This window comes from Pontibacter brevis (assembly GCF_054779655.1).
The window spans coordinates 1-57,671 of record NZ_BAAGXV010000028.1 but is presented as its reverse complement, the minus strand read 5'-3'; the positions used below and the strand labels follow the sequence as shown (position 1 = coordinate 57,671).

Here is a 57,671-nt window from a genome sequence, read left to right as displayed (position 1 = left end):
CACCATGCTGTTTTCGCCGCTGAAACTGCCGTTAAATTCGCTGAGCACAAAGCGCTCTCCCGGAGCCCGGTAAGGTACGCGCACAGGTATACCCAGGTCCAGGCGGATAACAAAGAACTCTACATCCACCCGTAAGCCGAATCCCGTACCGACTGCCAGTTCATTGAGTATGTCGTTTGCCTCAAACTTGCCTCCTTCACGCGTCGGGTCTTCGCGCAGTAACCAGATATTACCTGCGTCCACAAAAACGGCACCCTTAAAAAAGCCCGCAATCGGAAAACGGTACTCCAGGTTTGTGAGTAACCTGATATCCCCTGTCTGGTCAAAGAAAGAAAATGCGACAGAGTCGGGTATTTCATAGGTACCCGGACCGACACTACGAGCCCGGAATGCCCGGACGCTGTTAGGACCGCCAATAGAAAACTGCTTCACATATGGCAGGGTCGTAGAGTTGCCATAGGAATAGCCGGCACCTGTCACCAGGCGGGCTACCAACTGGCTCTCAGCCCCTATGTTCAGGTAGTATCGGAAGTCATTGTCGAGCAAAACGTACTGCGCAAACCGGCTTCCTGCAACGGTGCGTGGCTCCTCATCCGTTGGTGGCGGAAACCCTGTAACCGACTGAAAAGCATTAAGAGAATTCCCAGACAAGTCCAGCGTAATGTTGTCGAAGAACTGGTGCGTACGCTGCAGCATCTGGTTGCTGTAAGTAGCCTGGTAGATAGAGCCGATAATAAACTGGTTCTCAAAACTGCGCTGTAAAAAAGGCCTTTGCTGTAGTATAGAGTCAAATGCAGGGCTGCTGTTTACACGCACATACTGCAGGTTGATGGGGGTGGCATCAAATGTCCAGAACTGACTCGGGCGCCAGTTGTAGCCGTACGTGGCGTTATAAGAGTGCATCTGGAAAAACTCAACCCTGTCCAGGAAACTGAAGCCAAGCCCGATGCGCGTTTGTGGCACGAACTCCGTACGCAGGTTACGCAGATTAAATGGCGACACAATACGCGGGATAGTCAGAGAGGCCTGTGCACTCAGTTCATAGGAGGTAAGGTTATCGTTCCCTACCTGGTTCACCCCTTCAGGGGCATCGCCTGTACCCGTGCCGCCCGTGCGTGTTTCAAAGCTGCCGGTAACCTCCAGGGTGAACAACTCTGATCCTCTGAAGGCATTGCGGTTACGGAACGAAACGGTAACACCAGGTCCGGCAAAATTATTTGACTTGTTCACCATGCGGGCTTCGGCACGCAGCGACTTTTTCAGGGCAGGCGTCAGGTAGAGGAATGCATCCAGCTTATTGTTCTGAATGGTATCCTCTTCAAACTCAAGGTTGGCAAATTTATAGGCAGGCAGTCCACTTAAGCGCTTCACGGTAAGTAGTTGATCCTGCCGGGTATACAGGCTGTCTTTCTCAATAAATACGCCTCTGAGCAAGTGCTTGGCCTTTACATAATCTTCATTTGGGATATAATGATAGCCTCTTACATCAATGGTGTCGCTGGTAGAAAGGCTGTCGCCCATATTATAATTGGCCATGATGAACACATCATCAACGGTGTAGGCGCGCAGTGCTTTGGCTTCTGCTGCTCTTTTTATCCGAAGCAGTACATCCACCTGCCTGTCGCCTACAGTAGAGTCCATGCTGAAAATAAGTACCTCCGGACTGAAAAAGTAATAGCCTCTGTTCCGGAGCAGACTGTCGATGCGAATGCGCTCCTGCGTCAAACGCTGCAAGTCGTAGGGCTGCCCTGGTTGCAGGCGTGATCCTTCTTTTGTTTGTGCAATGGCCTGGTGCACGGGTAAGGAGTCGTTGAGCGTGTACTCTATTTTACGCAGGCGGTAGGGTTCACCAACGGAGGCAGTCCACTCTAAGGTTGCTTTTTTGTTCTTGATGGTGGCAGTGCTCCCAACCGTGTTGTTGAAGTAGCCCCGGTTGTGCAGGCGGTTGCTCATAATGGTACTGACATTACCAGTGTCCACTTCTGAGAAAAGAACCGGGGGCTCTCCGAACTTCTCCATTATCCAGTGTTTTATACCGCTCTCTTTCTCGGTGTAAAAAGCATTGTATATGCCAAGCCAGGGGCGCCAGCCTAAGATGGAGAAGTTTGGCTCTGGCCGCACAGTGGCGGCCAGTTCCGGTTCAAGCAAGGATTGTCTGTTGCTGCTGTCTCTTTCGCCTTTTACTTTTACACTATAAGCTGTAAATAAAGCATCGCCCTCCGGTACTGTTTTGGTCATGTTACAACCCGACACTATCAGCATGAGGAATAGGAGCGGTAGGAGGTAGGGGCGTAGCGGTAGCTTACAGGTTAAGGTGGTTGGTGTCATAAAGTACTACTGTCTATTTTGTTGAATTCGGTTCGGCGTCTTCCTCCTTGATTTTGTCTTCTTTCCTTACGCGTTCTGCTTCCTCTTCTTTCCTGCGTTCAGCTTCCCTTGCCTGTTCCTGCTCAAAGCTGCGGAAAAGGTCGGAGAAATTGTTGTAGTCGCGCTGGTAGATGAGGGAAACACCGGTTGCCCGTACATCACCGCCTTCCAATACACCCTCGTACTGGTTACGCTGGAATCCGCGAACCCGTAACCGGCCATCTTCGGTAATAGAATATTCCACAGAGATATCCCCACCGAAACCGCTCATAGACCGGTTTGCCTGTCCCTGTCCCTCCAAGCCGATGTCGCTGCCTACGCGCACAGTGAGGCGGTCGTCGAGGAACTGCTGGCGCAGTGCCACGTTCAGGTCTGTACGGCCCTGGGCGGAGCCGGAGGAGTAATCTTCGTAGGAGTTCACCCCGAGTTCAAGCCCCAGGCCTCCTGCATAACGTTCCGTTAGCTGGCTGAGCTGGTCTGTCAGAACGCCGCTTAGGCTACCTCTGGCAGATGCCGCCAGACCTCCTCCGGAACTTTCCAGTGGGTCCGGGGCCAGGAAGCGCCCTAACACCAGCAGGGCAAAAACCTGCTTGTTCAGCTCAGACTCGTCCTGCCGCAGCCTCTCCAGGCTGCTCACTACCTGTGTGCCCGCTCTTCCACGCTGTTCTTCCGGAAGCTCAATATTAAAGCTGATTTCAGGAGTCAGGATCTCACCTTCCACATTCACATAAACCTGGAAAGGAAGCTGGTTTCGAAGGGCAGGGTCATCGGCCACTGTCTGTGAGGCAACCAACTCCCTTGGGGCTGCCTGGACCCTGTAGATGGCTGTTATCTGCATGTTAGCCTGAAGCGGATCTCCTGTCCAGGATATGTAGCTGCCTTCTGTTATATCTAACTCCCGCGAGGCCAGGTCATAAAAATCCATGCTGTACTGGCCTTCCGTAATGGTGTAGCGCCCGGTCATGTTTATCTGTCCGCTAGGGGCGATAGCCACATACAAAGGATCTGCTGTCCCTCTTACCGACAGGTTATCCCCTGTAATCGGGTCTATCACGATGGTGATAGTGGACTCATCTGTCACTCTTATCTCTGTTTCAATATCTGCCCCAACAAAGCCTGTCACCTCTGTTGTATCTGCCTGCCCCTGGCCTACAATAGCAGTAAGGGACTCGTTTAAATTGACAAACTCCACTATCCCTTCTCTTTCAGCTGCCCCTGCCTCATCGGCGGGTATCACGGCTGTAAAATCTGAATCATCCAGCACGCTTACTTCCACTCTGATCACCGGCGTGGCCATATTGCCTCTTACAGTGGCGTTGGCAGCAATCCAGACAGTACCATAGTACAGGTCGTTGTTTTCAGCGGTAGAATTGAGCGCCAGGAACCGGTCGGTATTGGCCGTCAGGTCAAACTGGTAGTCTGTATAATCCTGCGTCAGCACGTTGCCGTTCACCGTGAGGTCGTTGCCCAGAGAGTCCGTCAGGGTAAAGTTCGGAAAGCTGATGCCTTGTTCTTTAAATACCAGGCGTTCGTCCTGCAGCCTGTACAATGAGCCTAACATGGTAATGGTGAACTGCGCTTGGTCAAAATTAAGCTGCCCAATGATGTCAGGGTCATCCAGGGTGCCGGATATGCGAAGGTCGCCGTTTGCCCGGCCATCCATGTTTTCCACCATGCCTGCCGTAAAGCCCTGCAGCGAGGCCATGTTCAGGTTCTGAATATTGGCATTCAGGTTAAGTAAGGTCGCGTTTGGCTGAGTTTCTATAAATCCGTCTATGATTACCTGATTGCCGTTGTCTGTCAATTGGGCGTTCATGTTGATTCTGTTGCCGCCGGTGCTGCTGGCATCAAGCGCCAAGTCGCCGACAGGAGTGCCTTCATACATTAAATCAGTTACGGTAAGGTCTGACGTGAAACTCAGCGTACCAGACATAATGTCGTTCAAGGTGGCCTCGCCATTGATGGTGCCGGCAATCAGGCTGTCCTGCGGGTCCTGGAATGTGCTCATAATATAGCCGATGTCTACATTATCGAAGCCTACATTGAGAGGGGCATTCGGGCCGACAGGGCCAGTACTGTTCAGGGAGATAGCCTGGTTGTTGTGCTGCAGCACAATATTGTTAGCGTACAGCAGGTCTGTGCCAAACTGCAGGTAATTGTCCTGTGGCACATCCCAGTCGTCACCATTTACGACGAGCTGATCAGGGTTAAAAGAAAAGCGGTAGCCCTGGCCTTCACTGTTTAGCGCCCCCCCGATTACGAATCGTTCCTGCTCTGTGGTGTCGTTGCCGGCTATAGCCAGCCGCACGGTCAGTTCATCGTCGTGGGCAGCACCCTCCAGCACTATGTTTTCCATTTGCAGCGAAGGAGATATCAGGCGTTGCAGCTCGAGGTTGTAATTTATCTGGTCCTGGTCTCCACGCAGGCGCAGGTCCAGGTCGCGCAAGGTATAGTCGGTGTAAACAATGGTATTGATGTGCCCATCTACTGCCAACTGCTCATTTTCCGAGTTATAGGTTCCTGTAATAGTGGTGTCTATCTGCAGCTGCGTCAGTCCCGGCACAAAAGCGGTAATGAGGTTGGTGCGCTTCAAGTCCAGCACAAACCTGAAATCCTGGAGGTTCACGTCGGCCGGGTAAGGTGGGTCCGGCTGCAGGTCGAAAAAGTTTGAGAAATACTTTTGCAGTGCCGTAGGCAGGGTAGCCAAAGAATTCTCGAAATGCATTTCCGCATCCGCTATATCAGACCTTAGCTCCAGTTCCGACATTTCTCCCGCCTGCTCCAGGGCGAGAAAGAGTGAGTCGATTGGGTAATCTGTTTCGTTGTACCGTATCAGCACATCCTGTCCTTCCATGGTGCCGCTGATGGTACTGGGGTCAGCACCCGTAAACTCACCCTGCAGCTGCCCCTGCACTACCAGTGGCTCCTCGTAAAGGTTGAGGGCCTGCAGGTCTGCTTCCCGCAAATCCAGGTTAAAGGCATACACCGCGTTTGCAGTATCGCGCAGGTTAAAGGTGCCTGTCAGGTCAAAGTTCAGGTTTTTGTCGGCTGCGGCAGCCTGAACATTATACACGCTGCGGTTAATGCGGGCATTTAGATCGATGTCGTTATAAGTGTAGTTGTTATAGTCGAAACGCTGTACATCTGCCTCTACAGTCGCCTGCATAGTTTCCGGATCCAGGCCGTTGCCACTTGCCCTGGCTACCAGTGCTACCTGCCCCAGCCCCAGGCTGTCGGTGAACAGTTGCCCCAGGTCAAAGCCGCCCGAGCGGACAGTGGCGGTAAAGTTTTCGTTGGCGTCCATATCCACCACAGCATTCACGTTACCGTATGAGGTGCGGACATCTGCGTTGGCGTCAAAAGCAGTCAGTGTGCCGGTGTAGTTACCCGTTATGCTTATCTGGGCTGGCACGCGGAAATCAGGAGGTAAGGTGCCCGGCGGTGCCAGCGCCTGTATGTCGGTGCGGGTGGTAGTAAAGCGGTCAATGTTGAGGTTCATGTAGAGGTTGTCCGGGTCCATGGCGTTGCGCACCGTGCCGCTGATATCGACATAGGTGTTTTTCAGGCCTATGAGCTGCAACTCCTGTATCTGTAGGTTATCCAGTTGCCCTTCGGCCTGTGCTGTTACCCGGATGGTGGAGTTGGCAATGCTTCTGAAGGAAGGATCTTCCACCAGGTCAGGGGCAAAGTAAGCTATATCCTGCATGCCCACATAGCTGTTGCGAACGTCTAAATCCACCGCTACCTGCTCGGGGTTTTCAGTGATGGCGTCCAGAGAAGGGTAGGTCATGGCCAGGCCCCGCTGCAGATGGCTGTTGCCCGTTCTGAGGTCTAGGTTCTGGAGGCTGGCGCTGGTGGAGTCAACCACAATATTGGCTTCAAAGTTTTGAAGTGCAAACCCGCTTTGCTCCTGGAGGGTGAACTGGTTCAGGTCTACCCGGATGCGGTTAAGGCTATAAAGAATATCCTGTGCGTCGAGTGCAATATCTGTAAACCGCAGGTGATTAAAATCCATTCCTTGCGGTTGCTTCGGGGCATCCGCGTTTTCAAAGAGCACGTCGAGGTTTGTTACATCCAGTTCGCCCAGCGTCACTATCCAGTTTGCGGGTTCTCCGGTTGCTTTTTCCACCGATTCCTCCAGGTCTTCTACTGCTTCGGCAGGGTTTATGGCCAGCGAGTCGGCAGGCACATATTCTTTCTGTATATACTTCAGGTCTGTGTTGTGCAGGGCGAAACTTTCCAGATCAACACGGGTGTCTTTCATGTTGATGTTGTCCGCCACCAGTTCTAACTCTCCCAGATCCAGTTCAATGTTCTGGTCGGAGGGGTAACTGAGATAGCTGAGGCGTATGTTTTCCAGTGCCACCCGGTTCAGGCCGAACTCCATCTCCAGCGGCTCCGACTCACTTTCAGGCGGCAGCTTTGTTTGCTTAAAGTCCAGCCAGGTGTTGGCCAGCTGTATTTCATCAACAATGTAGCGCTGGGAATCCAGGTCTATCTCGTCCATTGTTGTTTTCAGTTCCCCAACCCGTGTCCTGACATAGTTTCCTCCGGCTTCATCCCGGAACACCACATACACATTATCCAGGATAACGGTGCCTAAGGAGATTTGCATGGCAGCAGCAGTATCCGCAGGCTGAGGAGCCGCTGCGGTATCCGTTGCAAAAGCCTCTGTAATAAAATCGAAGTTGGTGGTGCTGTCTTCGCGGATGTGTAGTTTAGCTGTGGCATTCTGCAGGTTCACCTCGCCAATGTTCAGCTCCCCGGACAGCAGCGAGAAGAAACGCATGTCTACTCCGAGCCTTTCGCTGTACCACAGCGTGTCCTGTTGCTGGTCTTCAACATATACCTCATTCAGGACAAGGGTATTGCGCCAGTCGGTGGTAAAGCCACCTATTCTTACTTCAGTGTTAAGGGTATCGGAGAGATAGTTCGCTCCTTTGTCAGCAATCCAATTCTGCACCTGCGGGAATTGCAGTGCAATTACAATAAGTATGAGAAGTCCTATTACAAAGGCAAGGGGCCAGAGTATGACTTTCAGAATGATACGTCCGATATGTTTAGCAGAAGCGATAGTAGTGCAATGTTGGTTTGTGTTCTGCTTTTACGGAATTATATCAATATGGATAGATAGATTAAAATATTTAAAAATAAATCCTTAATTAACAAGGATTTATATCATTCAGACGTATTGAGAAATAGGAGGGAAGTTATTTTATACTCCTGGGCACACAGGCCACAGAAGTATAAAATATAAATTCAGGGAAGCTTAGGGAAAAGCTATACAGAAAGGATGTTTACCATGTTGATAAACTCCGGGTTAATAGGCTTGTCTTTGGTGATGGTATCAATGAACGGGGTGTAGGTAAGCTTGCCGTCAATTATACCTGCCATTTCGTTGGTGCGGCCGGCTATTAGCCCTTCCACACAGGCAATACCCAACTGGCTGGCCAGCATACGGTCGGCAGCGGTAGGGGAGCCGCCACGCTGCACGTGGCCGAGTATGGTTACACGGGCATCCATGTGCGGCAGTGCCTGCTGTACCTTTTCGGCTACCTCACTGGCGCTGCCCTCTGCATCTCCCTCTGCAATGATAACAATGAAAGATGTTTTAGAGCGGCTCCAGCCAGTACGCAAAGTGTCTACTACATAGTCTATGCTGGTGTCAGTCTCCGGTATCATTACAATCTCGGCACCACCACCTATGGCACACGGTATGGCAATGTAGCCTGAGTCACGACCCATCACTTCTATAAAGAACACGCGGTCGTGGCTGTCGGCTGTGTCCCGGATCTTGTCAATGGCATCTAAGGCTGTGTTTACAGCTGTGTCGTAGCCAATAGTATAGTCCGTTCCGTACAGGTCGTTGTCGATGGTGCCGGGTGCTCCTATTGTCGGAATGCCGTATTCCTCAAAAAAGATGTTAGCCCCGGTAAAAGTACCGTCTCCGCCGATGGCTACCAGGCCTTCTATGCCCAACTCCTGTAGCTGATCATAGGCTCTTTTACGACCTTCTTTGGTCATAAATTCTTTACTGCGGGCAGACCGCAGGATGGTGCCTCCTTTTTGAATAATATTGCTTACAGAGTAAGATTCTAACTTAGAAATCTCACCCTTGATCATGCCATTATATCCGCGACGAATTCCGTATACTTCTATACCATGATATACAGCAGTTCTAACGATTGCTCTTATACAGGCATTCATGCCAGGAGCGTCACCGCCGGAAGTAAATACGCCAATTTTTTTCATGGAAAATTGATCTGTTAAGTTTAAGTTTTATTCTTGATTATCAAGCGTGTATTGTCTAAATTACGCTAAGTGAGGGCTGGCAATTTTCGTGGCGTCTGCTGCTTTTTCCTGTTGAAAAAAAGGGATAAAAGCACGACTAAAAATATAGAAAATCGTATGCACTATCGAAACACCATAGTTCTGAATCCTGAGGTGCTTTTTTGCATGAACATCCTTACACAGTGCGCGTAAGACTGCAAATTTAGCAGAAAGTAAAGTTTTAGCACAATATCAAAGCAATTAAATAATTATTAATTTAAAGGCAGCATATGTTCGGTTTTTTTGAGAGCGAAGAAACAAAGAGAGTAAAGAGCCATATCACAAACCTGAGTGCATTGGCTAAGATAGATGGGCACCTGGACCCGACCGAAATGAACTTCATTGTTTCGATCGGGAAAAAACACGGCATGAAACCGGAAGAGGTGCGTCACCTTGTATCCAATGCTGCCAGTGTGGAAGCTCAACTTCCTGAAAATGACTCAGAAAGGTTTGACCAGATTTACGACCTGGTAGAGATGATGCTGGCAGACGGAATCGTGGACGAAAGTGAAATGGACTTCTGCATCAACATGGCTTCACGGTTAGGCTTCAAAAAAACCATAGTGGGGGTGCTGGTTCGTAAGATCTCGATGGGGGTCAAAGACGGCCTGGGGCGTGACAATATTAAGCGGGAGGCTCAGTCTTTCCTCAACTACTAAACAAGCATATAAAAGTACCTGCAGGTGAAGGTGCAAATATTTTTGCACTGCTGAACAGGTACTTCCGGCATAAAACAGCAAGGCCAGGCTCCTTGGAGCCTGGCCTTGCTGTTTTATGTAGTGTAGCTCCAGAACATCCTGGCCTTGCTGAAGCTACAGGGTCTTACTCGATAATGTATTCCTCAAACTCACCGTTCTGGAAGAGATAAACGATCTTGTCACCCTCCAAGCCCACCGCTACCGCTTCGTGAGGAGCCTCTATGTCTTCGTTTGTAACATCGTTATGCAGTTCTTCGCCTTCGTCTATATGGTACAGGTAATAAAGGCTTTTAAGTTTTCCACGTTCGTTGAAAAGGATATCCCGCTTCAGTTCGTAAAGTTTATAGTTTTCTTCATCCACCTGCAGGGCCGCCACAATTACAATATCACTACCTTGCTTCAGCTGCAGAGCTAAATCCTGGAAATTGTCGCCGTTAAAATCGCCACGCACAATCATTGGACCCTGGGTATTATCCCCGGCTCGTGCCCTGGCTTCTTCCGCCAGGGTTGGTTGCTCCCAGCCTTCATACCGTTCACTCAGCAGCTGCATGACAGGCTGAGGCATAGGCATAGTAGGGCTCGTATCGTTTTCATCTGTTTTAACAGCGTCTTTTTTTGTGTTGGTTATAGAGTCCAGCGCCTCCGGAACAGGGGCTACCTCCACATACTCATCCTTCACTTCCTCATTTTCAGGTGTACAGGCAAATGCAGTGAGTGTTAAAGCCAATAAGTACAGCGTCTTTTTCATAAATTGAGTTCATCACATATAAATATGCTTACTGCTCCAGGCACCGTGCTGTTACATTGGCCAGAAAACGGGGATAAGCAAAAGGATGACAACCACCAGCAGCAGCGTGAGCGGAGACCCAATCCGGATGAAGTCCCAGAACCTGTATTTACCGGGGCTGTAGACTAAGATACAGGCGGGCTCAAAGGGCGTAACCAACGATACAGAGGCAGCCAGCATAATGGCAATGGCAAAAGCCCGTGGGTCTGACTGCATCTCTGTGGCTGCCCGCAGTGCGACAGGCACCACGACAAGGGCGGCGGCGGCATTAGACATAGGTTGGGTTAGCAGCACGGTCAGGATAACGAATCCAGCCAGCACAGCCATTTTGCCGAGCGGCCCCAGTATATGGACAATGCCTTCTGCCAGGAAGTCGGCCGCACCGGAGTTTTCCATGGCAGTACCAAAGGCCGTCATACCACCAATCAGAATCAGCAGCCGGAAATCGATGGCAGCATAGGCTTTGTCTGTGCTGATGCAGCGAAAGAGGATACTGCAGATCGCGGCCAGCAGAAAGGCAATGGAGAGCGGGAGGATTTTGAGCGTACCCAGCAGGATAGCAACCACAAAGCAGGAAATGGCAATAATACCTTTCCGTTTCCGGAACAACACAGGGTCAAACTCCCCCAGCAGGGCTACATTGTTTGAAGTGCGTAACTGCTTTAGTCTTTCGGAGGAGCCCTGAACCAGCAGCAGGTCGCCTAGCTGCAGCTCAATACTACCTATTTTGCTGCGCAAAGACTCTCCGTGCCGCGAGATAGCAATTACCACCAAGCCATAGCGCTGCAGAAAGTTAGCCTCTTTAACAGTTTTCCCGATAAGGTTAGACTGCCGCACCACCAGCAACTCCGCCAGCCGGATGGCATCTGTCTGAAGGTCATCTGCCAGAATTACATCCGCCATAATCTGAATGCCTTTTGTTTCCTTCACCTTTATCAGGTTATCAAGGTCTCCCTCCACGAGTAGCACATCGTGCTCCTGTATGCGCGTGCGGAAGTCAGGCAGAAAGTTGTCTTCTTTGCGGATGATGTTCAGAATCCGGAAGTTCAGAGAGGTGAGGTCGGAGGCGAACACCAACTGGCCAATCAAGGGAGAATCAGGCAGCACTACTATCTCTGACAGGTACTTCTGAAGTTTGTATTCTTCGGTCAGCTCCAGTTCACCACGATCAGGCAGCATGCGTTGCCCGATGGTCATCATATAGACCATGCCCACCAGGAAAATGGCAAAGCCAATGCCTGAAATCTCAAACAGCCCGATGGGCGGAAGACCGGTTTTAGCGATGTAGCCGCTTACGGCCACATTAGTGGAGGTGCCGATGAGGGTACAGGTGCCGCCAAGTATAGCCGCAAAAGCAAGAGGCATCAGCAGCTTGGATGCACTTATGTTAATGCGCCGCGAGAGGCCTACAAGAGGTGTTACAAACATGGCTGTAACGGTGGTGTTGTTCATGAAGGCAGATACAATACCCGTCACTACCATTACAATGAGCAACATCTGGTTTGTGCTCTTGTGTGCAAGGCGTACTAATCTTATTACTGCAAAGTCAAGGATGCCGGTCTCCTGCAAGGCGGCGCTGAGGATAAAGATGGAAGCGATAATAATGATAAAGTCGCTGCTGAAGCCAGCAAAAGCCTCTTCGGGCGTAACGATGCGGGCACTCGCCAAAATAATGAGCATGATGAGTGTCACGAGCTCAATGGAGAGTTTCTCAGTAGCAAATAGCACTACTGCAATCACCAGCAGTGTTAGCACAAGGGCAATTTCCATAAAATCCTGATTGAGCAGACCTTTGGCTTAAGGTGTAGCTTCGGCTTTTACGTGCAAGTGCCCCCGGGGGTGGTATTTTAACCTGAAAATTTGACGACTGGCAGTTATAGAACTGTCAGCGGACTGTATGGCAGGAAAAAGCGATAGTTTGAAGAGCTTATAACCCGGTCAACAATGGTGCTTAAACTGGTCGAGTTTGTTCAATTCATTAGTTCCCCACTGCTTCATCGATAGAGCGCAGAATAATTTCGCATGCTTCCCGTATCTGCGCTTCAGTGATAACGAGAGGAGGCGCTATGCGCATGGAGTTGTCGCAGAAGAGGAACCAGTCTGTAAGCACACCATTCAGGATAGCCCGGTCGATAACTGCCTTCAGTACCTCAAATGACTCGAACTCTGCCGCCATCAGCAAGCCACAGTTACGGATTTCCCTGATGCGGGGGTGCACCAGCAATTGCCTGAACAGCGCAGCTTTCTGCTGTACGTCTGCTGTCAGCTTTTCTTCCTGTATTACCTGAAGGGTAGCCAGTGATGCTGCGCAGCTAACCGGGTGCCCGCCAAAAGTAGTGCAGTGGCCCAGGATGGGGTCGGTTTTAAAAGCGGCCATAATTTCCTGTGGAGCTATGAATGCGCCTATTGGCATGCCGCCCCCCATGCCCTTGGCACATACAAGTATGTCTGGCTCAATGCCGAACTGCTCAAAACCCCAGAAGGAGCCGGTGCGGCCAAAGCCACACTGTATTTCGTCGAGAATCAGTAAGGTGCGGGTTTGGTTGCAGCGCTCGCGCAGGTGCTGCAGGTAATTGTTTTCCGGCACGCGCACACCGGCTTCGCCCTGTACTGTTTCGATAAGCACAGCGGCCGTGCGTTCTGTGATATGCTCCAGATCTTCTATGGCATTATAACGAATCTGGCGCACGTCCGGTAGCAGCGGCCTGAAGGCGTTCTTGAAGCTCTCGCTGCCGTTCATAGAGAGCGCCCCCTGCGTAGAACCATGGTAGGCGTTGTTGCAGGAAATCAGCTCGGTGCGGCCCGTGTAGCGCTTGGCTAGTTTAAGGGCACCCTCTACTGCCTCTGTTCCGGAATTCAGGAAATAGGTGTTGTTAAGCCGATCGGGCAGGGTGTTGCTGAGGGCGTGTGCCAGCTGTGCCTGTGGTGCCTGCACAAACTCGCCGTACACCATCAGGTGCATGTACTTATCCAGTTGGTCGTGTATGGCCTGCAGCACACGCGGGTGGCGGTGCCCCACATTGCTGACGCCGATACCAGAAATCAGGTCGAGAAATTGCTGGCCTTCCTGGCCATACATGTATACCCCCTCTGCCTTTTCTATCTCAATCATCAGCGGGAAGTCTGATGTCTGAGCTACGTGCTGTAGAAACAATTGCCTCTGTGAAATCATACTGCAAAGGTAACAATAAAGGCCGAAAGAGACAGTAACCTGTTTTGCTTCTGTCTTTTTCGGCCTTACCCGGTAAACCCGTTTTACGTTTACCTTTTGTAGTTCTGGTACCAGCCTGTCAGCTGTTCCACTTTCTCAGGGTTTTGCTGCAGCCAGTTTTCGGATGCTTTGCTCTTGCTTTGACTGATGTAGTGGCTGAATGCCTCTACGTTTTTGTCCAGTGCCATTTCATGGAAAAACTCCACGTAGTAGCTCCACCAGAAATCCTCCTTTTCCTTTCTTAGCTCCCCCAGGGTGTTGAAGAATGCCTCTGTGTTTTCGTAAAACAGTTGCTCAGGTGTTTTGTCATGCTGAGCATCTACTGTGTTGGAAGCCTGCAGCATCGAGAGCATCAGCTCTGCCGCTGCAAAAGTGTTGTCGTTCCGTTTATCTGCACTGACTGTAAGGCTAACTGAATTACCGGTACCCTTTGAAACACCTTCGCGCTGCATTTGCTGCAGAAGTTCGTAAGCGGCGGCGGTTCTCTCGGTGTTCGGCTCCAGCAGCAGGAAGTTGTAGAGCGGAAGGATGCTTTGTACCCGTTGTTTCTGCGCTTGCTTGGTATAACTTAATAGCAGGTGGCTGCTGCTGTGGTTTGGTCTTAACTGAAGGGCTTTGGTAAGCATTTGCTCTGCTTCATTATATTGCTTCTGGTTGTAGTGGGTCAGGCCTAAGTTATAGTAAGCCAGGTAATGGTTGGGAGCCAGCTTAATTGCCTTGTAATACTCTTTGATGGCTTTTTCCTGTTTACCCTCCACATCTAAAGCATTGCCTTTATTCACGTGGGCCTCTGCTCTCAGCTCCGGTTCTGCTATTCTCAGCTTTATAACAATATCACTGTAATGGATGGCCAGTGGCATGTCTTTCAGGGCAAAATAGGCAAGTGCCAGCTCGTAGTTAGCTTCGGGGCTTTTCGGGTCCAGCTTCAGTGCCTGCTTGTACTGTTCTATGGCTGCTTTGTACTTGCCTTCGTCATAAAGGCGAATACCTTTTTCAGTGAGATCTTCGACCTCGGTTGGGGCTTGTGCATGACTTGTGCCTGCTACAGCCAACAGGAGTAGGAGGGCACATAATAGCTTTTTCATAAAGGTAATCAGTTAAAATATAAGTGAACGAGGTTAGATAGGGATCAAATTGAGTTAAATATAGTAATTCTTATATTGTTTTACACGAGATATAATTAAATTATTTTAAAAAATAATTATGTTGGTTGAACTGGGTATGAATCTTTGTAGATAAGACTGCTAAAAGATTGTCTCTTCCTCGATATAAACAGAGGAATATGTATGTTATCAGGTTAGAAAGGCCTGCCGATCCTGTGCCTGAAGAAGGAAGAGCTAGTGAAGGAAGAGATGTCTGTTTGTGCTGTATTAGCGTACGATTGCACTCATGCCACCATCCACAACCATGGTGTGGCCGGTTACATAGCTGGCACTGTCAGAACAAAGCCAGGCAATGGCAGCGGCTGCCTCAGATGGGTTCGCAATGCGTTTGCCAAACCCGGCCCTGTTTATATTAAAAAGGCTGTAAATGGCTTCAGGATTGCTGTTGCCTGTTTGAATAAAATAAGGCTTTGAGGTAAAAGCGCCTAAAGAAGAAACAGCAGCTTCCCCATTGGCGGCATCTCTGCCCGTTAGGATAACTTTTGCATCTGCCTCTGCAAAAAGCGGTGCTGTCGCTAAGCCTATTCCGGAAGTGCCACCGGTTACCAACACCACTTTATCCCTGAAATCGTACCTTACCTGTTTCATTCTGTGCAGTTTGATTTATAACAGAATGCGTTTCCTTTACACAACAGGACAAGGATAAGGTACAATGGAGCAGGAGCGACTGAAGATCAAGAGGTGTACTAAGTCAAGAAGTAAAAGCGGACTGAGGTTATTTAAGCTGGCAACAGATCCCGGAACCAGAAGGCGTTGTCAAACACTGGCTTATCTTCTTTTTTAAAACAGCTGTCGTCAGGGTCTGCAGCAGGGGAGTATGTTTTGCGAACGTTCTCACCCAGCCTGTAGGGTATTGGAGCTTCGAAAATAGGGCCATCGAAAACGAATGTGTGAAACTCACCGTTCTCACCGGCAGGGTCAACATTGTCAGGTAAATCCTGCAGAAACCTTTCATCCAGTATTCTTCCTGCAAAGGAAGAATCAAGTAAGCGCTCGTTTACGCAAACCACCACCGCTTTAAAACCCAGAGCCAGAAACTCCTGCACCAATTCGTCTGTTGGCCTGTTCCATAGCGGGAATACAGCCTGCAGGTTTACCTTTTCCAGTTGCTTTTCTCTATAGGACCGCAAATCTTCTAAGTTGATGTCTCCGAAGATGGCATGGGTAATGCCTAGCAGCTGTTGATCATGCATGCTGCGCTCCATTATCTCGTTGTAGGTACTCATGCTGGCGTGCTCTGGCAGGAAAACCTGCTGCAGGGGCAAGCCGATGCTTTGCGCCTGCAGTTGCAACAGTTCCTGCCGCACACCATGCATGCTCACCCTTTGTGTAGGGCCACTTAAGGTGGTGAGCAACTTTTCAACTTTGTACGTCCTGTTCTGCAGTACGTAGTGCAGGCACAACGACGAATCTTTTCCGCCACTCCAATTAAATATGCTTGGTTTCAAAATAATATAATATTTGCTTCTTGTTAGTGTACGCTACTGCGGCGAAGGTAACAAATATTTTAACGGGAGGATGGTCGTAAGCTCTTCCGGAGCTAAATGTACCGACGCCTGTTACCGGACAATGGCTATAGATAGAGTAGGAGCTTAAAAGGAGCGGGTTTAAGTTATATGAAGTAAGGTGTTAAGCGGATGGATGCGCGTCCTTTGATGGATAATGGCAATAGGTGCATCTTATTTCCTTTAAACGAATTTAGCCTGTTTTATCTTATCTCATGCTGTTGCCGTAAAATAACTGGGAACCTGATGTTCCGGAATTAGAATGTATCACCAAATAAAAGGAGGACAAGATGTCACAGGGAGATAAATCCGCTTACACAGACAAGCAAAAGCGTAAAGCGCAACATATAGAAGATAGCTACGAGGAGAGAGGCGTATCTCATGAAGAAGCCGAAAAGAGAGCCTGGGCCACCGTGAACAAGCAAGACGGTGGCGGTAAAAAGAGCGGCTCGGGAAGAGCGAATCATAAGGACAAGTAATACGCACCAGAAGCTATAACAACAGAACGGCCAGAAGCACATACTTCTGGCCGTTCTGTTATCATGGATAATTATTGGTGTGAACCGTCGGATCATCAAAATCCGGGTCTACGGTGGGAGGTAAGCCTGATGCAACACGGTTGTGTGGCAGGGGCTTGTCCGGGTTAATCTTATGACCTGACTTGTTGCGCCGGTTAAGGGCAGAAAAGGCAAATCCTGCCAATGTCAGTGCGCCTGCTATAGCCAGCATTTTTGGCATGGAAGTGCCTACCGGTGGTGGCACTGATATCACGCCTCGCTCATCGGCTACTGCAGGCTCATGGACATAACGCCCCTTTGTTGGTACCGCTATTACCCAGAAGTTCTTCACCAGGTTGTCTAGTCCATTACGTAATTCCTCGCCTCTCATAGGCATACCATGTCCGGATGCCGCAATTTCAGGTTGAAGGTCCGCCAGTGCATCCACAGAACGATGGGCTGCGGCCCAGTCAGGCGTGAAATAAGCCGGAGGCCCATGCACTTCCCGCTTCTCTGTCATTACAGCGATGGCTGATTCTGCATGGCGGGTTGTAAAAGCATCCCCCACTACTAACACCCTGTCCTCTTCCCGGAACAAGGACACATGACCCGGTGTATGACCCGGTGTATGAATCCACTTCCAGCCGGTTAAGCCGGGCACGGAGTTATCTGTCGGCAGCAACTCTACATGGTTTCTGATGTTGATGGGCTTTTTAGGATAGGCAAATGCCATATACGCCATTCCGCCTCCGCCCACGCTGGAGTCTGGTGGCGGATAGCTGGACTGCCCTGTCAGGTAAGGTAGCTCCAGCGGGTGGGCATACACCGGCACATCCCATTGCTCCGCCAAGTCCTTCACACCTCCAATGTGGTCAAAATGACCGTGCGTGAGCAGGATGGCCTTCGGGCGGGCATTCTCGCCAAACAATTCTTCTGCAGCTCTTCTTATTTTATCGGTAGTACCTGGCACTCCGGCGTCTACCAACACCCAGGAGCCATCCGGCTCCGCGATAAAGAATAAATTAACGAAAATAGTTTTGAGGCCCCACACCTGGGGCGCTACGGAAAAGGTCTGCCTGTTTCCTGAAAAAGTTCTGCTCTTAGATGCCTCCATACGCGATGTTGCTGTTTTTAAGATCGAGATTAGCTTTGGCTTTAAGGTACGAGGTATAGTTGAAATAAGCTGTCACAATTAGAATTTTCCTGCCATGCAGCATGCTTTTTCAAATTAAAAAGTAGCATAACTGCCAATTTTTGTTTTAATTTAAATAAGGCATGCCTTTTGTCAGTAATACATATAATGGCCTGACAAATTTTACCTGCCCTGGTTTTCTGTTTATCAGGAATTTTTTATCTTACTAGAAAGTTATTCTATTATGGTTAATTTATTTGTACCCCCAAGCTATATGGCCGTCTATGCAAAATGCATAGATGCATCCATGCCTGCCTTTGAGCCGGAAGAGTGGATTGAGGAAGGAAAGGTGTATCCTGTGAAGCATTTCACGGAGCCTCTGAATCAAGGCGAAGGGTTTGCTGTTACAATCATGGATGAGGATGGCGTTGAGATTCACCCGTCGCCATCGCACTGGAGCTTTGCCTCCGGTCGCTTTGAGTTGTATACCCTTCACCTGAACTAGACCAAAATCAGAAATTTATCGTTTAACTTATAAGGCTGCCACGCGCAGCCTTTTTTAATATATTCTGTAGGAAAAGAGTTGGATTAGGAATGATAAGTGCAGAAGAATTTAACGGACTCCCGCCACACCTGCAGGCGGAACTTGCGCTGGAACAAGGCCACTACCTGCACCACCGCATACAGGGCTGGTGCAAAATTGACCTTTACTGGCTGTATGATTTTTATGTGGAGATTTGGTTTCTATATGACCTCAAGAGCATTGGTCTTGTTCGGGCACTTACCAGCTATACCCATCTTGAACCTTACCTGGAAACAATCAAGCTAAAGCTCTCCCTCATCCGGAAAGAATAGCATGAGTTGAAAGCTGGAGCAGAACAAGAACAAACCGCTCTTGCTGAAATTATACAGAAAATAGTTGGCAGTATTGCTCGATAGCAGCCAATTAGGGGAATTTCAACATGGTTGTATTGCCTGCCGTTGTGAAGATGCCTGAATGAATAAGGCTGTTATGTAAAATTCATGCCCTGATTCGCTCCTCCACTCATGCAAAATGAATACTTTTGAACATGAGCAGAAATCTACTTTTAATAAGCACCTCTACCACATTCGGTACCGGCTACCTGGAGCATGCCGAAGAGGAAGTGAAAGCCCTTTTAGAAGGCAAATCAAGTTTACTATTCATACCATACGCCCGTCCGGGCGGCATATCACATAAAGAATACACCGCCAAGGCACGTGAGGCTTTTGAGAAATGGGGTATCCGTGTAACTGGTGTGCACGAATACGAGGATGCCGCAAAGGCGGTGAGTGAGGCTGAGGCAGTTTTCATTGGTGGCGGCAATACATTTGTGCTGCTGCGAAACCTCTATGCAAATAAGCTGGTGAAGCCTTTGCAGGAGCGCGTACAGAAAGGAATGCCCTACATGGGTACAAGTGCTGGCACCAACGTGGCAGGTCAGTCTATCGGCACTACCAACGATATGCCGATTGTGCATGTCAAAACTTTTGATGCGCTGCAACTGGTGCCTTTCAATATCAATCCCCACTACCAGGACCCCGTAGAGGGCTCGCAGCATATGGGCGAGACCCGCGAAACGCGCATCGCTGAATTCCACTACCACAACCGCCAGCCTGTTGTTGGGTTGCGTGAAGGAAGCATGTTGCGTATTAACGGCGATAAAATTGCCTTGAAAGGACCGCTTTCTGCACGCATATTTTTGCAGGGCGAGAAGCCAATGGAGTTTGCGCCCGGTGATGACATCCAGTTCCTGCTGGAAGCGTATTAGTGTTTCGTGATGAATGCTGCATCTGGCCTCTGCCTCTAAATTAAAAGCAGAAGTATAGAGTAGGTAGCCTTTCATTCCTACGCATAAATTCAGTGAGATACTTTATCTTCAAGTTTGAACTCACAACTAACCTATGAATAAACACCAACTCACCTTATGTGCGGCATTGGCCCTGGCTACATTAGGCACTGCGGGATGTACCCGTACCACAGAGCAGGAGCAGAACACGGAAGCTGTTCAGGCCGACCAGAACCTGAGCCAATTGTTTGAAAACTACTTTGAAGCAAGGCTGAAGCTATTTCCCTTGGAGGCCACTGCCATTGCCGACAACCGCTATAACGACCAGCTTCCTAACGACCTGAGCCAGGAGCATGAAGCACAGGTGCGCCAGCTGTACCAAAGCTACCTTGACAGAATAAACCAGATAGACCGCAGTAAGCTAAGTGCACAGGAGCAGGTAAGCTATGACATCTTTAAGTATGAGATGCAAATCTCGCTCGAAGGGCTGGAACAACCTGCTGACCTGTTACCGGTGAATCAGTTCTGGGGACTTCCGATTACCATGGCGCAGCTTGGTTCCGGCTCCGGCAACCAGCCTTTTAATACACCGGAAGATTACGAGGATTTTCTGGGGCGTATCAGGGGCTTCACGGTTTGGGGAGACACGGCTATTGCCAACATGCGCAGGGGAATGCGGGCGGGAGTTGTGCTGCCACGAGCACTTACACAAAAGGTATTGCCGCAGCTGCAGGCCATGGTAGTAGACGACCCGACAAAGACTATCTTTTGGGCGCCGGTAGAGAAGCTGCCGGATACCTTTACCCCCGCACAGAAAAAAAGCATTCGCCAGGCTTATACCAGGGCTATTCAGGAAGAGGTGATTCCCACCTACAAAAGGCTGTATGATTTTATGGAGCAGGAGTACCTGTCCCAAAGCCGCAGCTCTACCGGTATCAGCGGCATAAAAGGAGGCGATGACTACTATAAGTACCTGGTACGGTACTGGACAACTACGGACATGACACCTGACCAGATTTTTGAGACAGGACAGCAGGAAGTGGCACGCATCCGCAGTGAAATGGAAAAAGTGAAAGAGCAGGTAGGATTCAAAGGTAGCCTGAACGAGTTTTTCCAGTACGTAAACGATAACCCTAAATTCACGCCATTTAAAACTCCGGAGGAAGTACTGGGGGCTTACCGCCAGATAGAGCAGCGCATGCAGCCGCAGCTGGACAGGCTATTCGGCATCACACCGGAGTCAAAGTTTGAGGTACGGCAGACAGAGGCTTTCAGGGCAGCATCGGCAAGTGCCGAGTATAATCCACCTGCACCGGACGGGTCCCGCCCAGGCATCTTTTATGTGCCTATTCTAGATGCAAGCACCTACAATGTAGTGGGGATGGAATCTTTGTTCCTGCACGAGGCTATTCCGGGGCATCATTATCAGATTTCGATACAGCAGGAGCAGGAGGGGCTTCCCCGATTTAGGCAGTATGCCTGGTACGGTGCCTTTGGCGAAGGCTGGGCGCTTTACTCTGAAAGCTTGGGCAAGGAGCTTGGTTTGTACACAGACCCTTACCAGTACTTTGGCCGCCTGAGCGATGAAATGCACCGGGCTATCCGCTTAGTGGTAGATGTGGGCATGCACGCCAAAGGGTGGACGCGCGAGCAGGCCATCCAGTACTCACTGGACAACGAACTGACAAGCCGCGAAGCAGCCGTAGCCGAGATAGAACGCTACATGGCTATACCGGGTCAGGCCCTGAGTTATAAGATTGGCGAACTGAAAATAAAGGAACTGCGCCAGCGGACAGAGCGGGAACTGGGTGACAAGTTCAGCATCAGCGCCTTTCATGATGAGATACTGAGAGGCGGGGTGATGCCGCTTGCTGTGCTGGAGAAGAAAATGGAGGAATGGATTGAAGCACAGAAAAGCAACTGAAAAAGCTATCCTGGTGCAGAAAAAGAAGGGGCGACTATTCAGTCGCCCCTTCTTTTTAATTAACAGCTAACTTATTGATTCTCCTTTTTATGATCCAGGCGCTTTAACAGCATCTTTGTAAATTCGCGCTCGCCCCGGTACAGTTTTATCAGTTGTTTGGTAGATATTACCCGCTGGTATTTTGCTGCATATTCTTTCTCCAGCTCCAGCTCCTTTTCTCGGGTGCTAAACATGTTGTCAATTCTGGCCTGTGCTTCCTGCTCGCTCAGGGCTTCCACATTATGCCGGTAGCCATGGCGGTAAGATTTCATGAGTTGGCGGCGCTTTGCCTCATACTCATTGTAAAGAGGCCAGAATTTCTGAGACTGCTCTGTCGTCAGCCCCATTTTATCGGTAAGGAAGGCAATTTTTGCCGCCTCCACGTTTTCTCTTCGTTCTGATCGGCTGTCTTGCGCATTCGCTGCGGTGCCGGAAAAAGTTAAAGCGCAGAATAGAAAAAATAATAATGTGTAACGCTTCATGGGGGAGTTAGTAGTCTATGTCGTGTAGTTTATAGTATTCCAGCTCTTCTTCAGCTGTTGTGGAGCTCACATTTAAAAATTCTACAGCAAGTTCCTGATCTGCTATAGAATGTTCCTCAAAGTCGATGGCGTCTACCTGTGCATAGGTGTCCAGGTAAACCATAATCTCTTCATCAGATAGAGAGGCAACATTTACAGTTGATTGTTGCTCTGGCTGCACATTCAAAAAGTAAACACCAAATAAAAGGAACAGCAGGATGAGCGGAGCCACCGCATACCGTGCCGCTTGCCAGAATGGAGCAAACCACCCAGCAGCAGTTACCTGCTCGCGGGCAGCGGTGCGTTCCATAACCTGCATCGGCAGGCGGTCGAAATAACCGTCCGGTACCTGGTGCACATTGCGCTTTGGGATGTCACTTATTTTCATATCCTTCTTCATGTTCCTCGTCTTCTTTTGGTTAGATTGATAACATGGGCTATGGTTTAATTTTGTTTCAGATATTCTTCAATCTTTTTAACGGCAATATGATACGAGGCTTTTAAGGCACCTACGGATGTTCCCAATATCTCGGACATCTCCTCGTATTTCATATCATCAAAATACTTCATGTTAAACACCAGGCGCTGTTTATCCGGCAGCGTGAGTATCGCTTTCTGCAGTTTTAACTGTACTTCGTCCCCGGCAATATCAGGGGAGGATTCAATTTTCTCCATCAGCTCTGCAGTGACATTGTTAATCGGCAGGAAGAACTTTCTTTTTTTACTGGACAGGAAGGAGAGGCACTCGTTGGTGGCAATGCGGTAAATCCAGGTGTAGAGTTGGGCGTCTTGCCGGAAGTTCTCCAGGTTCTTCCATATCTTCACAAACACTTCCTGGGTAAGATCGTCGGTATCGTCATGGTCGATCACCATCTTGCGGATATGCCAGTATACCTGCTGCTGGTACTTCCGGACAAGCTGGTTAAAAGCCATGTTGCGGCTCTCAGGTTGGGCGAATTTTTCTAAAAGCTCTTTGTCTTCCACTTTATAGTATCACGAAGCAGCAGGCAGGTGCAGGATGAGGTGAGAACAGGTGTGTTCAAACATACTCTAATATAAAGAGGCTGTACTACAACAGCACAGCCTCTTTATGAAAATTGTTTTTTAATGCTTTCGCTTACCCCTGCTTTCTGCTGATAGCACGCTGAGCAGCTTCTACGATGTCGTTCTCTGACAGACCGTATTTCTCCATCAGTTCTTCAGGAGTTCCGGACTCACCAAAGGTGTCGTTCACGGCTACGTACTCCATCGGAAGCGGTGTGTTTTTTACCAGTAGCTGGGCAATGCTGTCGCCGAGGCCACCGAGGCGGTTGTGCTCTTCGGCGCTCACCACGCATTTGGTTTTAGCCACTGATTTCAGGATAGCTTCTTCATCCAGCGGTTTGATGGTGTGAATGTTGATGATTTCGGCAGATATGCCTTTCTCAGCCAGGATATGACCAGCTAAAATCGCTTTCCACACCATGTGGCCTGTAGCGAAGATACTCACATCGGTTCCTTCGTTCACCATCCAGGCTTTGCCTATCTCAAACTTCTGGTTAGGGTCTGTGAACACAGGAATAACCGGGCGGCCGAAGCGCAGGTACACCGGTCCTTCATAATCAGCAATGGCAATAGTGGCTGCCTTTGTCTGGTTGTAGTCACAAGGGTTGATAACCGTCATGTGTGGCAGCATTTTCATCATGCCGATGTCCTCCAGAATCTGGTGCGTGGCACCGTCTTCGCCCAGGGTAAGGCCTGCATGGGAGGCGCAAATTTTCACGTTTTTGCCGGAGTAGGCAATAGACTGGCGGATCTGGTCGTAAACACGGCCTGTAGAGAAGTTGGCAAAGGTTCCGGTATACGGAATTTTTCCGCCAATAGTAAGACCGGCGGCAATGCCCATCATGTTCGCCTCGGCTATACCTATCTGGAAGAAACGCTCCGGGTTCTCCTTGATAAAATCACCCATTTTGAGCGAGCCTACCAGGTCGGCACAAAGCGCCACTACATTAGGGTTTGTGCGGCCAAGCTCGAGTAAACCAGCTCCAAAGCCAGAGCGGGTGTCTTTTTTCTCAGTGTACTTGTATTCTTTCATCTATCTGTTGAATATTTTTACGGTTGTAGTTGCGCCCGATCTGATGGTAAAATCTTTCACATCTGTAAATTTACTCGCCTGGGCGGTTTTCATGCGGTAAACCAATCTATAATTTCCCGGCTGTAAGGCCAGGGTTACTTTACTGTTTTCTTCCGGCAAATTGTAAAGCCAGCGCTGATTGCCATTTTCTTCCAGCAGGTAGATGCTGCCATAGCCTTGCACCTGTGAAGGTATAGCCAACTGTCCTGGCGGTGGTATGGTAACCGTATTTGTCTGTCCCTGCCTTAGTTCCACACCTTTCATGTAAATGCGGGGCAAGGTCAGAATTTCCAGATCATACGTCCCGGTCAGGTACTTGTGCTTCTCCCCGAATTGCTGCACGTGGAGCGTTTGCTCCGAACCGTGCGGCTTTACAATAGCAGGCAGCTGTCCGTAAGGAGAGGGCCCATCCTGTCGGAGGTGAAGTGTGCCCTGCGGCGACTTTACCTTGATAACGTTGTGCTTCCCCGGCCTGATGTTGATGTTGCGCTCCACAACAGCAGGTATTGTATTTACCACCAGGTCATAAGGGAGCAGTGCATCTATGTTCAGCATGTCTGCCTTGCCGCCGCCGCTGCTCTGGTAGTGTACAAAGTTGTATTCCGGCTGCCCGGTCAGGGAGTTGAGGAACGTCATATTCACGTTGCTCTCCACTGCCTGCCCCTGTTCATTCAGCAGTTCAACACTTACTGTTGTCTGGCTCAGTGCCTGCGTCACAATCTCTGTCAGCACATTTTCGAACGTCTGTACGTCGGCTGCATTAAAGTACTGGCCAATGCAGCTAAGCTGTTTCTCGTACTGAGGTTCTATGCCTATGCCTATCACAAAAGGTCGCAGAAAAATGCGCTTCTTCTGCAGGGCCAGCGACATGGCACATGGGTCACCGCCACAGGACTCCAGACCATCCGTAATCAGAATAAGGACGTTACGGGCTTTATCATCCGGAAAATCCCCAGCCGACTGCTGAAGGGAATAAGTTATCGGCGTGTTGCCTCGTGGTATTATCTCTTTCAGCGTTTTCTGGATAGCGTCCGTGCTGTTGGCAGAAAACGGAACCTCCAGCCTGGTGTCTTTGCAATCGTTGCGCTCACGGCCAAACTGGTGCCCGTATACCCGCAGGGCCAGCTCCAGATTATCGTAGCGCTCCAGGGAATCAACAAGCTGGGCGAGCAGGTTTTTGGCTACCGTCATCCGGTCGCTGTTTTCCCACTTAGCCAGCATACTTCCTGAAGCATCCAGCAAAAACAGTATCCGCGTTTTTGGCTGCTCCTGCTTCTCCTGGCCTAACACCTCTGTGCTTACTGAAAACATCAGCAGAAATGTAAGTGCTGCGAATATTTTACGCCAAGGAGCCATGAAAGCGGGTGCTAAAGCTTAAACGGTATTGAAAAAGACAGCGCACTCAGCAAGACCTGAACAGCTGCGTATATATTAGTAGTCAGCCGCTTCGTTAACAGCTAACTGCTGCAAGGCAATTTCCAGCTGCTCATCGTTTGGTGCCACACCATGCCACTTGTGTGAGCCCATCATGAAGTCTACGCCATAGCCCATTTCTGTATCCATCAGGATCATAATTGGTTTACCTTTGCCTGTAGCGGCTTTCGCCTGGTCTAAAGTTGGCAGCAGCGACTCAAAGCTGTTTCCGTTTGCTTCCAGTACTTCCCAGCCGAAAGCCTCGAACTTAGCGCGAAGGTCGCCAAGTGGCAATACATCTTTTGTGGCGCCATCGATTTGCTGGCCATTTCTGTCAACGGTGGCAATCAGGTTGTCCACTTTTTTACCACCGGCATACATTGTTGCCTCCCATATCTGGCCTTCCTGTAGTTCACCGTCACCCATCAATACATACACCAGGCTGTTATCCTTGTTTAGTTTTTTTGCCTGGGCAGCACCAACAGCAACTGATAAGCCCTGGCCCAGCGAGCCAGAAGCCACACGGATACCCGGCAACCCTTCTTCAGTGGCAGGGTGGCCCTGTAACCTGGAGTTCAGCTTGCGGAAAGTAGCCAGCTCTTTTGGGTCAAAGAAACCTGCACGTGCCAGGGTGCTGTAAAAAACAGGGGAGATATGGCCGTTGGAAAGGAAGAAAAGGTCTTCGCCTTCACCATTCATGTCGAAGTCAGTGCTATAGTTCATCACCTTGAAGTACAGTGATACAAAGTAATCTGTACAGCCCAGGGAACCACCCGGGTGGCCGGAATTAACGGCGTGTACCATGCGCACGATGTCGCGTCGAACTTGTGCTGCAACTTCTTTCAGCTCTTCAATGCTCTTGTTGTGTGGATTCACTTTTTAGAAATTATTAGTTAATTAATTTAATAATCAGGAAGTATAAACAAATAAATAATGCGATACAAGAAATAAAACGATTATCACCTTTCTGTTTACGTAACAAAAGGATAAAGCGCTAAAATAAGTGTTTTAAAGACACTAATCTACCATATGGTTTAAATAAAAAGCAGCTGGCCAAGAAGGGACAGCTGCTTTTTATTCAGGCTACTTTGACAGAATCTGGCCGGTGTGGTCGCTCGTTTTTACTTTCTTTATAATATCCCGGATAATACCATCCTGGTCGATTAAGAAGGTAAACCGCATCGTGCCCATATACTTGCGCCCGTACATTGATTTCTCCTGCCACACTCCGTATTGCTCCACAATTTGTTTGTCTGTGTCAGCTATCAGCGTGAAGGGAAGCTCAAACTTGCTGATAAAGCTCTGGTGTGATTTCTCACTGTCGGTGCTCACGCCAATTATTTCATAACCTTCCTGCTGCAGGTCACTGTAATTGTCGCGCAGGTTACAGGCCTGCGCAGTGCAGCCAGGGGTATTATCTTTTGGGTAAAAATACAGGATTACTTTTTTGCCGCGGTAGTCGCTTAGCTTTACGGTATTGCCGTTCTGGTCTTTGCCCTCAAATTCAGGGGCTTTGTCTCCAATGTTCAGTTCCATATGTTTATCAGATGGTGGTAGTATAGGTGGCTTCGTTGCCGGCATTGTCCTTCACCCTCAACTCAAAATCACCTGACAAAGGTATGTTTTTATCTAATTTTTCAGACCAGATGGTGGCAGTTTTGTGCTCAAACTTCATCAGCAGCCATTGCCCGTTTATGTAGGCATTGTAGGAGTTCAGTCCCGAGAGGTCGTCAGAGATTTTGAAACTTATCTGATTTCGGTTCTTGCTCACCAGCCTGATATAAGGAGCCTTTGTGTCTTCCAGCACCTTGAACTTACCCATGTTTTTGGTGGTGAAAGTAACGGTGTTGTTTTCGCTCCAGGTGCCGCCCGCATAGCCTTTGCTACGCCCGGTGCCCAGGAAATAAACGGCAGCCTTAGACTTGTCTTTGATATCTGACATGTCGGGTTTTATGGTGACCACCATGGCCTGGTGCAGGGGTGTGAAAAAGTCACCAACCGTGTACACACCACGGTCAAGCCGGGTCTGCAGGTAAAGTGTGTCGTACAACGACTGCTTGTTAAACTGCACTTTCAGGTAACCGTTTGAAAAGGTAATATCCTGCCCGGGTGGAATCAGCTTCTGGAAATGGAACGGCACCGTAACGCCGCAGAAGCGCATAGAGTCCGGTAGCCCTGCGCGTAAATCAAACAGGCCGATGGAGTGATTTTCCTTCATATAGCTCGGAACCAGCAGCAATGTTTTTCCACCTTTCAGCAACTCAATATTCTGTGGGGTCCTGCTGGTGTCGCCGGCGCTAACCTTAAGCACATTTCCAATCAGTTCATAATCCAGCGACGGCTTTTTAACTGTCTTGGAGAATGTCCTGGTAAATGTCGGCTGCTGCCCTTTTACTACAAAGTTAAGGGTGGAAGTGTTGTCATAAGAGTCACGTGCCACCAGTTTTACCTGATAAGTTGAGTCCGGATGCACGCTCATTCTGCCCTGTCGCTCGTTTGCTTTGTACAGCGGCAGGTCGTTGCCATAGTCTATAAAAGCTTTCTGGAACGTGCGGCCCTGGCGCTTATACACACTGTAGTTAATGTGCTGCGACACCTGGCGCGACAGTTCAAACGGCACCTTGTCAATATAGTGGGTGTATATCTGCTTTCCGTTTACGAACAGCGTTACCTCCTGTGTGCCGTTCTTGTTATCAGCCCCATCCAGCCGGTCTATTGTCTGCAGTTCCAGCCCAAGCAATCCGTTAGCAAAAACCGTATCGGCAATGCTAAAGGAGTTGCCTTTTTTGGTGGTGCGGTACTCTACACGGTCAAACTCGTTGTTGATGCGGGTGTGAATGTTCAAAGGCGTGATGCCAAGGGTGTAAATCTCTGGTGGCGTGGTGTCTATCACCTCCTGAAACTTTTGCTTTAACGGGTTGTAGAGGCGGTCTTCTGTGTCACGAATCTCGAAGTGCAGGTGCGGGCCACCAGAGCCACCCGTATTGCCCGATAAGCCTATCACATCGCCCCGCTTTACCGGAAACTGGTTCGGTTCCGGGAAAAGCTCAAGTTCAAATGCTTTGTTCTCGTACTGCTTCTGCAGCATAAAGCCGGCCAGTGGCTCGCTGTAGGCAGAAAGGTGTGCATACGTCGTCACCAACCCGTTTGGGTGTGTCACATAAATGATGTTGCCATACCCGTAGGTGGACTGCTTGACCCGTGAGATATAACCATCTGCAGCGGCGTGCACAGGTAAGCCAATGCGTTGCTCCGTTTTAATGTCGAGCCCCCCGTGGAAGTGGTTAGAGCGTATCTCACCCATTGTACCGGAAAGGTAATTGCGCTCTCCCGGCTTTATCGGGAACAAAAAGTATCCTGGCTGTGGTGCTGTTTGAGCTGCTGCACCAAACGTGGTAATAAAGGAAAGCAGTGCAAGCGAAAGCCGCTTCTTATTTAACTTCGAAATCAAGTAATTTTTTATCTTCAACATACCCTTCTAATCTGTCTCCTATCTGTACTGGTCCTACACCTGCCGGTGTGCCTGTAAAAATGATGTCTCCTGTTTTTAATGTGATAAAGCGCGATACATAAGCGATGATGTCGTTGAACGTGTGCAGCATCATTTTGGAATTTCCCTGCTGCTTTGTTTCGCCGTTTACATCCAGCCTGAAGTTAATGTGCTGCAGGTCGGGGAACTGGCTTAGTGGCAGAAATTCCGACACAGGAGCGGAGCCATTGAAACCTTTCGCCAAAGCCCAGGGCAAACCCTTTGCCTTCGCTTTCGACTGCAAGTCGCGTGCCGTGAAATCTATTCCAAGGCCAATGGAGTCATAATATTTTGGAGCAAACTTTTGGTCGATGTCTTTTCCCTCACGGCTGATGCGCAGAATCAGTTCTGCCTCATAGTGTACATCTTTTGTGTATTCCGGGTAATAGAATGGTTCATTGTTGCGGAGCAGGGCCGTGTCGGGTTTGAAAAATATGACAGGCTCCTCCGGCACTTCGTTATTTAACTCCGCAATATGCTCTGCGTAGTTTCTGCCAATGGCTATTATTTTCATGTTAAGGTGAAGTCAATTTTCTGTTCTTCAAAAATAGGGTTTCTAACGTTGCTGGATAGAAAAAACAAGAGAAAACTTTCCTGTTTTCTTTCAGGTGGCTTCTGTATTAGTCACGTCTCTCTTATACATCTTTTAACCCAAAGGCTCCATAAATATTGTTGAAACAGGCCGCTGATAACATTTTACGGAGTTGCTGACGTATAATCGGTGCAACGCATGCGCTTATATTTTGAGCTGTTAGAAGAGGCTTAACGCGTTTAAGGTTGAAAATATAGCGTTTTGCTGATTTAAAAATGTATTATATTTGAGTGTGGTAGAAAATGGTTCAAAATTTGAAATCATGCTCATATCACCAAAATTCTATGACAATGTATAAGAAATTAATTGCTTTTGCTGTAGCTGCGGTTATGATGGTTGCCTGTACAACAGTACCCATCACAGGACGCCGACAGCTGAATTTAGTATCTGATGCAGAAATGCAGCAGCAGAGTTATGCCGCTTACCGGCAGTTTTTGAGTGAGAACCAGCTATCGAGAGATGCACAGGCCACCGCCATGGTAAAACGGGTAGGGCAGCGCATACAGCGTGCCGTGGAACAATATATGGCAGCCAACAATATGAAGGATGAGCTGGCCGGTTTTGACTGGGAGTTTAACCTGGTGCAGGACGACCAGATCAATGCTTTTGCAATGGCAGGCGGTAAAACAGTAGTATATTCCGGGCTTTTGCCGGTGGCGCAAAATGAAACCGGCCTTGCGGTGGTAATGGGGCATGAGATAGCCCACGCTATTGCCAAGCACGGTAACGAGCGTATGAGCCAGGCGTTGGCACAGCAGTTTGGAGGGCAGACGCTTTCTGCGCTCGCAGGGGCACAGCCAGGCGTTACTTCCAACCTGATTATGTCAGTGTATGGGGTAGGCTCGCAGCTAGGCCTGCTACGGTATGGACGCCAGCAGGAGACAGAAGCTGATAAGCTGGGCCTTATATTTATGGCCATGGCCGGTTACAACCCGGAGGAAGCTATTCCGTTCTGGCAGCGAATGGAAGCTGCAAGTGGCGGTCAGGCCCCACCTGAGTTCCTGTCGACGCACCCAAGCGCCGGTACCCGCCAGAGCACTTTGAGGGAGTATATGCCAGAGGCGCTAAAATATTATAAAAGAAACTAACCCTGTAATACAACATGACTGAAAACAATTTTGCCCGCCTGCGTTTTGCCCCCTTTAGCCAGACCACCCTTCTGTTTTTTCTTCTTGTTTTTATGTTAGGCTCTTCTGCCTGCTCCAGGCGTGAGGCGATACGGGAGGAAAGTGAGTTAAGTGAAGAAGGGGAGGGAGAGGTGCCAGTAAAGACTTATGATGGCAAGTTGCTGGGGCAGGTTGTTTTCGATACAGTAGAATATGTTGTGCGCCGGCAGGAGCTGTTGCAGCCTTTTATCCGGGAGTTTGGAGATGGTACTGTAGTAGACCAGGTGATGATACGAAAGGTGCAGGAGACGAAGGAAGATAAGCCTGCCTATTACCTGGTTGCCATAGGCATGCGCAGTGGGTCATTCCGCTCCATGGCGCTGGAACTGGATTTAGCCGCAGACAATGCCCTGTACCTGAGTAGCAGCGGCTCTAAGCATATGTGCCAGTCGGGCGCCGGCTGTGGTTTCTGCTATTTCACTTTCTCAGGTAATAAAATAACAGGCTGTGAATGCGAATCGCGTGCGCCAGGTAATAACTGTACCCATAAGTTCTCTGAAAACAATAACTTGCTGAAGGGGGTGCAGTTGCGGGGCCAGGCGGGCAGAGACACCAGGAGATAATATTTCAGGACCCAAACAAAAGGGGCTGCTAAACTTGTTTAGCAGCCCCTTTTGTTTCTAGTGCTTCCTGCCTGTGGATAGCCTGGCTACGACAGTTGTACCTTACGCAAGCGAATGCGGGTAAGGACTTTCTTGGTCTGAAGCGGAAACTCACTTTTCATCATCCAGTCGTAGTAACCGGGCTCTTTCTGGAGTACTTCCTCTACCGGCACATTCTTGTGCTTCCCAAAGTTAAATACCTCCTGCCCCGCGTTGTTGTACACGATACGGCCGGACAAGTCAGCCGTTTTCTGTACCGTAAACTTATGCAGCTGCTCCATGTCGTTCTGCACAGGAAACTCTTCCACACCCTCGGCCACCTCTACAGGGGTGTTCTGGTAACGGTCCAGCTGCGCCATCAGGATGTGGTATGTCGCTACCGTGTCAGCCTCTGCGCTGTGGGCATTCTCCAGCTTTTTGTCGCAGTAATATCTATAGGCGGCTGATAGTGTACGCTGTTCCATCTGGTGAAAAATGCGGCAGGCGTCAATCACATTCCGGTTGTCTATGTCGAAATCTATATCGCAGCGCAGGAATTCCTCTGCCAGCAAGGGAATATCAAACCGCAGGAGATTGTAACCACCTAAATCACATCCTTTCAGGAACTGCTCCAGGTCTCTGGCTATTTCTTTAAAAGTCTTGCAACCCTGCACATCAGCATCATAAATCTTATGAATCAGGCTCGACTCCAGGGGAATCGGAATAGTAGGATTTACGCGGCGGGTTTTAAGGATTTCCTCGCCATCCGGCATTACCTTCAGCACACTTATTTCCACAATTCTGTCTTTGCAGATGTCGGTGCCGGTTGTTTCAAGGTCGAAGAAGACGATGGGGCGCTTTAAATTTAACTTCATTGCTCTGGTTTATTTAGTAAGAACCGCTTTTGTTAGCGCCTCTAAGTTCATGTTGTTGTAATTGCCAGAGCTCATAAGCAGCAGGTTGGCATTTTGCCAGTTCCGGCTGGTCAGGTGCTGTTGCAAAGCCGCTGCATCGTTGAAAACCTGCAGGCGCACATTATCGAACGCTATCTTCAGTTCATCTTCCGAGAGCATCTCCATGCGCTTGTGCTCGATTGTCTTCGGGTTGAAATACACAATAGGAGCATCTGCTTTATCCAATGCTCCGGCATATTGCGGCAGAAAGTTCTTGTTCAGGCTGCTGAAAGTGTGCAGTTCCAGCACAGCCACCAGCTCGCGCTGCGGGAATTGTGCCTTCACAGCCTCAGTGGTTGCTTTTACTTTGGAAGGGGCATGGGCAAAATCACGGAAGATGCTGCTGTTGTCCTGCTCTCCAATTTTCTCGAGGCGCTTGGCGGCACCCTTAAAACTTTTAAGTGCCTCGTAAAAATCATGCGCTTTCACCCCGATTTTCTTACACACTTCTTTCGCTGCACTGATGTTGCGCAGGTTATGTTCGCCAAACAGCGGTATTTCTACATCGCCGTCTTTCTTGGTGTGTAGAATGGTTTTGCCGTTTCGGATGCTGTGTTCGTGCGCGCTGTAGCCGATGTATACAATATCAGCCGGGTTGCGGGGCACTGCTACCAACTGCACCTGTTCATCGTCCTGGTTATAGATAAGTGTTCCGGCTTTCGGAGTCATCTCCGCGAAAATGCGGAACTGGTCCCTGTACATTTCAGGATCCGGGAAAACATTGATATGGTCCCAGCTGATGCCGGTAATAACGGCAATATGGTGGTGGTACAGGTGGAACTTCGGCACCCGTTTGATAGGGTCGGAGAGGTACTCATCACCTTCTATTATAATAACAGGAGCATCTTCCGAAAGCTTCACCATGCGGTTAAACCCTTCCAGCTGCGCGCCTACGGCATAATCAAACTTGCGGCCCAGGTGCTTGAGCACGTGCATGATAATGGAGGTAGTGGATGTCTTGCCGTGACTGCCCCCGATGACGATGCGCTGCTTGTCTTTGCTCTGCTCATAAATGAACTCAGGGAAAGAATAAATCGGGATGCCCAGCTCCTGCGCACGCTTCAGTTCCGGGTTGTCGGGTCGGGCGTGCATACCCAATATGACAGCGTCCGGCCGGGCGTCAATTTTTTCTGTAAACCAGCCTTCTTTTTCCGGTAATATGCCGGCCTCGGCCAGTCTGCTTTTGGCAGGCTCATAAATCTCATCGTCAGAGCCTGTGATTTTCAGGCCTTTGTCGTGTAAGGCAAGGGCAAGGTTGTGCATGATGCTTCCGCCCACTGCTATCAGGTGTATGTACTGAGGTTCCTTCTTCTCCATATCAAAGCAATATGTTTGCAAACAGACAAAGTTAGAAGTCATTCCCTAAATTAAAATAGTGGTACCCTAATATGTTGATATCTTATGCCTGAATGTGGATTACTCAGAGGGGGATGTGGATTACTTGCATGGCAGGTTTTTTAAATTTGTACCTATGGAGGACATGAAAATGAATGTGCGGCAGGCGGGCAACCGTAACAGTTGGCAGAAGAAAGCGCCTGTTGTTTCGGAATTGGGCAAAAAGCCACCGCAGGCACTTGACCTGGAAGAGGCCGTGCTAGGCGCTCTGATGCTGGAAAAAGACGCCCTTACCTCAGTGATCGATATTTTACGGCCACAGAGTTTTTACAAAGAGGCACACCAGCGCATTTTTAAGGCTATTATCGGGCTCTTCGATAAGTCGGAGCCGATCGATATCCTGACGGTGACGCATGAGCTCCGTGAGAACGGAGAGCTGGAATTGGCAGGCGGTGCCTATTACGTTACCCAGCTGACAACACGTGTAAACTCGGCGGCTAACATAGAGTACCACGCCCGTATCATAACGGAAAACTCTATTAAGCGGGACCTGATCTCGATTTCTTCTGAGGTGCTCTCCAGTGCCTTTGAAGATACAACCGACGTATTTGAGCTGCTCGATAAGACAGAGGCAAGGCTTTACGAAGTATCGGAATCGAACATCCGTAAGAACTTTGATGACATGCGCTCGCTCATGCACGCAGCTATCAAAGAACTGGAAGAGAAGCGCAAGCAGGAGGACGGCTTAACAGGTGTGCCTAGCGGACTTGCTGCCCTGGACCGTGTTACTTCCGGCTGGCAGAAATCTGACCTTGTGATCCTGGCTGCCCGTCCTGCGATGGGTAAAACAGCCTTCGTACTATCCTGTATGCGCAACGCCGCGGTTGACTTCAAGAAGGGCGTAGCCATTTTCTCGCTCGAGATGTCTTCGCTGCAGCTGGTGAATCGTCTGATATCATCGGAGGCAGAGCTGGATTCAGAGAAAATCAAAAAAGGTAACCTGGTAGACCATGAGTGGGCACAGCTCAACCATAAGATCTCGAAGTTAACCGAGGCGCCTATTTTTATCGATGATACGCCTGGTCTTTCTATCCGGGAGCTGCGCACCAAGTGCCGCCGTTTGAAGGCCCAGTTCGATATACAGATGATTATTATTGACTACCTGCAGCTGATGAGCGGTAACGCTGATGGCAAGGGTGGTGGTAACCGTGAACAGGAAATTGCGTCTATTTCGCGGGCCCTGAAAATGCTGGCGAAGGAGCTGAGTGTGCCGGTAATTGCGCTGTCGCAGCTGAGCCGTGCCGTGGAAACCCGTGGTGGCGACAAGCGTCCGCAACTGTCTGACCTTCGTGAATCCGGTTCCATTGAGCAGGATGCGGATATGGTGCTCTTCCTTTACCGTCCGGAATACTACGGCATAACAGAGGACGAAATGGGTAACCCTACTGCCGGCGTAGGAGAGGTGATTATCGCCAAACACCGAAACGGTTCTTTGGAAAACGTGCAGTTGAAATTTATCGGTAAGTATACAAAGTTCACTAACCTGGACAATGACTTCGGAGGAGATGCCATGGGAGGTTTCAATGCACTGCCTAATTCTACCTTCGATACCGAAACGCCAGGTGCTATACGTTTAGGAAGCCGCATGAACGACGGGGGCAGCAGCGGCGGCGGATTCCCGACCTCCAACTTCGATGAGGAGCCACCATTTTAATCAGGACACAAACAATCAAAGATAAGCCGAAGGAGATTAGCCGCTGTGCATTAAGCCAGTGGCTTTTCTTTTTTACGAGCACTTTGCTACACTAAAAACTGTAACTATAATCTTCAAAGTTTCTGCAACATCAGCAGACTCCCCTCCTTGGATAAGGAGGGGCAGGGGTGGTTCGACCCGGTAACGAAGAGTAAATCAGAACAGAGGTAGAACTACTTTGTCTAAAAGTTGCAGATCCTGAGAGGAAATTGAGCTTTTACAAATTTTTTCGCTAAAAACGTTAGTGCGGGGTCAAACAACCCCTTACCCCACCTTGTCTAAGGAGGGGAGGCTGCTGACTTCTGTGTAAAGGCAAAGATTCATTGTTACCGTTAAAATAAAAAGGAGACAAGCTTCGCTCATCTCCTCCCATTAATTCAAATTAATCAACCGTGCCACTCCACCTTTTCCTCCAGCGGAATGGTACGCCTGCCTTCTGAGAGGGGTTTATCAGTATAGCCGAAGTACAGCAAGCCCAGCACCAAGTCTTCTTCCCGTAACTGCAGCATGTCTTTCATAGCAGGGTGGTAGGCCATGCCGCCGGAGCCCCAGTAACTCGCTATGCCCAGTGCGGTGGCACCTAGCAGCAGGTTTTGCACGGCGCAGGAGGTAGCTGCAATTTCTTCTAAAGCCGGAATCTTGGGCAGTGCGCCGCGTTGCATGATGGCTACAATCAGGTGCGAAGCCTGATCCCCCATGTGCCGCAGTTTTTCATAATTTACCTCCAGGAACTTGTCTGGCAACGTATGTTCTTTGTATAATTCGGCATGGGCCAGGCAGAAGTCTTGCACCTTGTCCCCTGCATATACCTTGAAACGCCATGGTTCTGTTAAGCCGTGGGTAGGGGCCCAGTCAGCCAGCGCCAGAAGCTCCTTTACCTGCTCGTCTGGTACCGGCTGCCCGTTCATTTGAGGCGGTTTAACAGTTCTTCTGTTTTGAATGACATTCTGTATAGCTGAAAATGTATTGTTCATGAAAAGTTTTTATCTGTTTAAAATTTACTCAATATATCTCTTATGAACGTCCGAAAAGAGTTGACATCCTTTTGAATAACAAAATTAGTTATGTTAAGGATAACAATTTTGTAAACCTGATGCAGATCAAAGTAGTATAGTGTCTGTTGTTACCCTTGCATCCACAGTAAAATATTGCCGAACTTTATTTTCAGGTTTTAAAAGGCTGGACAATATATCTCTTTTAATTATAGTTTAAACATTGAATAGGCTCCGTGTTTTATAATGGACTATACCCAACTTTTTAGAAACATACCGGAGGCGCTTGTAGTGCTTTCTCCTGAGTATAAGATTCTGGCTGCTACAGATAAATACCTGGAAATCACAAAGCGTACAAGGGAGCAAATCCTGGGAAAGCATTTCCTGCTGGAGGCTTTCCCAAATAAAGAGCTCTCGTATGAAGAGAATCCTGTTCGTGTGTCACTGGACAGGGCGATCCAGAGTAAAAAAATAGATTACCTCGATGTAATACGTTATGATTTGCCGAAGCCCGAAGCTGAAGGAGGTGATTACGAAGTGCGCTATTGGGAAGCTTCGCATACACCAGTGCTTGATGCTGACGGAAATGTAGAGTATCTGATTCAGCGAACAACAGATGTAACGGAGAGAGAATCAGCTAAGCTAGCACTTTCTGAAAGCGAAGAGAAGTTCAGGTTTATGGCAGAAGCCATGCCGCAGTTAATTTTTACGACAGATGCGGCCGGTGAACTTACTTACCTAAACAAGCGCTGGGAGCGTTACGTCAATCTTCCCCTGGAAGACTTATCGCAGGAGGATTGGCAAAAGATAGTCCACCCGGATGACCTGCCTGTTGTTAAGGCGAAGTGGGAGGAGGCTTTCCGGAATGGGACTGACATTCAGATGGAACTGCGGAAGCGCGATAAGGACGGCCATTACCGCTGGCACCTGTGCCGTACACTGCCTATGGAAGATGAATCGGGCAACATCGTCATGTGGGTGGGCAGTTCTACGGATATACATGACACCAGAATTATGGTGCAGGAACTGTTGGAGTCAAATGAGCAGATGGCAGTTCTTGCAGACCAGGTGCAGGATGCTTATGTAAAGGCAGAAAATGAGCGGAAGATGCTGGAAACACTTTTTATGCAGGCACCAGCCATGTTCTGCATTCTGAAGGGGCCGGAGCATCGGTTTGAGCTGATAAACGATAAGTACCAGCAGCTCTATCCCGACAAGGACATGCTGCACAAGCCTTTGGCAGAGGCTGTGCCTGAAATAGTAGAACAAGGCTTTATTGCCTTGCTGGATGGCGTTTATAATACTGGTAAGGCTTATATAGCTGAAGAAGTGCCCATCATGCTGGATAAGGGTAATCGCGGTAAATTAGAAGAAACCTACTTCACCTTTTCCTATCACCCTATATTTGAATCTGATAAGATTACAGGCATTCTGGCTTTCGGTTATGAGGTAACTGAACAGGTTATGTTCAAGAAAAAATTACAGGAGCTAGGAGAGGCGTAGCATGAGTAAAGTCCGTCCATATGTTCATGTAAAGGAGAAAAGCTGCAGATGAACTTAGCGCAGGTAGATTTTCAACAGCTCCGTATAAAGCACATCCTCTATAAATCGAAGGTGCGCTCGATGCTCTATGGCGGAGCTTTTGATGAAGCCTTTTTCTCCAGGTCAGGCCCGATTGCAGTGTGGTTTGCCACTATCGGCCTTGTACGCTACATAAACGAGGCTGAAATGGGAGAGCTTGCCAAAGTACACCAGGAACTAGAGAATATAACCCTAAGCTTATACAAACTCTACAGGGACGGAAAAATTGACGAAGCACATGATGGGCTAAAAAATGTTGAGAAACAGTCTGAGCGGTTTCTGGCTTTGCTTTTAGTGCTGGAGAACAGGTTAAAAGAGGTTTAGTGAAGTAGCAGGTACTTCGGCCGTTTCNAAAACTAACATAAAAACGGCTCAATTGCTGGTGTTTCAAGACCAGCAATTGAGCCGTTTAACTTATTAGAGATGAATCTTACTTCAGTTTCAGGTCCTTCAGTGTCTGCTCTATCTTTTTGTTTAGCTTCTGAGCTGTAGCGTCAAAATCCTCCTTAGAAGCCAAGGGTTCGTTGACGCTGACATAGAACTTGATTTTAGGCTCTGTGCCAGACGGACGGGCTGAGATTTTGCTGCCGTCTTCTGTCATGTACTGCAACACATTTGAACTTTCCAGATCCAGTTTCGTTTCTTCCCCGTTCAACACATTCTTTCTTGTGCTGTTCTTGTAATCACTAATCTCGACTACTTTGGAGCCGGCTATGGTCTGTGGCGGGTTGTTGCGCATGTCGGCCATCATCTGCTGAATTTCTTCTGCACCACGCATGCCTTTTTTAGTGATGGAAACTAGGCCCTCTTTGTAGAAGCCGTACTTCGTGTACATCTCCACCATCATCTCGAACAGGCTTTGCCCATTGTCTTTCGCTACCGCTGCCATTTCGGCTATCAGGGCGCAGGAAGAGATGGCGTCCTTATCGCGAACAAAGTCGCCAGCCAGGTAGCCGTAGCTTTCTTCGCCGCCGCCAATGTAAGTTTCTTTGCCCTCCAGGTTTCGGATGATTTCAGCAATGTACTTAAAGCCAGTGAGGGTCTCGTACATTTTTACGTTATAGCTGTCGGCAATTTTCTTGATAAGGTCAGTCGTTACGATGGTTTTTACTACGTACTCTTTGCCTGTCAGCTTTCCGGCTAGCTGCCATGCCTGCAGCAGGTAGTTGATGAGGAGGGCCCCCGTTTGGTTTCCGTTTAACAGCACGAACTCGCCTTTCAGGTTTTTCACGGCAATACCCACGCGGTCAGCGTCAGGGTCTGTGGCCAGCACGAGGTCTGCGTCCAGTTCTTCTGCCTTTTTCATGGCAAGCGTCATGGCCTCCTTCTCTTCTGGGTTCGGATATACCACTGTCGGGAAGTTGCCGTCTGGCTTTGATTGCTCTTCTACCACATGCACATTCGTAAAGCCGAAGCGCTTCAGGATTTCAGGTACTAAGGTGATACCAGTACCGTGGATGGGAGTGAACACAATCTTCAGGTCATGCTGGCGCCTGATAGCATCCTGCGAAATAGAAAGTCCCAGCACTTCTTTGATGTAGGCTTCATCAACTTCAGCGCCTATCATCTCAATGTTCTCCTCTTTTGGCTCAAACTTTACCTCGTCAATAGAAGTGATTTTGTTTACCTCCTTGATAATGTTCTTATCGTGCGGTGCTGTTACCTGCGCACCATCGTTCCAGTAGGCTTTATAACCGTTGTACTCTTTCGGGTTGTGGGATGCAGTGATCACAACACCGCTCTGGCAACCCAGGTGGCGTATGGCAAAAGATAGCTCCGGGGTAGGGCGCAGCGCCTCGAACAGGTATACCTTGATATCATTGGCAGAAAAAATGTCTGCTGCGATGCGGGCAAACTTATCAGAGTTGTTGCGGCTGTCGTGGGCAATGGCTACACTAATCTGCTGATCAGGAAAATTCTGCTTCAGGTAATTGGAAAGGCCCTGTGTGGCCATACCCAAGGTATAGCGGTTCATCCGGTTGCTGCCCGCACCCATAATGCCACGTAAACCGCCTGTACCAAACTCAAGGTCTTTGTAAAAGGCATCATTCAGCGTATCATGCTCGTTGCTATCCAGCAGGCCCTGTATTTCTGTTTTGGTGGCTTCATCATAGTTTCCAGAGAGCCACTGGTCAATTTTTGTTTTTATAGAATTCTCAATCATAGTCTTTATGGTTGGAGATTTTGTTTGGTTATGTAGACAAAATAATCACACCAGCCCTTTTTGCACCTGAAGCACGTTCAAAAGAACTGGTGTGATGTATATGAATATCAAAATAAAGCAATTTAATTCAATCTACCGGCATTTACCTTGTTTTCCTGTCAAAGGTTGCCCCTAAGTTCCTGTTCCCGTTCAATCGCTTCAAACAACGCCTTGAAGTTTCCTTTTCCGAAAGATTTGGCTCCTTTACGCTGTATGATTTCATAAAAAACGGTAGGCCGGTCTTCTACCGGCTTTGTGAAAATCTGCAACAGGTAACCTTCCTCATCACGGTCTACAAGAATGTTCAGTGCCTTCAGTGCCTCCATCTCCTCATCAATCTGGCCCACTCTTTCAAACAAGTCCTCGTAGTAGGTTTCCGGGACATACAGGAATTCCACACCCCTTCGGCGCAGCTCTGCTACCGTATGCAGAATGTCATCGGTCGCAATAGCAATGTGCTGTACACCGGCTCCTCGGTAAAACTCCAGGTACTCGTCAATCTGGGATTTTTTCTTTCCCTTTGCCGGTTCATTTATCGGGAACTTCACGTAGCCGTTGCCATTGGATACCACTTTTGACATGAGGGCGGTGTACTCTGTGCTGATGTCTTTGTCGTCAAACGTAATGAGCAGCTGGAAGCCCATCACTTTTTCATAAAACTCGACCCACTCGTTCATGCGGCCTAGCTCCACATTGCCTACGCAGTGATCTACGTACTTCAGACCCAGCGGCTCCACCTCCAGCTCTGTAGACTTGGCTCTATAGCCCGGCATAAAAGGACCGCTGTAGTTTCTGCGTTCTACAAAAGTATGAATGGTCTCTCCATAGGTATGGATGGCGGCAATTTTAACCTCGCCATGCTCGTCCTGCAGTGTCTGAGGCTCTATAGCAGGCTTTGCACCACGCGCCACCGTGTCATAAAAAGACTTCTCTGCATCATCCACCCACAGGGCAAGCACCTTTACACCATCGCCGTGCTGCTGCACATGCCTGGAAATATCAGAGTCAGGAAGAAGGGAAGTAGTGAGTACGAAGCGTACTTTATCCTGCACCAGCACATAGGAGGCGCGGTCGCGGATGCCTGTTTCCGGTCCGGCATAGGCTACCAGTTTAAAGCCGAAGGCGGTCTGGTAAAAATGGGCCGCCTGTTTGGCATTGCCCACATAAAACTCGATGTGATCGGTGCCGTTCAGGGGCAGGATGTCTGTAGCCATAGTTTTATCAGGATTAGCAGGTGTCTTATTGTAAAAATACACCTTTTATGGATTTATCAAAATCTGAACCGCACCGGGTTAAATTATCATCTGATTACTTGCAATTGCTACGGCATGTTTCCAACTTTGTAAAAAACACGATCACATGAATGTAAATGCTTTAAACGATTCTATCGTTGCGATCCTGGAAAAGAAGCAAGAGCTGAATAACATGGATTATAACGATGAGCGCTACGATGATATTGAAGAGGAGCTGCACGACCTGGAGGATGACTTCAATGAAGAGTATGGCGATTACCTTGAGGATGTGCTGGAAGATGTACATGGTAAATTGAAATCAGACGCCGATATTCTTTTACCTACTGCTTACCTGGCAAGTACCCTGGATCCGGATGCTGCCCTGGAGGAAGATGAGAAAGAAGGTGTTTGGGTAGAGTCAGACTCTTTTCCGGGGGTGGAGATGCGCCTGGTGATTGTAGCCAACCCGCCACGTATACTGCTGATACTGGCAGACCAGGAGCGCGTACTCTGGAAGGCAGAGTAAGCTGCTAAGATAAAGTGCAGCCGCTTCGCTAGCAAAAGACAACTTTTTTCAACCGCACGATTCATCTGTTTTCAGCCATGGATCGTGCGGTTTTTTATTATGAATTTTAAGTTAAGTCTCCTGCCTTAAGTCTTGTTACTTCTGTCGCTTTACTTATCTTCGCTTTGTTTACCTGATTAGCTTATACTTCAGGAGCTGAAGTACATATACTGAAACATATAATCTATCACCATGACAACAATTGCTTTAGTAGCACATAACAACAAGAAAACAGACCTGCTAAACTGGGTGAAAGAGAACCAGAAAGCACTGGAGGGCCATACCCTCATTGGCACCACCAACACGTCAAAGCTTATAAACGACCTGCTGGATTTGAATGTACAGCCCTTTGGTCATGGCCCAAGTGGGGGAGACATCCTGTTGGCGGCACGTATCCTGCAGGGAGAGGTGCACAAAATCATCTTCTTCATCGACGTTGAAACACCGCATGGACATGAGCATGATATACAGACACTCATCCGTACTGCCGTGCTTAACAACATTCCAATTGCATTGAACCGTGCCTCCGCCGACCTTATCATCATGGAGCGGGATTAGCAAGCTGCAATTTCCTTACAGGATTTTTAACTGATGCACTCACCGAAGCATAAGCAGAGGCGGGTGCTTTTTTTGTGCGCTTCAAGGATTGTACAGAAAACAAATTGTGCAGTAAAAAAGAAGTAAATAAACTTTATTTTAGAGTATACAGCTGTTTTTACTGATTTTATACTAGGTTATACTAATTAGAAAATAGCATTCGCTTTTCTTTACAGCTATGTGTAGTCTTGTGGTAGTGCTGTGTCGTAAAATATTAGGTATAAGGCATTAAGCATTTTATTTAAACAGACAAGACTATGAAAACGAACAAATTAAATTTACAGAAATTAATAGGTACAGGTTTATGTTTTGCTTTACTCACAGGCTCTGTTGCCTGTACTACCGACAACGCAGACACAACTGAAGGGGAAGTAGTAACAACAGAAACTGAGACTACTGAAACGGATACCTGGGATAACAACCGTTTCAACTCCACTTTCGCTTCCAACAACAGGTTTACGGAGTGGGACGAGGACGATGACAACATGCTGAATGAAGATGAGTTTAACCGGAGCATGTACAGTACTTGGGACACAAACAATGACAACAACATAGACCAGAATGAGTGGGACACAGCATCCAGGGATTATGGCATGACAGGTCAGAACTATACCGACATGGACGCAAACCGTGACAATAACTTGGATGAGAACGAGTTCCGCACAGGTATGGCCAACAATACTGACAATAACTTCTATCGAAACTGGGACAGAAACCAGGATAATATGATTGATCAGCAGGAGTATTCTGAAGGTGTTTACGGGCAGTGGAACAATGGTGGCACAGGCACTATGTCAGGTACCGAAATGAATGATCGCTATAACCGTTACTATGGTGGCACAACCACTGGTACCACAACCGGAACCACAACAGGCACCACCACAGGTACTACCGGAACTACTACAGGTACTACCGGAACTACTACAGGTACTACCGGAACCACAACAGGTACTGGCACCACAACAGGCGGAACTACCGCTGGCGGTGGTACTACTGGCAGATAAGTATTTATTTTATAACTTAATTGCGGAGGAGGGTGAGCAGAAAGTTTAATTCCTTTTCCATAAAAACAGAAAGGGGGCATCTGAAAAATAAGATGCCCCCTTTCTGTTTTATGGATTAACTCCTTAGTAGCCCAGCTTCTGGCGGACCCGCTGTAGCACAGGGCCAGCTATTGCCTTGGCTTTCTCGGCACCTTCATGCAATTTCTTGTCGATTTCGGGCAGGTTATTCATGTAATAGCTGAACAGTTCACGCTCTTTCGCATACTTCTGCGTGATAAGTTCATACAGTGCCTGCTTGGCATGGCCGTAACCGTATCCTCCCGCCTCATAATTCTGGCGCATTCTTTCAATTTCTTCCGGCGTAGCCAGTAAGCTGTAGAGTTTGAATACAGTGTCGTTTTCGGTATCCTTTGGGTCTTCCAGTGGTGTGCTGTCTGTGATAATACTCATGATGGTTTTTCGAAGCGGCTTGTCAGCTTCAAAAATATCAATGATGTTGCCGTACGATTTGCTCATTTTCTCACCATTCAGGCCCGGCACCGTCATCACCGTCTCGTCTATCCTGGCTTCCGGTAGTACAAATGTCTCCCCATATACATGGTTAAAAGCGCTGGCGATGTCGCGGGTGATTTCCAGGTGCTGTATCTGGTCTTTTCCTACCGGAACAAGGTTTGCGTCATATAACAGGATGTCCGCAGCCATCAGAACAGGGTATGTAAACAAACCGGCATTTACATCAGAAAGCCCTCTTCTGTTCGATTTATCTTTAAAAGAGTGTGCATTGGCCAGCATAGGGAACGGTGCAAAGCAGTTCAGGTACCATGCCAGCTCTGTTACCATCGGCACATCGGACTGACGGTAAAAGATATGTTTGTCTGTGTCGAAGCCGAAGGCAAGCCAGGCTGCCGCCACAGCGTATGTATTTTGCCGCAGTACCTCCGCATCGCGGATAGTAGTCAGCGAGTGCATGTCAGCAATAAAGTAAAGCGATTCTTCGTCAGAGGCTTTCGATAGCTCCACAGCAGGAATGATAGCGCCCAGCAGGTTGCCTAAGTGTGGACGGCCTGTGCTCTGGATTCCCGTAAGATAACGTGCCATATGTAGGTGTGTAATTGTTCTGGCTGCAAATTACGCGAAAAAAGACGAAAATAGCCCAGCCATTTTACAAGCGAGTACCTGGCACTACTGCCTCTTCAGTACATCGTTTTGCTGGCCCTTCAGTTCTGTTTGCTGCCGGTCGAGCAGTTTTACCTCCGTCTCACTTACCTGCAGGAAGTACATCGGGTCTATCTTGCCTGATATTGGGATAAGTTGCAGCACCACCGCATCAGGGTTTTGCTTGTTACCTTTGGCCAGGAACCATTTGCCCGAACTCGTTACAACGCTTTTGTCAGCTGGTTTTCCCAAAAAAGTCTGTTTCAGGGTGAACGAGCGGCCGGAACCACTGGCGTCACTATTCAGTTCAAGTTCGGTATTGATTCCCTGGCAATCGTTGCAGGGGAGGGTGCCGGTAAAGACTCCTGCTGGCGCTGCCATAGCGGGCGCAGCTGCCTTTGTCTCAGCTTTATTTACAGACTTTTCGGCTGCCTTAGCTGGTGCTTTGGCCTTTGTGGTCTTAGCCGCGGGCTTTGTGGCTGTTTTGCTTCCCTTTTTCAAGGAACTCCGCCATTCCTCATAGCTTGTAACTGTCTGTGCCTTTACTTGTTGCTGGCTTAGTGCCACTGAAAACAGGACTAATAGCGCAAAAATTGTTTTCATGGATCGCTGTATAGGTTTAATGTAATAAGTCTTGCCTTTAGCAATTTTAATCCTCATCATGTTTGTGGGTACTGGTTACGGGACACAAGTTTTAACGCAAAACGGTGCAATAACCAACCCTCTGCATCATTAACTAAAGTACGTTAAGAATATTGTGCTATAAAACGCCAGCGAGCGACCTGCCGTTCCTGTTAATTGATGACACACATGTAAATTTCCTTGAATTTTGTGCCCAGAGTGTTACTTCTGGTTGTTGATATCAGAGCAATTGGACTGGAGCAGACAGGAACAAAAAAAGGTCAGGCTTTTACACGAAGGTGCCAGCCCAACCAGTTTTCAATCAACCATTTTGTCCAGAGCATAAATCAGCTCCTTTATAAAGATATCGTTATGCTAACGATACTTCTTTGTTTCTTTTTTTGCGAAGCGAGTTTAAATTAGAAAGCACGATGGCCAGCAGAATAAGGGCAACTCCAATCCACTGAATGGTCCATACTTCCTCATGCAGTATAATGCTCGACATGAGTACTGCTACCGGAAGTTCGGCAGCACTCAGGATGGCTCCAAGTCCCAGGCCTGTGTCGGGCAGGCCATAAGCATAAAAGAGGGGAGGGATAACTGTGCCAAACAAGGCTAACACAACTCCCCATTTAAACAGCCCGCTTGCCAAGGCGCCATTGGTTAAAAACACGGGCGGGAAAACAGTGAAAATAAGTATACAGGCACCGGTCAGGATAAGGGCACTTTTGGTAGCAGGGTGTAATTGGTTTCCTACGGCACCGTTTATCATCAGGAAAATACTGTAGCAAAAAGCAGCCAGCAGTCCGTAACCAATGCCCGTCAGGTCAAAATCAGGTAAATCGCCCGAGAACAAGCGTCCTGCCAGAGCAGTACCTATCAGTATCAGGATAACAGTACCTACCTGTGCCAGTGTTGGCAACTTACGTTTCATGATGGCCTCTATCACAAGGCTCATCCAGGTGAACTGCATCAGGAGCAGGATGGCAATAGAGGCGGGCACTGTTTGCACAGACTTGTAGTAGAAAATACTTACAAGGCCTGTGCTGGTACCCATCACCACTAACTTGGCTTTTTCCCTGAACGATGTGCTGTTGCTCTTGCTGTGGAACAGCTTTCGCAACAACACAACAGTCCAAAGAACAATCAACCCAAATAATACCTGGGTGCCCGTTACATCACCCAAGGTAAAGCCTTCTTTATATGCTAATTTTACGAACGTGGATAGTACACCAAAACTACACGCGCCAAGAAAAACCAAAACGATTCCTCTGAACATGAACGTCTCCCTCAAAAAATAAAACCCGGAAAAATTGGAAACAGAAGAGGCTGCCGCCTCTGGTTAATGAGAAGCGCGCACTCTTACAGGTCGTGGAGAACGTAGCCTGTGATAAAGATTTGTGTATGTGCTAAATGGTGTGGCATTTTCTTTTGCAAGGCTGCAAATGTAAGCACAGAAGCCCTTTATATGCAAACAAGACCTGTGTTTTTAATCAGTTTAATCAGGAAATACTATTCAGCCTGCGCCTCTTCCATCAATCGCTCTGCTTCTTTCTCTCCTAAATAGCTGTCTATGAGGTAATGGGCCACGTAGAGGAGGGGGGTGAGCAGGATGGCTACTGCAAACTTATAGATGTAATTGATAGTGGCAACAGACAGAACCTGCTCCATGGGCCAGTTACCAAAGAGAAAGAAAGCCACAAACAGCACCACAAAACTGTCTATGAGTTGCGACACAAGCGTGGATCCGGTTGCACGCAGCCAGATTCTTTTGCTGCCCGTGAACCTGCGTAGCCAATGGAAAACCGTAGCATCCAGGAACTGCGACAGCAGGAAAGCAACCACAGAACCAATGATAATCCCCAGTCCCTGGCGGTACACGCTGTTAAAAGCTACATGGATGTTGAAAGGATTGCCCTGTGCGTCGGTACTGTTTACGTCCAGCCAGAACGGAGCCGGTGGCAGACCAGTTACAATAGTGATAACGAGGAAAGCGTACAGAATAAGCAGCACCGTCAGAATACTGATTTTCTTCACACCTGCTTTGCCGAAATACTCATTTATGATATCAGTGGTGATGAACACAACGGGCCAGATAATGACGCCCGCTGTCAGGTTGAAATCAAGCCTGGCTCCACCCAATACAGGTATCTGTGCGCCCGGCAAACCGAAAAGCGCTTCTCCTGAAAAAATCTTCACCCCAATCAGCTCTGCCAGCATGGCATTGGAAATAAAGATGCCGCTAAGCACCAGGAAGAGGTGGGTGCGTCTTTTTTGTTGCGTAGCCGTGGCTGGTTTCTCCATTATTAAGAGCCTGTAGATTTTTGTGCTTTGAGCTGCAAATTTGCACTTTTAGAACCTGATTATCCACATGCTCGGTCGCTTTTGTTCAGAAAGCTTGTATAGATGCCTGTGCGTACAGCAAAAAAAGTGCTGCCGAACAGTGAAAATACTGAAGCGAAAAGGTTCTGGTTCTACTCCCGGATACAGAAGATGCTTCCTTCTACAGCCAGGTCAGCCTGCGGGAATATTTCCTGAGCCTCTGTGAGCAGTGGCGTGAGGTCTTTGTAGCGCACAGAAAAGTGGCCCAGTAGCAGGCGACGCACCTGAGCGGCGGCGGCTAGTTCGGCAGCCTGCCGGGCAGTGCTGTGGAAAGTATAATTTGCGCGCTCACGCAGCTCGTCGGTGAAAGTGGCTTCGTGGTAGAGCAGGTCCACGTGGCGGAGGTAGGGGAGTAGTTCCGGCTTATAGCGGCTGTCGGAACAGTAAGCATAGCTGCGGCTCCGCTTTGGCTCCAGCGTTACGTCTTTGTTATACACCAGCACGTTTCCCTGCTCGTCTGTTACGTCTTCGCCCCACTTCAAGCCTACGAGTTGCGGGGGAGTCAGAAAAGCGGGTAGCTTCTCTTTTATCAGCGGACGCGCCTTCTGCTTTTCACGAAACAGAAAGCCAGAGCAGGGCACACGGTGCTCCATAGGCAGGGTGTGCACCGTAATCTGCTTATTTTCAAAAATCTTTTTATGGCAGGTCGTATCCAGTTCATTAAAAATGAGTGGGAAGCACAGGTTAGTGCCGGAATACCTGAACTGTAAGCTTAAAATTTCGATGAGGCCAGGAGGGCCGAAGAGGTATAATGGCGTGTGGCGACCCTGCAGATGCATGGTTGAGAGGAGGCCTGCCAATCCAAAATAATGATCGCCATGGAGGTGGCTGATATAGATATTGCAGATGCGCTGATGCTTTATCTTGTACTGCATCAGCTGCATCTGCGTTCCTTCACCGCAATCAATCAGGTGGTACTGATTGTCTATGGTAAGTACCTGTGCGGTATGGTGTCTGTTTGCCGATGGTGTGGCCGACGAACTGCCCAGTATCCTGAGTTCGAAATTCACAACCGGCGGTATACTTAGTCTTCTTTGTTAGTCAGGTCCTGCTCAATCTCGTGCAGAAACACACGGTCGATAGCTTCTTCTACAGTAGGCAGAATATTCAGCACCGACTCTAACTTAGAAATGGTGATTAATTTCATAACATGATCCTGCAAGCCAGTCAGAATCAAAAGACCGCTGGATGAGTTGCAAAGGCGGTTTGCAATAAGGATAGAGCTTAAGCCTGAAGAATCAGTGTATTTCACATTGCTCAGGTCAAGAATCAGGTTGGTGATGCCTTCAGCGTTCAACTTCACGAACTCAGACTTCAGGTCCGGTGCTATTGAAGTGTCCAGCTTCTTCTCATCTATCGTGATAATTGTATAGTTTTCTTTCTTATCAATCGTGTACTTCATAGATCTACCAGTAAGGATTTAAATGCGAATGTACCAAAATCTACTTTAATTTACTTAATTTTTGGTGTTAAAATTATTGTTTCCAATGTGCTGCTCAATGCGCGATAGCACCTGATCATAGCTGTTCTTCTCAAATTTCTGGCCAGTAAATACCTCATACAGCTCGATGTAGCGCTCTGAGATGCCCTGTACCACCTCATCTGTCATTTCAGGCACAGATTGACCTTCTTTCCCCTGAAAGCCGTTTTCAATGAGCCACTGCCGTACAAATTCTTTGGAGAGTTGCCGCTGTGGCTGTCCCTGCTTTTGCCGCTCTTCGTAGCCTTCGCTGTAGAAGTAGCGGGAGGAGTCAGGGGTATGGATTTCATCAATCAGGTATACCTCTCCGTTGTATTTGCCAAACTCATATTTTGTATCAACCAGAATAAGGCCCTGTTGTTTGGCCAGTTCGGTGCCACGTGCAAAAAGTGCGCGCGTATATTGCTCTAAGATAAGGTAATCCTGCTCTAATACAAGGCTTTGCCTTAAAATTTCTTCTCTTGAAATATCTTCATCGTGGCCTTCGTCGGCTTTGGTGGTTGGCGTGATAATTGGCTCTGGCAGCTTGTCGTTTTCGCGCAAACCCTCCGGCAGTGCCACACCGCACAATACCCGTTTTCCTGCTTTGTACTCGCGCCAGGCATGTCCGGCCAAGTATCCCCTGATGACCATTTCTACCTTAAAAGGCTCGCATTTGTAGCCAATGGTTACATTCGGGTCTGGCGTCGAAAGCACCCAGTTAGGTACAATATCGGCCGTGGCTTTCAGGTTCAGGCTCGCAATCTGGTTCAGTACTTGCCCTTTAAAAGGAATAGCCCTGGGCAGCACCACATCAAAAGCAGAAATGCGATCGGTGGCTACAATGGCCAGTTTGTCTTTGAAATAGTAGACATCGCGGACTTTGCCTCTGTAAAAGCCGGTTTGGCCGGCAAAGGAGAAGTTAGTTTCTTTTATGGCCTCCATTTATTTGGTGTCGTTATAGGCGAGCAAAGTTAACTATATTTTGTCCGTCCGGAAATAATTCTGAATGATGTTGCCAGGCGTTTGATAATAAAAATATATATACTTACAGATTTTGTATTATACTGTGATAACAGGCTGAGGTTTTATATTATCTAACCGATAAGTTGTATGTTATGCTGAACATGTGGTTTTAGTAAGGCTCTTTGCCTTTGCCTTCAGCTGTTGCCATTCAGAATAGCACTGCTGAGGAGAATAGTGAATGCAGCAGGGGGGCAGTCATATCAGTAAGCTGCTAATCGTTTTAATTGTACTGGAAGGTAAAGCAACGAAAAATACATCCTGCCGTAGGAAATGACAGAAGTTGAAGGGCGGTTCAAAAACTAAAAAACTATATTTTTATTTGGATTTGCTTTTTTAGCGCTTTATTATTGCAATATCAAGTCAATTATCCCTTCGGGATTTGATTTATAAAGAAGAGTGGAGAGACAGGCTCTGTGAAGCTCTAGCAACCTAACTACCGAGGTTAAGGTGCTAATTCCTGATTCCGGAACATCCGGAAGAATATAAATTGATACGAACATGAAAAAGGGAGTCAATTCAGCACAGTACGTTTCATTATTTTCGACGGCAACGGCAGTTTTGTCACGTCAACGCATTTTAGCTCAGGCTACAGAACATTTGCGCGCGCCCATGTGCGCCATGCGTTGCTGTTGTTGTTAAGCTTACCTCCTGTCTTACAGCATCCGGCACAGACATATCGCCTCTGTTGCACAACTTGCTTCATACGCTTCCAAAGAGTTTCATCTACCAATCTTCTCAAAACCTTAACCTAAACAGCCATGTCAGATACACTACACTTCGAAACACTACAGCTACATGCAGGCCAGGAAATTGACCCGACCACACAGTCTCGTGCTGTGCCTGTTTACCAGACTACTTCTTACGCCTTTAAAAATGCAGAGCACGGTGCCAACCTGTTTGCTTTAAAAGAATTCGGGAATATTTATACCCGTATCATGAATCCGACAACGGATGTGTTTGAAAAGCGCATAGCGGCCCTGGAAGGTGGTGTGGCAGCGGTGGCAGTGGCATCTGGGCAGGCAGCACAATTTATAGCCTTAAGCAACATTCTGGAGGCCGGTGATAACTTTGTGTCTACAAATTTCCTGTATGGTGGCACTTATAATCAGTTTAAGGTGTCGTTTAAGCGGTTGGGTGTAGAAACTCGCTTTGCGGAGAATGATGAGGTGGAAAGCTATGAGAAGCTGATTGATGAGAAGACGAAGGCTATTTATTTAGAGACAATCGGTAACCCGCGTTTCAATGTCCCGGATTTCGAGGCAATTGCTGCGCTGGCCCGCAAATATGATATTCCGCTGGTGGTGGATAACACCTTTGGAGCAGGCGGTTACCTGTTCCGACCGCTCGAGCACGGAGCCAATGTGGTGGTGGAGTCTGCCACTAAATGGATTGGCGGCCATGGTACCAGCATTGGCGGTGTGATTGTGGATGGCGGTAACTTTAACTGGGGCAACGGCAAGTTTCCGCAGTTCTCTGAACCGTCGGAAGGCTACCATGGCATGAAGTTCTGGGAAGTGTTTGGCGCTGACGGGCCGTTTGGCAATATTGCTTTTGCCATACGTGCCCGGGTAGAAGGCCTGCGTGACTTTGGTCCTGCGCTTAGCCCCTTCAACTCTTTCCTGTTGCTGCAGGGCCTCGAGACCCTTTCGCTGCGCCTGGACAGGACTGTACAGAATGCACTGGAACTGGCAACCTGGCTGGAGCAGCATGAGCAGGTAGAGGCAGTGAATTACCCCGGGCTGGAAAGCAGCAAATACCATGCACTGGCCAGGAAATACCTGAAGCGCGGTTTTGGAGGTGTGCTTTCCTTTAAATTAAAAGGGGGAGACAGGCAGCAGGCGGAAACGTTTGTAAACAGCCTGGAACTGGTAAGCCATTTAGCTAATGTGGGTGATGCGAAAACACTTATCATTCACCCGGCTTCCACCACGCACCAACAGCTCTCTGATGCCGAACAACTCAATGCTGGTGTTGAGCCAACGCTGCTGCGTGTGTCGGTAGGCATTGAGCACATTGATGATATTAAAGCTGATTTTAAGCAGGCTTTTGCTAAAGTTAAAGAGGCACAACCAGAGCCTACATTATAATTACGAATATGCCAACACATCACGTTTTTGAATATAAAGATACTTTCACGCTGGAGTCAGGCGCAACATTGCCTGGCTTCCAGCTTGCCTATTCTACCTTTGGCACACTAAACGCACAGCGCAGTAATGTAGTGTGGGTATGCCATGCCCTGACCGGTAGCTCCGACTTTACCGACTGGTGGTGTGACCTCTTTGGTGAGGGTAAGCTGTATGACCCACGCGACTGGTTTGTTATATGTGCCAACACCCTGGGAGGGTGTTATGGTTCTACTGGTCCCTTCAGTATAAACCCTGCCACACAGCAACCCTACTACCATGCTTTTCCGCAACTGACAAACCGTGATGTGGTAACTGCTTTTGATTTGCTGCGGCAGGATTTGGGGCTGGAGCATATACATTCTTTATTAGGAGCCTCTTTAGGAGGGCAGCAGGCACTGGAATGGGCGCTGCTAAAGCCCGATACTTTTGAGCGGCTAATCCACGTGGCCTCCAATGCACGCCACTCTCCCTGGGGTATTGCTTTCAATGAAACACAGCGTATGGCCATTCGCCAGGACCCTACCTGGGCAACAGACACAGAAACGGCCGGACTCGAAGGTATGAAAACAGCCCGGGCCATAGCCATGCTTTCGTACCGGCATTATAATACCTATGCGGCTACGCAACAGGAGCCAGGTAACAGCATCACAGACAATTTCCGGGCTTCCAGCTATCAGGTGCACCAGGGCCAGAAACTGGCGCAACGTTTTAATGCTTACACCTACTGGCTGCTGTCTAAGGCAATGGATTCCCACCACGTGGGCCGTGACAGGGGAGGACTGGAGAGAGCGCTGGCGCAGCTGAAGGCACGTAGCCTCTTTGTGGGTGTGAATTCAGACCTGCTGTTTCCGGTGGAGGAGCAGCGTTACCTTCATGAGCATGTCAGGAATTCCTCCTTTTACCTGATTGAGTCAGATTATGGACATGATGGATTTCTGGTAGAGTTTCCGCAACTGACAGAGGCAATCACCAACTTCTATGAAGAAGAAGAGAGGTTAGAGGAACTTAGCTATGAACGGGAAGAGCGGTAAGTTTCCTGGTGTATGCGGCCAAGGCTTGTATGGCAGCAGCAACTATGTATATAGGAATATTTATATAGGTGTTGCCTGAAAAACCGAGCATGAACTGCATCTTAGAAGTCTCATTGACTGCACCCAAAATAGTATTTCTTAACAACAAACGTCCTTATATATCTTGCTTATCAGTATAATGCAAATGTTAGATTGAATTATAGTTAGCATACTGCCCCGGTTAAGAAATATTTATATTAGTAAAGTTTTTTTTAGCTTTAAACTACGTTTGGCCGTACAATAATTATATGATGGCGATATAATTTTTACGGACATGAAAAGAACCATAATTCCTGTTTTAACATACTTCACTCTACTCTTAGCATTTACTTCCTGCAGGCAAGACGGACCTGCCCCCATTCGTAATATCAAAGCCGGGCCTAACCTCTTGAAGGCCCAGGCAAGTCAATCCTTCACAAACTATACCTACTTTACAGACCAACAGCAGAAGACGCTAGGGAATGTATATACAAAAGAGGTGCTGGTTTCATTTGTAGAGGGACTGTCTGTAGAGCAGGAGCAGCAAACATTAGAGCAGTACGGCTTTGTTGAAAGCAGAACAGAACAGGTGGCAACAGACGCAACCTTACTCCATAGTGTGGCTTTGGTAGACGGTTTAAACTGTAACCAGGTAGAGCAGGCTTTACAGGAACTGGCAAAAGACCCTAACATTAGTTATGCTGCGCCTTACTTTCGTGATGGCAACAGTTTGGTTGGTGTAAGCAATCAGGTGGTTGTTACGCTGGAAAAAGGAGAAACGGGAGCCCTCCAGAGACTTGCCAAAGAGTATAATGCAGAAGTGTTGAAATCTGTTGATGAAGATACTTATCTGCTGAAAGTAGATGATACGTCCAAAGGCAATGCCTTAGCCTTTGCAAACTACCTGCATGGTCAGAAAGGGATTGCGCAGGCAGAACCTGACTTTGTTGTATCGCCGAACTAGTTCAGGCTGTACAAAAAAAGCATTCCGGTAATATTTATTGGTTTAGTGTGCGAATAACTGCAAAATAAAACCCGGCTTCTCTGCAGAGAAGCCGGGTTTTATTTTGCAGTTATTCGATTTATATTACCTACAGGTAAACTGCTTTTGCCTTGTTGCGCAGGTTATAGGCCGATGCCATTACCTCACCGTAAGCCCCGGCTGTCCGGATAGCAATCAGGTCCCCCCGCTTGGTTTCAGGTAGCATAACAGCCTTACCAAAGCAGTCGGAAGACTCGCAAATTGGACCCACAACATCGTATCGCGTTTCCTCTTTTTCGCTTGTCAGGTTCTCTATCTTGTGGTAAGACTGGTACAGGGCCGGGCGTATCAGTTCGGTCATGCCCGCATCCAGAATGGCAAAGTTTGTGTTCTGGCCATTCTTAATATACAGCACTTTTGAGATAAGCGTACCACATTGTGCCACCAGTGCGCGGCCAAGCTCAAAATGCACTTCCTGCCCTGGACGCGGCTCCAGAAACTGGTTGAAAAGCCCGAAGTAAGCTTCAAAGTCAGGAATTGGTTGCTGCTCCGGATGGTAGTAGTCCACGCCTAGTCCTCCGCCCACATTAAGGTGCTGCAGCCGGATGTTGTGCGACAGGAACCACTCCTGGAACTCATTCACGCGTGTGCACAGATTCTTGAACACCGTCAGGTCCGTAATCTGGGAGCCGATGTGGAAGTGAATGCCGATCAGCTCGATGTGCTTCAGGTTTTGCAGCTGCTCCAGCACACCCTCTAGTTCCCACGCATTGATGCCAAACTTGTTTTCTTCCAGGCCAGTGGTGATATACTTGTGCGTGTTAGCGTTTACGTTCGGGTTAATGCGCAGCGCTATGCGTGCCACACGTCCTTTCTTCTCAGCCAGTTCGTTCAGCACCTCCAGCTCATGGCTCGATTCGCAGTTAAAGCAGAAGATGTCCTGGTCCAGCGCGTAGTTTATCTCTTCATCAGATTTACCAACGCCGGCAAACACGACATCCTTGGGTGCAAAGCCGTTTTCGATGGCCGCTCTCACTTCGTTGCCGCTCACGCAGTCGGCACCAAAGCCGTGTTTGCGCATTTCATTAAGCACAGGTGCATTAGCATTCGCCTTCATGGCATAATGCACATGGTAATTGTATTTATCAGCCTCCTGCTTTGCAGCTTGCAGCGTCTGGCGCAGCAGGTTTAAATTATAGGCATAGAAAGGAGTGGCATGTTGTTGTAACTCCTCCAGGTTCAGGTTAAGCATTCGGTGTATTTCTCTCAAAAATTCCTTCGTTCAGTTTTGTCAGGGCAGCCACTTTTTCTCTGGTGTCTACCAGCAGACTGATGTTGTTCTTGCTTCCGCCATAGGATATCATGCGCACCGGAATCTCTTCCAGCGATTCAAATATCTTGAAGGCAGAGCCACTGCGTGTCGAGATAAAGTCGCCTACCACGCAAATGATAGTCTGCTCTTTATCTACTTCCACCTGACCAAACGCCTCCAGTTCAGAAATAATTTCTTTCAGCGCCTTGTCATTGTCAATTGTTAAGGACACAGCCACTTCTGATGTTGTGATCATGTCGATTGGTGTTTTGTAGCGTTCAAACACTTCAAACACGCTGCGCAGGAAGCCGTAAGCAAGCAGCATGCGCCCTGACTTTATCTTAATGGCGGTGATGCCATCCTTTGCGGCTACGGCTTTAATGCTGCCTCCCTTGCTCTGAGCAGAAATAGTAGTACCCTGTGCCTCCGGTTCCATGGTGTTGAGCAGGCGCACTGGTATGTTCTTTTGCTTGGCAGGCGTAACACTGCTTGGGTGTAGAATTTTAGCACCGAAATAGGCCAACTCTGCCGCTTCATCAAAAGATAGTTCCGCAATAGGATAGGTGTTCTTTACAATGCGCGGGTCGTTGTTGTGCATGCCGCTGATGTCTGTCCAGATCTGGATTTCCTCGGCATCTGCAGCAGCACCTATCAGGGAAGCAGAGTAGTCAGAGCCACCACGCTTCAGGTTGTCGATTTCGCCAAAGGCATTGCGGCAGATATAACCTTGCGTAATGAAAAGCTTCGCATCCGGGTACTGCGCCAGTTCTGCCTTCAGTTGCTTCGCGATATACGGGGCATCCGGCTCTTCGTGCTCATCAATTTTCATGAAGTTAAGGGCCGGCAGCAGTACAGACGGAATACCGTTCTCTTCCAGGAAGAACTGGAACAGTGCTGTGGAAAGCAGTTCGCCCTGCGCCAGCACCGCACGCTCCTCATGAATCGTGAACAAATCCTGTGTAAAGGCACGGAGGTAGTCAAAGTGTGTGGTGAGCAGCTCGTTTGCCTGTTTCTTTTTATCAGCGGAGGTGTAGAGTTCCTCTACCACCTGTTTATATTTATCGTGCAGCGCATCAATCAGCGCGTTCGCTTCCTGGTTCTTATTCTGGTACAGCGTTTCCGCTATTTGTACCAACGCATTTGTGGTGCCCGACATGGCAGACAACACCACAATTCTAGGCTCATCGCTTTGGATGAGCGAGGCAACCGCCCTCATTCTCTCAGCAGACCCTACGGAGGTACCACCGAATTTCAGAATTCTCATTTATGTATTTGAAAAATGAAAGATTGTTATAAACCAAAATTAGCAAAAAAGCAGCGGAACTAAAGGGTTTTAAAAATTAGAGCCAATGAAAATCGAATAAAGTTTTTTTACATACGCATGGCTCTAAGAAAATTAATGCTGCTCTGATGTAATCCTGTGCATAATATAAGTTTCATGTCCAATATTTTGCTGAAGTCGAGGAATACTCATTTGCATATATTAGATTGCTTGACATGCTCTTGAAAAACTATGATTAACTTAGCTATGTGATATCATTAATGAGTTAACGTGCTTCAAATTCGGGTGTCTTCTCGCTCAAGCTAATTGAACTGTAATTTTTCCTGCCCGCTGAAATCAAGCGTAACAGCGGAAAAGCTTTTTATTCATTCTATCGAAAGATTATTTGTTGATTATTGAAAAAAAACAAAAAAATATCAGGATTTTTTTGTGTATGCAATATGAATAAATCACTTTGTTTATTTTCATGTTATATACTGGTAAAAAGTGGCTTTTTACATAAGATATACTTGAGGCTGAATAAAAATGCTAGTAGAATGTTTATTTTGGCTGTGTTTTGTCTGTTTTGGAATTTAATATTTGGTTGTGGTCTAGAATGTATGATGGTTTCGGTAATAGAATATTAGCTTCATGGCGTTGTAGTGATTCTGCTCTTTTTTAGAGAAGCAGGCTGTTTTTCTGAC

Annotated in this window: 50 protein-coding genes, 1 pseudogene and 1 riboswitch (1 of these 52 running past the window's edge); of the genes and pseudogenes, 17 read left to right on the top strand and 34 right to left on the bottom strand. The window is 48.3% G+C overall.

Annotated elements, in window-relative coordinates:
• From tamL to pfkA, 3 genes are all read right to left on the bottom strand, one after another.
• Positions 1-2,262, bottom strand: partial view of a translocation and assembly module lipoprotein TamL gene (gene tamL / locus ACYVB1_RS08675; protein ID WP_460922929.1) — the 5' portion only. Its footprint begins 30 nt before the window's first position; 2,262 of the gene's 2,292 nt are visible here — the first part of the coding sequence; the start codon lies at positions 2,260-2,262; its stop codon lies off the left edge, out of view.
• Positions 2,263-2,341: 79 nt separating this feature from the next.
• Positions 2,342-7,375 (bottom strand): translocation/assembly module TamB domain-containing protein, encoded by a 5,034-nt coding sequence (locus tag ACYVB1_RS08670; RefSeq protein ID WP_460922927.1) that lies wholly within the window; start codon positions 7,373-7,375, stop codon positions 2,342-2,344.
• Positions 7,376-7,647: 272 nt separating this feature from the next.
• Entirely contained in the window at positions 7,648-8,619 is a 972-nt protein-coding gene (pfkA, locus tag ACYVB1_RS08665; RefSeq protein WP_460922878.1) for a 6-phosphofructokinase, read from the bottom strand.
• Between the two features lie 308 nt (positions 8,620-8,927).
• On the opposite strand from pfkA, the gene ACYVB1_RS08660 reads away from it, so the two are divergent.
• Entirely contained in the window at positions 8,928-9,356 is a 429-nt protein-coding gene (locus tag ACYVB1_RS08660; protein ID WP_460922876.1) for a TerB family tellurite resistance protein, read from the top strand.
• 163 nt (positions 9,357-9,519) lie between these two features.
• Here the strand turns inward: ACYVB1_RS08660 and ACYVB1_RS08655 are convergent, their stop codons facing one another.
• From ACYVB1_RS08655 to ACYVB1_RS08630, 6 genes are all read right to left on the bottom strand, one after another.
• Complete coding sequence (locus ACYVB1_RS08655; RefSeq protein ID WP_460922874.1) at positions 9,520-10,143, bottom strand: hypothetical protein; 624 nt, start codon at positions 10,141-10,143, stop codon at positions 9,520-9,522.
• A gap of 51 nt (positions 10,144-10,194) precedes the next feature.
• Positions 10,195-11,952: an SLC13 family permease gene (locus ACYVB1_RS08650; RefSeq protein ID WP_460922872.1), complete on the bottom strand. Its 1,758-nt coding sequence runs from the start codon at positions 11,950-11,952 to the stop codon at positions 10,195-10,197.
• Positions 11,953-12,160: 208 nt separating this feature from the next.
• Positions 12,161-13,351: an aspartate aminotransferase family protein gene (locus tag ACYVB1_RS08645; protein WP_460922924.1), complete on the bottom strand. Its 1,191-nt coding sequence runs from the start codon at positions 13,349-13,351 to the stop codon at positions 12,161-12,163.
• A 92-nt stretch (positions 13,352-13,443) separates the two neighbouring features.
• On the bottom strand, positions 13,444-14,478 hold the full coding sequence (locus ACYVB1_RS08640) for a tetratricopeptide repeat protein (protein WP_460922870.1): 1,035 nt from the start codon (positions 14,476-14,478) through the stop codon (positions 13,444-13,446).
• A gap of 285 nt (positions 14,479-14,763) precedes the next feature.
• Complete coding sequence (locus ACYVB1_RS08635) at positions 14,764-15,144, bottom strand: SDR family oxidoreductase (RefSeq protein ID WP_460922868.1); 381 nt, start codon at positions 15,142-15,144, stop codon at positions 14,764-14,766.
• 131 nt (positions 15,145-15,275) lie between these two features.
• On the bottom strand, positions 15,276-16,004 hold the full coding sequence (locus ACYVB1_RS08630) for a Dph6-related ATP pyrophosphatase (RefSeq protein WP_460922866.1): 729 nt from the start codon (positions 16,002-16,004) through the stop codon (positions 15,276-15,278).
• 347 nt (positions 16,005-16,351) lie between these two features.
• On the opposite strand from ACYVB1_RS08630, the gene ACYVB1_RS08625 reads away from it, so the two are divergent.
• On the top strand, positions 16,352-16,540 hold the full coding sequence (locus tag ACYVB1_RS08625; protein ID WP_460922864.1) for a hypothetical protein: 189 nt from the start codon (positions 16,352-16,354) through the stop codon (positions 16,538-16,540).
• Between the two features lie 61 nt (positions 16,541-16,601).
• Here the strand turns inward: ACYVB1_RS08625 and ACYVB1_RS08620 are convergent, their stop codons facing one another.
• Positions 16,602-17,672, bottom strand: coding sequence for an MBL fold metallo-hydrolase (locus tag ACYVB1_RS08620; RefSeq protein ID WP_460922862.1), 1,071 nt, complete (start codon positions 17,670-17,672; stop codon positions 16,602-16,604).
• Between the two features lie 292 nt (positions 17,673-17,964).
• On the opposite strand from ACYVB1_RS08620, the gene ACYVB1_RS08615 reads away from it, so the two are divergent.
• The 4 genes from ACYVB1_RS08615 (at position 17,965) to ACYVB1_RS08600 (ending at position 21,422) form a co-directional block, all read left to right on the top strand.
• Positions 17,965-18,195, top strand: coding sequence for a hypothetical protein (locus ACYVB1_RS08615; protein WP_460922860.1), 231 nt, complete (start codon positions 17,965-17,967; stop codon positions 18,193-18,195).
• An 89-nt stretch (positions 18,196-18,284) separates the two neighbouring features.
• A complete protein-coding gene (locus ACYVB1_RS08610; RefSeq protein WP_460922858.1) occupies positions 18,285-18,545 on the top strand; it encodes a hypothetical protein in 261 nt (86 codons plus the stop codon).
• A gap of 215 nt (positions 18,546-18,760) precedes the next feature.
• Positions 18,761-19,480 carry a dipeptidase PepE gene (gene pepE / locus ACYVB1_RS08605; RefSeq protein WP_460922856.1) on the top strand — a complete coding sequence of 240 codons (720 nt, stop codon included), beginning with the start codon at positions 18,761-18,763 and terminating at the stop codon, positions 19,478-19,480.
• Positions 19,481-19,613: 133 nt separating this feature from the next.
• Positions 19,614-21,422, top strand: coding sequence for a DUF885 domain-containing protein (locus ACYVB1_RS08600; RefSeq protein WP_460922854.1), 1,809 nt, complete (start codon positions 19,614-19,616; stop codon positions 21,420-21,422).
• A gap of 71 nt (positions 21,423-21,493) precedes the next feature.
• On the opposite strand, the gene ACYVB1_RS08595 is transcribed toward ACYVB1_RS08600, so the two are convergent.
• The 9 genes from ACYVB1_RS08595 to ACYVB1_RS08555 all read right to left on the bottom strand — a co-directional run bounded on the left by ACYVB1_RS08595 (position 21,494) and on the right by ACYVB1_RS08555 (position 29,554).
• Complete coding sequence (locus ACYVB1_RS08595; RefSeq protein WP_460922851.1) at positions 21,494-21,844, bottom strand: hypothetical protein; 351 nt, start codon at positions 21,842-21,844, stop codon at positions 21,494-21,496.
• Positions 21,845-21,950: 106 nt separating this feature from the next.
• Entirely contained in the window at positions 21,951-22,382 is a 432-nt protein-coding gene (locus tag ACYVB1_RS08590; RefSeq protein ID WP_460922848.1) for a hypothetical protein, read from the bottom strand.
• Positions 22,383-22,426: 44 nt separating this feature from the next.
• Positions 22,427-22,966, bottom strand: a complete 540-nt coding sequence (locus ACYVB1_RS08585) for an RNA polymerase sigma factor (protein ID WP_460922845.1) — start codon at positions 22,964-22,966, stop codon at positions 22,427-22,429.
• A gap of 133 nt (positions 22,967-23,099) precedes the next feature.
• Positions 23,100-24,059: a transketolase family protein gene (locus ACYVB1_RS08580; RefSeq protein ID WP_460922842.1), complete on the bottom strand. Its 960-nt coding sequence runs from the start codon at positions 24,057-24,059 to the stop codon at positions 23,100-23,102.
• Entirely contained in the window at positions 24,060-25,454 is a 1,395-nt protein-coding gene (locus ACYVB1_RS08575; RefSeq protein ID WP_460922839.1) for a vWA domain-containing protein, read from the bottom strand. It abuts the gene before it with no gap.
• Positions 25,455-25,529: 75 nt separating this feature from the next.
• Complete coding sequence (locus ACYVB1_RS08570; RefSeq protein WP_460922836.1) at positions 25,530-26,387, bottom strand: transketolase; 858 nt, start codon at positions 26,385-26,387, stop codon at positions 25,530-25,532.
• A gap of 207 nt (positions 26,388-26,594) precedes the next feature.
• On the bottom strand, positions 26,595-27,047 hold the full coding sequence (gene bcp / locus ACYVB1_RS08565) for a thioredoxin-dependent thiol peroxidase (protein ID WP_460922833.1): 453 nt from the start codon (positions 27,045-27,047) through the stop codon (positions 26,595-26,597).
• 7 nt (positions 27,048-27,054) lie between these two features.
• Positions 27,055-28,983: a M23 family metallopeptidase gene (locus tag ACYVB1_RS08560; protein ID WP_460922831.1), complete on the bottom strand. Its 1,929-nt coding sequence runs from the start codon at positions 28,981-28,983 to the stop codon at positions 27,055-27,057.
• The gene (locus tag ACYVB1_RS08555) at positions 28,943-29,554 is read right to left on the bottom strand and encodes a fumarylacetoacetate hydrolase family protein (RefSeq protein ID WP_460922828.1); all 612 of its coding nucleotides are present in this window, start codon (positions 29,552-29,554) and stop codon (positions 28,943-28,945) included. Before ACYVB1_RS08555 ends, ACYVB1_RS08560 begins: the two co-directional genes overlap by 41 nt.
• Positions 29,555-29,922: 368 nt before the next feature.
• On the opposite strand from ACYVB1_RS08555, the gene ACYVB1_RS08550 reads away from it, so the two are divergent.
• Positions 29,923-30,720 carry a M48 family metallopeptidase gene (locus ACYVB1_RS08550; RefSeq protein ID WP_460922825.1) on the top strand — a complete coding sequence of 266 codons (798 nt, stop codon included), beginning with the start codon at positions 29,923-29,925 and terminating at the stop codon, positions 30,718-30,720.
• Positions 30,721-30,734: 14 nt separating this feature from the next.
• The gene (locus ACYVB1_RS08545) at positions 30,735-31,361 is read left to right on the top strand and encodes a hypothetical protein (RefSeq protein WP_460922822.1); all 627 of its coding nucleotides are present in this window, start codon (positions 30,735-30,737) and stop codon (positions 31,359-31,361) included.
• A gap of 86 nt (positions 31,362-31,447) precedes the next feature.
• Here the strand turns inward: ACYVB1_RS08545 and ACYVB1_RS08540 are convergent, their stop codons facing one another.
• Entirely contained in the window at positions 31,448-32,254 is an 807-nt protein-coding gene (locus tag ACYVB1_RS08540; RefSeq protein WP_460922819.1) for an exonuclease domain-containing protein, read from the bottom strand.
• A 9-nt stretch (positions 32,255-32,263) separates the two neighbouring features.
• Entirely contained in the window at positions 32,264-33,649 is a 1,386-nt protein-coding gene (locus ACYVB1_RS08535; RefSeq protein ID WP_460922816.1) for a UDP-N-acetylmuramate--L-alanine ligase, read from the bottom strand.
• Positions 33,650-33,803: 154 nt separating this feature from the next.
• Here ACYVB1_RS08535 and dnaB point away from each other — a divergent pair, with 154 nt between their 5' ends.
• A complete protein-coding gene (gene dnaB, locus ACYVB1_RS08530; protein WP_460922813.1) occupies positions 33,804-35,381 on the top strand; it encodes a replicative DNA helicase in 1,578 nt (525 codons plus the stop codon).
• A gap of 425 nt (positions 35,382-35,806) precedes the next feature.
• On the opposite strand, the gene ACYVB1_RS08525 is transcribed toward dnaB, so the two are convergent.
• Positions 35,807-36,394: a nitroreductase family protein gene (locus tag ACYVB1_RS08525; RefSeq protein WP_460922811.1), complete on the bottom strand. Its 588-nt coding sequence runs from the start codon at positions 36,392-36,394 to the stop codon at positions 35,807-35,809.
• Between the two features lie 264 nt (positions 36,395-36,658).
• On the opposite strand from ACYVB1_RS08525, the gene ACYVB1_RS08520 reads away from it, so the two are divergent.
• Together ACYVB1_RS08520 and ACYVB1_RS08515 are read left to right on the top strand one after the other, a co-directional pair.
• Positions 36,659-37,915 (top strand): PAS domain-containing protein, encoded by a 1,257-nt coding sequence (locus tag ACYVB1_RS08520; RefSeq protein ID WP_460922808.1) that lies wholly within the window; start codon positions 36,659-36,661, stop codon positions 37,913-37,915.
• A gap of 48 nt (positions 37,916-37,963) precedes the next feature.
• The gene (locus ACYVB1_RS08515) at positions 37,964-38,317 is read left to right on the top strand and encodes a histidine kinase (RefSeq protein ID WP_460922805.1); all 354 of its coding nucleotides are present in this window, start codon (positions 37,964-37,966) and stop codon (positions 38,315-38,317) included.
• 106 nt (positions 38,318-38,423) lie between these two features.
• Here the strand turns inward: ACYVB1_RS08515 and ACYVB1_RS08510 are convergent, their stop codons facing one another.
• Both ACYVB1_RS08510 and hppD read right to left on the bottom strand, forming a co-directional pair.
• Positions 38,424-40,157 carry a phospho-sugar mutase gene (locus ACYVB1_RS08510; RefSeq protein ID WP_460922802.1) on the bottom strand — a complete coding sequence of 578 codons (1,734 nt, stop codon included), beginning with the start codon at positions 40,155-40,157 and terminating at the stop codon, positions 38,424-38,426.
• A gap of 158 nt (positions 40,158-40,315) precedes the next feature.
• Positions 40,316-41,410 carry a 4-hydroxyphenylpyruvate dioxygenase gene (gene hppD, locus ACYVB1_RS08505; protein WP_460922799.1) on the bottom strand — a complete coding sequence of 365 codons (1,095 nt, stop codon included), beginning with the start codon at positions 41,408-41,410 and terminating at the stop codon, positions 40,316-40,318.
• A gap of 145 nt (positions 41,411-41,555) precedes the next feature.
• Here hppD and ACYVB1_RS08500 point away from each other — a divergent pair, with 145 nt between their 5' ends.
• The 3 genes from ACYVB1_RS08500 to ACYVB1_RS08490 all read left to right on the top strand — a co-directional run bounded on the left by ACYVB1_RS08500 (position 41,556) and on the right by ACYVB1_RS08490 (position 43,594).
• Positions 41,556-41,954 (top strand): hypothetical protein, encoded by a 399-nt coding sequence (locus tag ACYVB1_RS08500; protein WP_460922797.1) that lies wholly within the window; start codon positions 41,556-41,558, stop codon positions 41,952-41,954.
• A 231-nt stretch (positions 41,955-42,185) separates the two neighbouring features.
• Positions 42,186-42,551, top strand: coding sequence for a methylglyoxal synthase (locus ACYVB1_RS08495; protein ID WP_460922794.1), 366 nt, complete (start codon positions 42,186-42,188; stop codon positions 42,549-42,551).
• A 296-nt stretch (positions 42,552-42,847) separates the two neighbouring features.
• Positions 42,848-43,594: an EF-hand domain-containing protein gene (locus ACYVB1_RS08490; protein WP_460922791.1), complete on the top strand. Its 747-nt coding sequence runs from the start codon at positions 42,848-42,850 to the stop codon at positions 43,592-43,594.
• 123 nt (positions 43,595-43,717) lie between these two features.
• On the opposite strand, the gene trpS is transcribed toward ACYVB1_RS08490, so the two are convergent.
• From trpS to ACYVB1_RS08455, 7 genes are all read right to left on the bottom strand, one after another.
• Complete coding sequence (gene trpS / locus ACYVB1_RS08485; protein ID WP_460922788.1) at positions 43,718-44,692, bottom strand: tryptophan--tRNA ligase; 975 nt, start codon at positions 44,690-44,692, stop codon at positions 43,718-43,720.
• 84 nt (positions 44,693-44,776) lie between these two features.
• The gene (locus ACYVB1_RS08480; RefSeq protein ID WP_460922785.1) at positions 44,777-45,352 is read right to left on the bottom strand and encodes a copper resistance protein NlpE; all 576 of its coding nucleotides are present in this window, start codon (positions 45,350-45,352) and stop codon (positions 44,777-44,779) included.
• A 388-nt stretch (positions 45,353-45,740) separates the two neighbouring features.
• Positions 45,741-46,649, bottom strand: a complete 909-nt coding sequence (locus ACYVB1_RS08475) for an EamA family transporter (RefSeq protein ID WP_460922782.1) — start codon at positions 46,647-46,649, stop codon at positions 45,741-45,743.
• Between the two features lie 233 nt (positions 46,650-46,882).
• Entirely contained in the window at positions 46,883-47,674 is a 792-nt protein-coding gene (locus ACYVB1_RS08470; protein WP_460922779.1) for a queuosine precursor transporter, read from the bottom strand.
• A gap of 170 nt (positions 47,675-47,844) precedes the next feature.
• The gene (locus ACYVB1_RS08465) at positions 47,845-48,762 is read right to left on the bottom strand and encodes a ribonuclease Z (protein WP_460922777.1); all 918 of its coding nucleotides are present in this window, start codon (positions 48,760-48,762) and stop codon (positions 47,845-47,847) included.
• Between the two features lie 14 nt (positions 48,763-48,776).
• Positions 48,777-49,154: an STAS domain-containing protein gene (locus ACYVB1_RS08460; RefSeq protein ID WP_115567158.1), complete on the bottom strand. Its 378-nt coding sequence runs from the start codon at positions 49,152-49,154 to the stop codon at positions 48,777-48,779.
• A gap of 54 nt (positions 49,155-49,208) precedes the next feature.
• On the bottom strand, positions 49,209-50,156 hold the full coding sequence (locus tag ACYVB1_RS08455) for a phosphoribosylaminoimidazolesuccinocarboxamide synthase (RefSeq protein ID WP_460922772.1): 948 nt from the start codon (positions 50,154-50,156) through the stop codon (positions 49,209-49,211).
• A gap of 462 nt (positions 50,157-50,618) precedes the next feature.
• Positions 50,619-50,726: riboswitch (SAM riboswitch) on the top strand.
• A 269-nt stretch (positions 50,727-50,995) separates the two neighbouring features.
• Here ACYVB1_RS08455 and ACYVB1_RS08450 point away from each other — a divergent pair.
• The 3 genes from ACYVB1_RS08450 to ACYVB1_RS08440 all read left to right on the top strand — a co-directional run bounded on the left by ACYVB1_RS08450 (position 50,996) and on the right by ACYVB1_RS08440 (position 54,376).
• Positions 50,996-52,324, top strand: a complete 1,329-nt coding sequence (locus ACYVB1_RS08450) for an O-acetylhomoserine aminocarboxypropyltransferase/cysteine synthase family protein (RefSeq protein ID WP_460922769.1) — start codon at positions 50,996-50,998, stop codon at positions 52,322-52,324.
• 8 nt (positions 52,325-52,332) lie between these two features.
• Positions 52,333-53,394 carry a homoserine O-acetyltransferase MetX gene (metX, locus tag ACYVB1_RS08445; RefSeq protein ID WP_460922767.1) on the top strand — a complete coding sequence of 354 codons (1,062 nt, stop codon included), beginning with the start codon at positions 52,333-52,335 and terminating at the stop codon, positions 53,392-53,394.
• A 313-nt stretch (positions 53,395-53,707) separates the two neighbouring features.
• Positions 53,708-54,376: a S8 family serine peptidase gene (locus tag ACYVB1_RS08440; RefSeq protein ID WP_460922764.1), complete on the top strand. Its 669-nt coding sequence runs from the start codon at positions 53,708-53,710 to the stop codon at positions 54,374-54,376.
• 127 nt (positions 54,377-54,503) lie between these two features.
• On the opposite strand, the gene lysA is transcribed toward ACYVB1_RS08440, so the two are convergent.
• From lysA to ACYVB1_RS08425, 3 genes and pseudogenes are all read right to left on the bottom strand, one after another.
• Positions 54,504-55,646, bottom strand: a complete 1,143-nt coding sequence (gene lysA / locus ACYVB1_RS08435; protein WP_460922761.1) for a diaminopimelate decarboxylase — start codon at positions 55,644-55,646, stop codon at positions 54,504-54,506.
• Entirely contained in the window at positions 55,639-56,970 is a 1,332-nt protein-coding gene (locus ACYVB1_RS08430; RefSeq protein WP_460922758.1) for an aspartate kinase, read from the bottom strand. The genes lysA and ACYVB1_RS08430 overlap by 8 nt, the downstream gene beginning before the upstream one ends.
• A 608-nt stretch (positions 56,971-57,578) precedes the next feature.
• Positions 57,579-57,671, bottom strand: a pseudogene (locus ACYVB1_RS08425) (IS1 family transposase); the annotation flags it as partial.

What these genes read in the sequence shown, in the direction of transcription:
- pfkA (WP_460922878.1), bottom strand. Translation starts at nt 8,619, where the DNA reads ATGAAAAAAATTGGCGTATTTACTTCCGGCGGTGACGCTCCTGGCATG.
- ACYVB1_RS08660 (WP_460922876.1), top strand. Translation starts at nt 8,928, where the DNA reads ATGTTCGGTTTTTTTGAGAGCGAAGAAACAAAGAGAGTAAAGAGCCAT.
- ACYVB1_RS08655 (WP_460922874.1), bottom strand. Translation starts at nt 10,143, where the DNA reads ATGAAAAAGACGCTGTACTTATTGGCTTTAACACTCACTGCATTTGCC.
- ACYVB1_RS08650 (WP_460922872.1), bottom strand. Translation starts at nt 11,952, where the DNA reads ATGGAAATTGCCCTTGTGCTAACACTGCTGGTGATTGCAGTAGTGCTA.
- ACYVB1_RS08640 (WP_460922870.1), bottom strand. Translation starts at nt 14,478, where the DNA reads ATGAAAAAGCTATTATGTGCCCTCCTACTCCTGTTGGCTGTAGCAGGC.
- ACYVB1_RS08635 (WP_460922868.1), bottom strand. Translation starts at nt 15,144, where the DNA reads ATGAAACAGGTAAGGTACGATTTCAGGGATAAAGTGGTGTTGGTAACC.
- ACYVB1_RS08625 (WP_460922864.1), top strand. Translation starts at nt 16,352, where the DNA reads ATGTCACAGGGAGATAAATCCGCTTACACAGACAAGCAAAAGCGTAAA.
- ACYVB1_RS08620 (WP_460922862.1), bottom strand. Translation starts at nt 17,672, where the DNA reads ATGGAGGCATCTAAGAGCAGAACTTTTTCAGGAAACAGGCAGACCTTT.
- ACYVB1_RS08615 (WP_460922860.1), top strand. Translation starts at nt 17,965, where the DNA reads ATGGCCGTCTATGCAAAATGCATAGATGCATCCATGCCTGCCTTTGAG.
- ACYVB1_RS08610 (WP_460922858.1), top strand. Translation starts at nt 18,285, where the DNA reads ATGATAAGTGCAGAAGAATTTAACGGACTCCCGCCACACCTGCAGGCG.
- pepE (WP_460922856.1), top strand. Translation starts at nt 18,761, where the DNA reads ATGAGCAGAAATCTACTTTTAATAAGCACCTCTACCACATTCGGTACC.
- ACYVB1_RS08600 (WP_460922854.1), top strand. Translation starts at nt 19,614, where the DNA reads ATGAATAAACACCAACTCACCTTATGTGCGGCATTGGCCCTGGCTACA.
- ACYVB1_RS08590 (WP_460922848.1), bottom strand. Translation starts at nt 22,382, where the DNA reads ATGAAGAAGGATATGAAAATAAGTGACATCCCAAAGCGCAATGTGCAC.
- ACYVB1_RS08580 (WP_460922842.1), bottom strand. Translation starts at nt 24,059, where the DNA reads ATGAAAGAATACAAGTACACTGAGAAAAAAGACACCCGCTCTGGCTTT.
- ACYVB1_RS08575 (WP_460922839.1), bottom strand. Translation starts at nt 25,454, where the DNA reads ATGGCTCCTTGGCGTAAAATATTCGCAGCACTTACATTTCTGCTGATG.
- bcp (WP_460922833.1), bottom strand. Translation starts at nt 27,047, where the DNA reads ATGGAACTGAACATTGGAGACAAAGCCCCTGAATTTGAGGGCAAAGAC.
- ACYVB1_RS08560 (WP_460922831.1), bottom strand. Translation starts at nt 28,983, where the DNA reads ATGTTGAAGATAAAAAATTACTTGATTTCGAAGTTAAATAAGAAGCGG.
- ACYVB1_RS08555 (WP_460922828.1), bottom strand. Translation starts at nt 29,554, where the DNA reads ATGAAAATAATAGCCATTGGCAGAAACTACGCAGAGCATATTGCGGAG.
- ACYVB1_RS08550 (WP_460922825.1), top strand. Translation starts at nt 29,923, where the DNA reads ATGTATAAGAAATTAATTGCTTTTGCTGTAGCTGCGGTTATGATGGTT.
- ACYVB1_RS08545 (WP_460922822.1), top strand. Translation starts at nt 30,735, where the DNA reads ATGACTGAAAACAATTTTGCCCGCCTGCGTTTTGCCCCCTTTAGCCAG.
- ACYVB1_RS08540 (WP_460922819.1), bottom strand. Translation starts at nt 32,254, where the DNA reads ATGAAGTTAAATTTAAAGCGCCCCATCGTCTTCTTCGACCTTGAAACA.
- ACYVB1_RS08535 (WP_460922816.1), bottom strand. Translation starts at nt 33,649, where the DNA reads ATGGAGAAGAAGGAACCTCAGTACATACACCTGATAGCAGTGGGCGGA.
- dnaB (WP_460922813.1), top strand. Translation starts at nt 33,804, where the DNA reads ATGGAGGACATGAAAATGAATGTGCGGCAGGCGGGCAACCGTAACAGT.
- ACYVB1_RS08525 (WP_460922811.1), bottom strand. Translation starts at nt 36,394, where the DNA reads ATGAACAATACATTTTCAGCTATACAGAATGTCATTCAAAACAGAAGA.
- ACYVB1_RS08520 (WP_460922808.1), top strand. Translation starts at nt 36,659, where the DNA reads ATGGACTATACCCAACTTTTTAGAAACATACCGGAGGCGCTTGTAGTG.
- ACYVB1_RS08515 (WP_460922805.1), top strand. Translation starts at nt 37,964, where the DNA reads ATGAACTTAGCGCAGGTAGATTTTCAACAGCTCCGTATAAAGCACATC.
- ACYVB1_RS08510 (WP_460922802.1), bottom strand. Translation starts at nt 40,157, where the DNA reads ATGATTGAGAATTCTATAAAAACAAAAATTGACCAGTGGCTCTCTGGA.
- hppD (WP_460922799.1), bottom strand. Translation starts at nt 41,410, where the DNA reads ATGGCTACAGACATCCTGCCCCTGAACGGCACCGATCACATCGAGTTT.
- ACYVB1_RS08500 (WP_460922797.1), top strand. Translation starts at nt 41,556, where the DNA reads ATGAATGTAAATGCTTTAAACGATTCTATCGTTGCGATCCTGGAAAAG.
- ACYVB1_RS08495 (WP_460922794.1), top strand. Translation starts at nt 42,186, where the DNA reads ATGACAACAATTGCTTTAGTAGCACATAACAACAAGAAAACAGACCTG.
- ACYVB1_RS08490 (WP_460922791.1), top strand. Translation starts at nt 42,848, where the DNA reads ATGAAAACGAACAAATTAAATTTACAGAAATTAATAGGTACAGGTTTA.
- trpS (WP_460922788.1), bottom strand. Translation starts at nt 44,692, where the DNA reads ATGGCACGTTATCTTACGGGAATCCAGAGCACAGGCCGTCCACACTTA.
- ACYVB1_RS08480 (WP_460922785.1), bottom strand. Translation starts at nt 45,352, where the DNA reads ATGAAAACAATTTTTGCGCTATTAGTCCTGTTTTCAGTGGCACTAAGC.
- ACYVB1_RS08475 (WP_460922782.1), bottom strand. Translation starts at nt 46,649, where the DNA reads ATGTTCAGAGGAATCGTTTTGGTTTTTCTTGGCGCGTGTAGTTTTGGT.
- ACYVB1_RS08470 (WP_460922779.1), bottom strand. Translation starts at nt 47,674, where the DNA reads ATGGAGAAACCAGCCACGGCTACGCAACAAAAAAGACGCACCCACCTC.
- ACYVB1_RS08460 (WP_115567158.1), bottom strand. Translation starts at nt 49,154, where the DNA reads ATGAAGTACACGATTGATAAGAAAGAAAACTATACAATTATCACGATA.
- ACYVB1_RS08455 (WP_460922772.1), bottom strand. Translation starts at nt 50,156, where the DNA reads ATGGAGGCCATAAAAGAAACTAACTTCTCCTTTGCCGGCCAAACCGGC.
- ACYVB1_RS08450 (WP_460922769.1), top strand. Translation starts at nt 50,996, where the DNA reads ATGTCAGATACACTACACTTCGAAACACTACAGCTACATGCAGGCCAG.
- metX (WP_460922767.1), top strand. Translation starts at nt 52,333, where the DNA reads ATGCCAACACATCACGTTTTTGAATATAAAGATACTTTCACGCTGGAG.
- ACYVB1_RS08440 (WP_460922764.1), top strand. Translation starts at nt 53,708, where the DNA reads ATGAAAAGAACCATAATTCCTGTTTTAACATACTTCACTCTACTCTTA.
- lysA (WP_460922761.1), bottom strand. Translation starts at nt 55,646, where the DNA reads ATGCTTAACCTGAACCTGGAGGAGTTACAACAACATGCCACTCCTTTC.
- ACYVB1_RS08430 (WP_460922758.1), bottom strand. Translation starts at nt 56,970, where the DNA reads ATGAGAATTCTGAAATTCGGTGGTACCTCCGTAGGGTCTGCTGAGAGA.